Annotated in this window: 53 protein-coding genes and 3 tRNA genes (2 of these 56 only partly in view); 35 read left to right on the top strand and 21 right to left on the bottom strand. The window is 60.7% G+C overall.

What is annotated here, in order from left to right; translation table 11 throughout:
- Window positions 1–77 carry the 3' portion of an ABC transporter ATP-binding protein gene (locus F8N80_RS13785; protein ID WP_064676186.1) on the top strand. Its footprint begins 625 nt before the window's first position, so 77 of the gene's 702 nt are visible here — the last part of the coding sequence; its start codon lies off the left edge, out of view; its stop codon occupies window positions 75–77.
- 304 nt (window positions 78–381) lie between these two features.
- Here F8N80_RS13785 and F8N80_RS13780 read toward each other — a convergent pair whose 3' ends face one another.
- Window positions 382–711 (bottom strand): hypothetical protein, encoded by a 330-nt coding sequence (locus F8N80_RS13780; protein WP_224790677.1) that lies wholly within the window; start codon window positions 709–711, stop codon window positions 382–384.
- Window positions 712–926: 215 nt separating this feature from the next.
- On the opposite strand from F8N80_RS13780, the gene F8N80_RS13775 reads away from it, so the two are divergent.
- Both F8N80_RS13775 and F8N80_RS13770 read left to right on the top strand, forming a co-directional pair.
- Window positions 927–1,592: a COG3650 family protein gene (locus tag F8N80_RS13775; protein WP_150784032.1), complete on the top strand. Its 666-nt coding sequence runs from the start codon at window positions 927–929 to the stop codon at window positions 1,590–1,592.
- Between the two features lie 95 nt (window positions 1,593–1,687).
- Window positions 1,688–3,301: an NAD(P)/FAD-dependent oxidoreductase gene (locus tag F8N80_RS13770; RefSeq protein WP_150746105.1), complete on the top strand. Its 1,614-nt coding sequence runs from the start codon at window positions 1,688–1,690 to the stop codon at window positions 3,299–3,301.
- Between the two features lie 130 nt (window positions 3,302–3,431).
- Here F8N80_RS13770 and F8N80_RS13765 read toward each other — a convergent pair whose 3' ends face one another.
- Complete coding sequence (locus F8N80_RS13765) at window positions 3,432–4,526, bottom strand: PLP-dependent cysteine synthase family protein (protein WP_150746104.1); 1,095 nt, start codon at window positions 4,524–4,526, stop codon at window positions 3,432–3,434.
- Between the two features lie 239 nt (window positions 4,527–4,765).
- On the opposite strand from F8N80_RS13765, the gene nhaA reads away from it, so the two are divergent.
- Window positions 4,766–5,953 (top strand): Na+/H+ antiporter NhaA, encoded by a 1,188-nt coding sequence (nhaA, locus tag F8N80_RS13760; protein WP_150746103.1) that lies wholly within the window; start codon window positions 4,766–4,768, stop codon window positions 5,951–5,953.
- Window positions 5,954–6,234: 281 nt separating this feature from the next.
- Here the strand turns inward: nhaA and F8N80_RS13755 are convergent, their stop codons facing one another.
- Window positions 6,235–6,699: a glycine zipper 2TM domain-containing protein gene (locus F8N80_RS13755; protein ID WP_064676178.1), complete on the bottom strand. Its 465-nt coding sequence runs from the start codon at window positions 6,697–6,699 to the stop codon at window positions 6,235–6,237.
- A gap of 169 nt (window positions 6,700–6,868) precedes the next feature.
- Between F8N80_RS13755 and F8N80_RS13750 the strand changes: the two genes are divergently transcribed.
- On the top strand, window positions 6,869–7,114 hold the full coding sequence (locus F8N80_RS13750; protein ID WP_150784031.1) for a hypothetical protein: 246 nt from the start codon (window positions 6,869–6,871) through the stop codon (window positions 7,112–7,114).
- Here the strand turns inward: F8N80_RS13750 and pdxH are convergent.
- The 5 genes from pdxH to dinG form a co-directional block, all read right to left on the bottom strand.
- On the bottom strand, window positions 7,111–7,758 hold the full coding sequence (pdxH, locus tag F8N80_RS13745; protein ID WP_150749097.1) for a pyridoxamine 5'-phosphate oxidase: 648 nt from the start codon (window positions 7,756–7,758) through the stop codon (window positions 7,111–7,113). The genes F8N80_RS13750 and pdxH overlap by 4 nt on opposite strands.
- 24 nt (window positions 7,759–7,782) lie before the next feature.
- The gene (locus F8N80_RS13740) at window positions 7,783–8,874 is read right to left on the bottom strand and encodes an OmpA family protein (RefSeq protein ID WP_150749098.1); all 1,092 of its coding nucleotides are present in this window, start codon (window positions 8,872–8,874) and stop codon (window positions 7,783–7,785) included.
- A gap of 114 nt (window positions 8,875–8,988) precedes the next feature.
- Complete coding sequence (locus tag F8N80_RS13735) at window positions 8,989–10,134, bottom strand: serine hydrolase domain-containing protein (RefSeq protein ID WP_150749099.1); 1,146 nt, start codon at window positions 10,132–10,134, stop codon at window positions 8,989–8,991.
- A 256-nt stretch (window positions 10,135–10,390) separates the two neighbouring features.
- Window positions 10,391–12,901: a beta-galactosidase gene (locus tag F8N80_RS13730; protein WP_150784030.1), complete on the bottom strand. Its 2,511-nt coding sequence runs from the start codon at window positions 12,899–12,901 to the stop codon at window positions 10,391–10,393.
- A gap of 96 nt (window positions 12,902–12,997) precedes the next feature.
- Entirely contained in the window at window positions 12,998–15,142 is a 2,145-nt protein-coding gene (gene dinG, locus F8N80_RS13725) for an ATP-dependent DNA helicase DinG (protein ID WP_150749101.1), read from the bottom strand.
- Window positions 15,143–15,241: 99 nt separating this feature from the next.
- Here dinG and F8N80_RS13720 point away from each other — a divergent pair, with 99 nt between their 5' ends.
- Window positions 15,242–15,706: a CopD family protein gene (locus tag F8N80_RS13720; protein ID WP_150784029.1), complete on the top strand. Its 465-nt coding sequence runs from the start codon at window positions 15,242–15,244 to the stop codon at window positions 15,704–15,706.
- Window positions 15,707–15,851: 145 nt separating this feature from the next.
- Here F8N80_RS13720 and F8N80_RS13715 read toward each other — a convergent pair whose 3' ends face one another.
- The 4 genes from F8N80_RS13715 to F8N80_RS13700 form a co-directional block, all read right to left on the bottom strand.
- Entirely contained in the window at window positions 15,852–16,610 is a 759-nt protein-coding gene (locus F8N80_RS13715; protein WP_150784028.1) for a collagen-like protein, read from the bottom strand.
- A complete protein-coding gene (locus F8N80_RS13710; RefSeq protein WP_150745658.1) occupies window positions 16,603–16,884 on the bottom strand; it encodes a DUF1145 domain-containing protein in 282 nt (93 codons plus the stop codon). Before F8N80_RS13710 ends, F8N80_RS13715 begins: the two co-directional genes overlap by 8 nt.
- 147 nt (window positions 16,885–17,031) lie before the next feature.
- Window positions 17,032–17,745, bottom strand: coding sequence for an OmpA family protein (locus tag F8N80_RS13705; RefSeq protein ID WP_150745657.1), 714 nt, complete (start codon window positions 17,743–17,745; stop codon window positions 17,032–17,034).
- Window positions 17,746–17,835: 90 nt separating this feature from the next.
- A complete protein-coding gene (locus tag F8N80_RS13700; RefSeq protein WP_150745656.1) occupies window positions 17,836–18,531 on the bottom strand; it encodes an OmpA family protein in 696 nt (231 codons plus the stop codon).
- Between the two features lie 190 nt (window positions 18,532–18,721).
- Here F8N80_RS13700 and F8N80_RS13695 point away from each other — a divergent pair, with 190 nt between their 5' ends.
- From F8N80_RS13695 to F8N80_RS13640, 12 genes are all read left to right on the top strand, one after another.
- Window positions 18,722–19,219, top strand: coding sequence for a DUF6231 family protein (locus F8N80_RS13695; protein WP_150745655.1), 498 nt, complete (start codon window positions 18,722–18,724; stop codon window positions 19,217–19,219).
- Window positions 19,220–19,223: 4 nt separating this feature from the next.
- Complete coding sequence (locus F8N80_RS13690; protein WP_150745654.1) at window positions 19,224–19,700, top strand: YchJ family protein; 477 nt, start codon at window positions 19,224–19,226, stop codon at window positions 19,698–19,700.
- A gap of 113 nt (window positions 19,701–19,813) precedes the next feature.
- Window positions 19,814–20,308, top strand: a complete 495-nt coding sequence (locus F8N80_RS13685) for an LEA type 2 family protein (RefSeq protein WP_150745653.1) — start codon at window positions 19,814–19,816, stop codon at window positions 20,306–20,308.
- Window positions 20,305–20,514, top strand: a complete 210-nt coding sequence (locus F8N80_RS13680; RefSeq protein WP_064676164.1) for an SEC-C metal-binding domain-containing protein — start codon at window positions 20,305–20,307, stop codon at window positions 20,512–20,514. Before F8N80_RS13685 ends, F8N80_RS13680 begins: the two co-directional genes overlap by 4 nt.
- Window positions 20,515–20,827: 313 nt before the next feature.
- Window positions 20,828–23,278, top strand: a complete 2,451-nt coding sequence (locus tag F8N80_RS13675) for a penicillin acylase family protein (RefSeq protein ID WP_150745652.1) — start codon at window positions 20,828–20,830, stop codon at window positions 23,276–23,278.
- Between the two features lie 200 nt (window positions 23,279–23,478).
- Entirely contained in the window at window positions 23,479–24,516 is a 1,038-nt protein-coding gene (locus F8N80_RS13670) for a ligase-associated DNA damage response exonuclease (RefSeq protein ID WP_150745651.1), read from the top strand.
- Entirely contained in the window at window positions 24,513–26,201 is a 1,689-nt protein-coding gene (locus F8N80_RS13665) for an ATP-dependent DNA ligase (RefSeq protein WP_150784027.1), read from the top strand. The genes F8N80_RS13670 and F8N80_RS13665 overlap by 4 nt, the downstream gene beginning before the upstream one ends.
- 309 nt (window positions 26,202–26,510) lie before the next feature.
- Window positions 26,511–27,293, top strand: coding sequence for a transporter substrate-binding domain-containing protein (locus F8N80_RS13660; protein WP_150745649.1), 783 nt, complete (start codon window positions 26,511–26,513; stop codon window positions 27,291–27,293).
- A gap of 55 nt (window positions 27,294–27,348) precedes the next feature.
- Window positions 27,349–28,077 carry an ABC transporter permease gene (locus F8N80_RS13655; RefSeq protein WP_150784026.1) on the top strand — a complete coding sequence of 243 codons (729 nt, stop codon included), beginning with the start codon at window positions 27,349–27,351 and terminating at the stop codon, window positions 28,075–28,077.
- On the top strand, window positions 28,074–28,784 hold the full coding sequence (locus F8N80_RS13650) for an ABC transporter permease (protein WP_150745647.1): 711 nt from the start codon (window positions 28,074–28,076) through the stop codon (window positions 28,782–28,784). Before F8N80_RS13655 ends, F8N80_RS13650 begins: the two co-directional genes overlap by 4 nt.
- Window positions 28,785–28,810: 26 nt before the next feature.
- Complete coding sequence (locus F8N80_RS13645; RefSeq protein WP_150784025.1) at window positions 28,811–29,929, top strand: succinylglutamate desuccinylase/aspartoacylase family protein; 1,119 nt, start codon at window positions 28,811–28,813, stop codon at window positions 29,927–29,929.
- A gap of 13 nt (window positions 29,930–29,942) precedes the next feature.
- Window positions 29,943–30,704 carry an ABC transporter ATP-binding protein gene (locus F8N80_RS13640; protein ID WP_150784024.1) on the top strand — a complete coding sequence of 254 codons (762 nt, stop codon included), beginning with the start codon at window positions 29,943–29,945 and terminating at the stop codon, window positions 30,702–30,704.
- Between the two features lie 256 nt (window positions 30,705–30,960).
- Here F8N80_RS13640 and F8N80_RS13635 read toward each other — a convergent pair whose 3' ends face one another.
- Both F8N80_RS13635 and dcd read right to left on the bottom strand, forming a co-directional pair.
- On the bottom strand, window positions 30,961–31,167 hold the full coding sequence (locus F8N80_RS13635; RefSeq protein ID WP_150784023.1) for a hypothetical protein: 207 nt from the start codon (window positions 31,165–31,167) through the stop codon (window positions 30,961–30,963).
- 107 nt (window positions 31,168–31,274) lie between these two features.
- Window positions 31,275–31,841, bottom strand: a complete 567-nt coding sequence (dcd, locus tag F8N80_RS13630) for a dCTP deaminase (protein WP_028622498.1) — start codon at window positions 31,839–31,841, stop codon at window positions 31,275–31,277.
- Between the two features lie 355 nt (window positions 31,842–32,196).
- On the opposite strand from dcd, the gene F8N80_RS13625 reads away from it, so the two are divergent.
- Window positions 32,197–32,406, top strand: a complete 210-nt coding sequence (locus F8N80_RS13625) for a cold-shock protein (RefSeq protein WP_002554837.1) — start codon at window positions 32,197–32,199, stop codon at window positions 32,404–32,406.
- A 504-nt stretch (window positions 32,407–32,910) separates the two neighbouring features.
- Here the strand turns inward: F8N80_RS13625 and F8N80_RS13610 are convergent.
- Entirely contained in the window at window positions 32,911–33,918 is a 1,008-nt protein-coding gene (locus F8N80_RS13610; protein ID WP_150745643.1) for a DUF481 domain-containing protein, read from the bottom strand.
- Window positions 33,919–34,054: 136 nt separating this feature from the next.
- On the opposite strand from F8N80_RS13610, the gene F8N80_RS13605 reads away from it, so the two are divergent.
- The 4 genes from F8N80_RS13605 (at window position 34,055) to F8N80_RS13590 (ending at window position 38,862) form a co-directional block, all read left to right on the top strand.
- Window positions 34,055–34,435 (top strand): MGMT family protein, encoded by a 381-nt coding sequence (locus F8N80_RS13605; RefSeq protein WP_440131186.1) that lies wholly within the window; start codon window positions 34,055–34,057, stop codon window positions 34,433–34,435.
- Window positions 34,436–34,479: 44 nt separating this feature from the next.
- The gene (locus F8N80_RS13600) at window positions 34,480–36,033 is read left to right on the top strand and encodes an AmpG family muropeptide MFS transporter (RefSeq protein WP_150745641.1); all 1,554 of its coding nucleotides are present in this window, start codon (window positions 34,480–34,482) and stop codon (window positions 36,031–36,033) included.
- A 142-nt stretch (window positions 36,034–36,175) separates the two neighbouring features.
- On the top strand, window positions 36,176–37,891 hold the full coding sequence (locus tag F8N80_RS13595) for a proline--tRNA ligase (RefSeq protein ID WP_150745640.1): 1,716 nt from the start codon (window positions 36,176–36,178) through the stop codon (window positions 37,889–37,891).
- A gap of 17 nt (window positions 37,892–37,908) precedes the next feature.
- On the top strand, window positions 37,909–38,862 hold the full coding sequence (locus F8N80_RS13590) for a hypothetical protein (RefSeq protein ID WP_150784021.1): 954 nt from the start codon (window positions 37,909–37,911) through the stop codon (window positions 38,860–38,862).
- A gap of 147 nt (window positions 38,863–39,009) precedes the next feature.
- On the opposite strand, the gene dinB is transcribed toward F8N80_RS13590, so the two are convergent.
- On the bottom strand, window positions 39,010–40,071 hold the full coding sequence (gene dinB, locus F8N80_RS13585) for a DNA polymerase IV (protein ID WP_150784020.1): 1,062 nt from the start codon (window positions 40,069–40,071) through the stop codon (window positions 39,010–39,012).
- 299 nt (window positions 40,072–40,370) lie between these two features.
- Here dinB and F8N80_RS13580 point away from each other — a divergent pair.
- The 5 genes from F8N80_RS13580 (at window position 40,371) to F8N80_RS13560 (ending at window position 45,256) form a co-directional block, all read left to right on the top strand.
- Window positions 40,371–40,447: transfer RNA gene (locus F8N80_RS13580), tRNA-Met, on the top strand.
- Window positions 40,448–40,667: 220 nt separating this feature from the next.
- Window positions 40,668–40,744: transfer RNA gene (locus F8N80_RS13575), tRNA-Met, on the top strand.
- Window positions 40,745–40,965: 221 nt separating this feature from the next.
- Window positions 40,966–41,042 (top strand) — tRNA-Met (locus tag F8N80_RS13570).
- A gap of 276 nt (window positions 41,043–41,318) precedes the next feature.
- Entirely contained in the window at window positions 41,319–43,961 is a 2,643-nt protein-coding gene (gene mprF / locus F8N80_RS13565) for a bifunctional lysylphosphatidylglycerol flippase/synthetase MprF (protein WP_150745637.1), read from the top strand.
- Window positions 43,961–45,256, top strand: coding sequence for a virulence factor family protein (locus F8N80_RS13560; RefSeq protein ID WP_150784019.1), 1,296 nt, complete (start codon window positions 43,961–43,963; stop codon window positions 45,254–45,256). The genes mprF and F8N80_RS13560 overlap by 1 nt, the downstream gene beginning before the upstream one ends.
- Window positions 45,257–45,512: 256 nt before the next feature.
- Here F8N80_RS13560 and F8N80_RS13555 read toward each other — a convergent pair whose 3' ends face one another.
- The gene (locus F8N80_RS13555; RefSeq protein WP_150745635.1) at window positions 45,513–47,414 is read right to left on the bottom strand and encodes a potassium transporter Kup; all 1,902 of its coding nucleotides are present in this window, start codon (window positions 47,412–47,414) and stop codon (window positions 45,513–45,515) included.
- A gap of 288 nt (window positions 47,415–47,702) precedes the next feature.
- Between F8N80_RS13555 and rimO the strand changes: the two genes are divergently transcribed.
- The 5 genes from rimO (at window position 47,703) to tsaA (ending at window position 52,020) form a co-directional block, all read left to right on the top strand.
- Entirely contained in the window at window positions 47,703–49,040 is a 1,338-nt protein-coding gene (gene rimO, locus F8N80_RS13550; protein WP_150784018.1) for a 30S ribosomal protein S12 methylthiotransferase RimO, read from the top strand.
- Window positions 49,041–49,153: 113 nt separating this feature from the next.
- Window positions 49,154–49,627, top strand: a complete 474-nt coding sequence (locus F8N80_RS13545; protein WP_150784017.1) for an acetyltransferase — start codon at window positions 49,154–49,156, stop codon at window positions 49,625–49,627.
- Window positions 49,628–49,831: 204 nt separating this feature from the next.
- On the top strand, window positions 49,832–50,542 hold the full coding sequence (locus F8N80_RS13540) for an rRNA pseudouridine synthase (protein ID WP_150745633.1): 711 nt from the start codon (window positions 49,832–49,834) through the stop codon (window positions 50,540–50,542).
- A 75-nt stretch (window positions 50,543–50,617) separates the two neighbouring features.
- Window positions 50,618–51,088, top strand: a complete 471-nt coding sequence (locus F8N80_RS13535) for a DUF1456 family protein (RefSeq protein WP_150745632.1) — start codon at window positions 50,618–50,620, stop codon at window positions 51,086–51,088.
- 233 nt (window positions 51,089–51,321) lie between these two features.
- Window positions 51,322–52,020, top strand: coding sequence for a tRNA (N6-threonylcarbamoyladenosine(37)-N6)-methyltransferase TrmO (gene tsaA, locus F8N80_RS13530; RefSeq protein ID WP_150745631.1), 699 nt, complete (start codon window positions 51,322–51,324; stop codon window positions 52,018–52,020).
- 132 nt (window positions 52,021–52,152) lie between these two features.
- Here tsaA and fpr read toward each other — a convergent pair whose 3' ends face one another.
- On the bottom strand, window positions 52,153–52,932 hold the full coding sequence (fpr, locus tag F8N80_RS13525; RefSeq protein ID WP_150745630.1) for a ferredoxin-NADP reductase: 780 nt from the start codon (window positions 52,930–52,932) through the stop codon (window positions 52,153–52,155).
- Window positions 52,933–53,084: 152 nt separating this feature from the next.
- Here fpr and F8N80_RS13520 point away from each other — a divergent pair, with 152 nt between their 5' ends.
- Window positions 53,085–54,011 (top strand): LysR family transcriptional regulator, encoded by a 927-nt coding sequence (locus F8N80_RS13520; RefSeq protein ID WP_150745629.1) that lies wholly within the window; start codon window positions 53,085–53,087, stop codon window positions 54,009–54,011.
- Here the strand turns inward: F8N80_RS13520 and F8N80_RS13515 are convergent.
- The 3 genes from F8N80_RS13515 to F8N80_RS13505 form a co-directional block, all read right to left on the bottom strand.
- The gene (locus F8N80_RS13515; RefSeq protein ID WP_008030027.1) at window positions 54,008–54,370 is read right to left on the bottom strand and encodes a diacylglycerol kinase; all 363 of its coding nucleotides are present in this window, start codon (window positions 54,368–54,370) and stop codon (window positions 54,008–54,010) included. The genes F8N80_RS13520 and F8N80_RS13515 overlap by 4 nt on opposite strands.
- Window positions 54,371–54,444: 74 nt before the next feature.
- Complete coding sequence (gene erdR / locus F8N80_RS13510; RefSeq protein ID WP_150745628.1) at window positions 54,445–55,095, bottom strand: response regulator transcription factor ErdR; 651 nt, start codon at window positions 55,093–55,095, stop codon at window positions 54,445–54,447.
- Between the two features lie 218 nt (window positions 55,096–55,313).
- On the bottom strand, window positions 55,314–56,072 hold the full coding sequence (locus F8N80_RS13505; RefSeq protein ID WP_150745627.1) for a tRNA-uridine aminocarboxypropyltransferase: 759 nt from the start codon (window positions 56,070–56,072) through the stop codon (window positions 55,314–55,316).
- Between the two features lie 189 nt (window positions 56,073–56,261).
- On the opposite strand from F8N80_RS13505, the gene F8N80_RS13500 reads away from it, so the two are divergent.
- Window positions 56,262–56,506 carry the 5' portion of a PA3611 family quorum-sensing-regulated virulence factor gene (locus F8N80_RS13500; RefSeq protein ID WP_150745626.1) on the top strand. Its footprint extends 181 nt past the window's final position, so 245 of the gene's 426 nt are visible here — the first part of the coding sequence; it begins with the start codon at window positions 56,262–56,264; the stop codon falls past the right edge of the window.

Below are 56,506 nucleotides of genomic sequence, written 5' to 3'. Positions count from 1 at the left end.
GCCGGGTGGTGATGCAAGGCACAGGTGAAGCACTGCTGACCGATCCGAAAGTGCGCGAAGCGTACCTCGGTGGTTAAGCCTTTGCGGTAACCCAAAAAACGGCCTTCGCGGGCAATGCCAGTCAGTTAAGCGAAATCCCTGTGGGAGCGGGCTTGCTCGCGAAGACGGCGGCACAGTCAACATTGATGTCGCCTGATCCACCGCTTTCGCGAGCAAGCCCGCTCCCACAGGTTCTGCAGCTTAACTGACTGACATTAGCCTTCGCGGGCCGTTTTTTTGGTTGTGGGATCAGTGAGAGCCTGTCCAACGCCTCGCCACTGCGCTTGAACCCGTCGACGCTGGCTGAACAAAACCAACAGGCGGCGCTGGCTCAGCGTCGCGTTAACGTGTCGAAGGTTCCAGCAGCGTAGGCACCAGGTCGCGGGCGATATCCCGCGGTACGGAGATCATCAGCTTGGGGCCTTCGACCACCGTTCTTATCGTCGCGGTCGACACCAGCATTCCGTTGATGACCAGCCGCAAGGGTTGATTCATTGCCTCACGTGTCACTTGCGCCAGGCGGCGTTGCGCATCCGCGGCCAGCGTGACCTGAAGCCCGATGGACTGCGGATTTGCATTGTCTTCCCTCTTGAGTTCCAGGCTCATCTCAGTGAAATCGGCTGCGGATGAAAACGCGATGTCGGCCGCGACACACGGCAGTGCCGCAGTCATTGCGCATGCCATCAGTAGCAGCCTTCCTGATCCGCGCATAACTTTCTCCCGAGCGTAAAGGCTGAAGGTTAAGCGCAAAAAACCTGGGTGCCAAAGTCGCAAATAAGGCTGGATGTTACCGGCGCCGACGTCGAACCCTCGACAAGCCTCATTCATGGGGTTGTGATGAACGGTCATGCTGAGTAACGTGGCGGCACTTGTCTGGAGAACCAAAGATGCGTGTCGCCCGTTCCTTACTCCTTGTTGCCCTGCTTCCACTGTTCGCCGCCTGCCAGCTACTCGATAGCCCGGATGAAAGCGCCTCGCAAGCGGGACAAACCCGCCTGCAGGGTCAACTGACGGCGGCCGACGGCAAGCTGCTGTTTGTGCCGTGCAACGAACAACGCAGCTACGTGGTCAACGACACCGGCGGCACCAGCGTGCTGCAAGAGGCCGCCACGTTGGCCGATGCCCGGGGCAAGTTGTTCGCCGACGTGCGTGGCCGGATCGTGGCCAGTGGCGCCGATAACCGACTCGATCTGCAGCAGCTGTATCGCGTCGAGCGTTCCGGCACCGCCTGTGCGGATCCAGACTTCAAAAAGTTGATCCTGCGTGCTGCCGGCCACGGTCCGGAATGGAACGTGAGGGTCAGCGCCAAAGGCATGGTCATCGAGCGTGCCGGTCAGCCGCCATTGGTGGTGCCGTACGTTGAAGAGCAACTGGGCGATGGCCGTTTCAACCTCAGTACCGAAGCCAATAAGCAGCACATCGAGCTGTGGGTCGCGCCGCAACGTTGTGTCGACAGCAAGACCGGCAGTGTCCAGCACATGAGCGCCGAGCTGCGCATCGATGGCAAGGTTCAGCGCGGCTGCGGGTATTTCGGCGGATCCCGGGACGACTGATCGTTTAAGCCTCACGGGTATGCGCCTTTGGGGCTTATAATCGCGGGTTTCAAACGCCTTGGCGCAGTTGTGCGCCCCGCGAACCGGATCCCGTCATGTTACGAATCACCGAACTCAAGCTGCCGATCGACCATCCCGATGAAGACCTGCGCCCTGCCATCGTGCAGCGCCTGGGGATCGCCAGTGATGACCTGCTCGATTTCACCTTGTTCAAGCGCAGCTACGATGCGCGCAAAAAGTCCTCCGAACTGTGCTTCATCTACACCATCGACCTCAACGTTCGCGATGAGGCGGCGGTGTTGCACACGTTCGCCGATGACCGTAACGTCAACGTGGCGCCGGATGTCAGCTACAAGCCGGTTGGCCAGGCACCGGCCGATCTGCAGCAACGCCCGATTGTCGTAGGTTTCGGTCCGTGCGGGATTTTCGCCGGGCTGCTGCTGGCACAAATGGGCTTCAAGCCGATCATCCTCGAGCGCGGCACCGAAGTGCGCCAGCGCACCAAGGACACCTGGGGCCTGTGGCGCAAAAGCGTACTCAACCCCGAGTCCAACGTGCAGTTCGGCGAAGGCGGCGCGGGGACGTTTTCCGATGGCAAGCTCTACAGCCAGATCAAGGATCCGAAGTTCATCGGGCGTAAAGTCCTGCACGAGTTCGTCAAGGCCGGTGCGCCGGAAGAAATCCTCTACGTCAGCAAACCGCATATCGGTACGTTCCGCCTGACCGGTGTCGTGGAAAACATGCGTGAGCAGATTCGCGCCCTCGGCGGCGAAGTGCGCTTCCAGCAGCGTGTCACTGAAGTCTTGATCGAGGATGGCCAACTGGTCGGCGTCGAACTCAACGGCGGCGAGCAGATCCATTCGAAACACGTGATTCTGGCCTTGGGCCACAGCGCCCGGGACACTTTCCGCATGCTTCACGCGCGGGGCGTGTTCATGGAAGCCAAGCCGTTCTCGGTGGGTTTCCGGATCGAACACCCGCAGTCGCTGATCGACCGTGCGCGCCTGGGCAAGTACGCCGGCCACCCGAAACTCGGTGCCGCCGACTACAAACTGGTGCACCACGCCAGCAATGGCCGGTCGGTCTACAGCTTCTGCATGTGCCCGGGCGGCACCGTGGTCGCAGCGACGTCCGAGCCGAACCGCGTGGTCACCAACGGCATGAGCCAATACTCGCGTAACGAGCGCAACGCCAACTCCGGGATCGTCGTCGGCATCACCCCGGACGTCGATTATCCGGGTGGCCCGCTGGCCGGGATCGAGCTGCAGGAGCGCCTGGAATCCCACGCCTTTGTGCTCGGTGGCAGCAACTACGAAGCGCCGGCGCAATTGGTCGGCGACTTTATCGCGGGCAAGCCATCCACCGAGTTGGGCAGTGTCGAGCCGTCCTACAAGCCGGGGGTTGCCCTGGGTGATCTGGCGCTGGCCTTGCCGGCGTTTGCCATCGAAGCCATTCGCGAAGCCTTGCCGGCGTTCGAGAAGCAGATTCGTGGCTACTCGCTGCACGACGCAGTGTTGACCGGGATCGAGACGCGTACCTCATCGCCATTGCGGATTACCCGCAACGAGTCGATGCAGAGCCTGAACGTGAAGGGCCTGTTTCCGGCGGGTGAAGGCGCGGGTTATGCAGGCGGGATTCTGTCGGCAGGTGTCGATGGGATTCGGATTGCCGAAGCGGTAGCCCGAGACATCCTCGGCCTGGAAGCCTGACCAATAACCCGCGAACACCACAAACCCTGTAGGAGCGAGGCTTGCCCGCGAAGAACGATAACGTGGTTTTTCTGAAAGACCGCGTTATCGTTCTTCGCGGGCAAGCCTCGCTCCTACAGGGTGTCGAATTTTAGATATTGGCGCGCAGCACGGTGTCCGGCAGCGGTTCACCGCGCTCGACACTCGCCGCCACCGCGTCCATCAAACCACTCAACGCATACCCCTGGGCCTTGAGCCAATCCTGATCGTAATAGGTGGTGGCATAGCGCTCACCGCCATCACACAGAATCGCCACGATCGACCCCGACTCCCCCGCCGCTACCATCTGTCGGGCCGCCATCAATGCGCCGATCAGATTGGTCCCGCTGGATCCGCCAACACGACGTCCCAAACGCTGCGCCAGATAATGCATGGCCGCCAGTGACAGGGCGTCCGGCACCTTGACCATCGCATCGATCACCTTGGGCAAAAACGACGCTTCCACCCGTGGCCGACCGATGCCCTCGATTCGCGAACCATGATCCAGGCGCAGGCTGGCGTCGCCCGTCAGGTAGTAATCGAAGAACACCGAACGCTCGGCATCGGCGCAGAGCACCCGGGTGCAATGCTGACGATAACGCACGTAACGGCCGAGGGTCGCCGTGGTGCCGCCGGTGCCGGGACTGGAAATCAACCAACTCGGTTCGGGGTGCTGTTCGAAACGCATCTGCTGGAAGATCGATTCGGCGATGTTGTTGTTCGCCCGCCAGTCAGTGGCGCGCTCGGCGTAGGTGAACTGATCGATGAAATGCCCGTCATGCTCGCGCGCCAGGCGTTCGGATTCGGCATAGATCTGCGTCGGATCATCGACCAGATGATGCTTGCCGCCGTAGAACCCGATCTGCTCGATCTTCTCCCTGGAGGTGGTCGCGGGCATCACCGCAATGAACGGCAATCCGAGCAAACGGGCGAAGTACGCCTCGGAAATCGCCGTCGAACCGCTGGACGCCTCGATCACCGGCGCACCGGGTTTGAGCCAGCCGTTACACAGCGCATACAGAAACAACGAGCGGGCCAGCCGATGTTTCAGGCTGCCGGTGGGATGGCTGGACTCGTCCTTGAAATACAACTCGATGCCCGGCAAACCCGGCAACGCCAAAGGGATCAGGTGGGTGTCGGCACTGCGCTGGAAATCGGCTTCGATGATCCGGATGGCTTCACGGGCCCACTGTCGGTTGTCGCTCATGGTGGTTTTCTCTTCGAGTCGGCCTTTTTGCAAGGCTCAGCTGACAAGCTTAGGAAAGATCCTACATCACGCACAGATACAGCTGAGGTTCAATACGCCCCGCGACTGCTAGGCTCAGCTCCGTATCGGCCACTAGCGTTGTAACGCTATATAACAAAAAAGAATATAACTTTTGTTTTAACAACTAAGGGTACGGGTTAGGGTGTGCCACCTTTTTGAATCATCAATGGAGAGCGACCTTGCCTCTGCGTAGCACTTTCACGCGTTTCTTTCAGTTGGAAGCTGCCAGCGGTCTGTTGTTGATCGCCGCTGCAGCCCTGGCTTTGATCATCAACAACTCCCCGCTGTCGTGGCTCTACAACGGCCTGCTGGACACCCCCGTGGTCGCCCAGATCGGCGCGCTGAAAATCGCCAAGCCCTTGCTGCTATGGATCAACGACGGCCTGATGGCCTTGTTCTTCCTGCTGATCGGCCTGGAAGTGAAGCGCGAAGTGCTCGACGGCCAGTTGTCGAAACCTTCGCAAATCGTCCTGCCCGGAGCGGCCGCCATTGGCGGCATGGTGGTGCCGGCGCTGATCTACTGGTTTCTCAACCGGGATAACCCGCCAGCCCTCAGTGGCTGGGCCATTCCGATGGCCACCGACATCGCCTTCGCCCTCGGAGTGCTCGCCCTCCTGGGCAAGCGGGTGCCGGTGTCGCTGAAACTGTTCCTGATGACCCTGGCGATCATTGACGACCTCGGCGCCATCATCGTCATCGCGATCTTCTATTCAGGTGCGCTGTCGACTCTGTCACTGGCGCTGGCGGCCGCCTGCATCGTGGCGCTGATCGCGATGAACCGACTCGGTGTCGTCAAGCTCGGGCCGTACATGATCATCGGTCTGATCCTGTGGGTCTGCGTGCTCAAGAGTGGCGTCCATGCGACACTGGCCGGCGTGACCCTGGCCTTCTGCATTCCGCTTCGCACCAAAAATGCCGAGCCTTCGCCGCTGCTGAACCTGGAACACGCCCTGCACCCCTGGGTGGCCTACGGCATCCTGCCGCTGTTCGCCTTCGCCAACGCCGGCCTGTCCCTGAGCGGCGTCACCGTCGAAAGCTTCACCCACGACGTGCCGATGGGCATCGCAGTCGGCCTGCTGCTGGGCAAGATGCTTGGCGTGTTCGGCCTGACCTGGCTGGCGGTGAAAATCGGCATCGCCGCCCTGCCCCAAGGCGCCAACTGGGGCCAGGTACTGGGCGTGGCGATCCTCTGCGGCATCGGTTTCACCATGAGTCTGTTTGTCGGCTCCCTGGCGTTTGTGCCGGGTGCCAGCGAATACGCCGGGATGGATCGGATGGGGATTTTGACCGGTTCGATACTGGCGGCGGTGATCGGGTATGGGGTGACGGCGGTGGCGAGTCGCAAGCGTTCCAGTCCGGCGGTTTAGCACAAAGCAAGATAAAAGATCGTCCGAACGCGGCCCGAGCCGTAATTGGGGCGTACACAAATCCGAGTCCGGTAGAGATTCATTGTGAGCGAGCCTGCTCGCGAATGCAGGCTGACATCCAACATTGGTGTCGACTGACACGCCCTCTTCGCCAGCAAGCCGGTCTCGCTCCCACGGTCTGGATTGCATGCGAACCAGAGAGCCAGGCCTGGCAAGCCGTCGGAGCCGTAAAAAAACCCCGACCAGTCGCCTGATCGGGGTTTTTTCTTGCCTCGTTCGCCTTAGTGCGAAACGCGACTCGTGCCATCCACCGTGGCAATCCGCACACGTTCGCCGACACGGAACACTTCGTTTTCCTGAACCTGTTGCACGTAGGCGCGCATGCTGCCGTCGTCTTCACGGACGGTGATTTCCACGCCCTGGGTGCGGGTCAGGCCTTCTTCGGTGGCGGAACCGAGCAGACCGCCAGCAACGGCGCCGATGACGGCTGCGACGATGCTGCCGCGACCGCCGCCGATGGCGCTACCGCCGACACCGCCCACGACTGCGCCAGCAGCGCCGCCGATCGGGGTTTTGGTGCCTTCGATTTTTACCGGACGCAATGCTTCAATGGTGCCCATGCGAATCGTCTGTACACGACGGGCTTCGTCACGGGAATAGGAGTCACCGGTCAGGTTCGATTGGCAGCCAGTGAGCAACATCGCCATGGTGGAAAAGGAAGCAACCAACAGAACAGACTTACGCATAGCATTAACTCCAAAAAGACAGGCATTCATTAAACTCCGCAGCTTGACGCCTGTCACGGCATCGCCCGGATAAAATTGGTTTCATTCAGTTCCGGTACAGACGCCGTCGCGAACTCACCACACCCTAGCGGCAAATTCAGGGGCCTGCCCCGCTGATTCAAGGATTGTCATGGATTACTTCATCATTGTCGTCACCACTGTCGCCGGTCTGTATTTCCATTGGTGGCTGTACGTGCGGATCAAACGCTGGATGGACCGCGACCTGGCATTGGCCCTGGCGGGCAGCGACGAGCATAAGAAAGCCTTCATGCTCCAGCAATTGGCCAACGCTCAGGCGCAGAAGATCAAGCGTCGGGACCTGCCCCAGTGGCTGGAGGCCGCTGCGGCAGGCTATCCCGGTCGAGAGACTGGTTAGGGTGCCAGACGTTCAAGCATCCAGTCGGCGCCCTGCAAACGGTAGTTGAGGCGATCGTGCAGACGGCTCGGACGGCCCTGCCAGAATTCGATGCGCTCAGGCAGCAGACGATAACCGCCCCAATGCTCGGGGCAGTGCGGCTGAGTGGCGCTGAAGCGTTGCTCGGTGTTCTTGAGCAAGGCTTGCAGTTCGTCACGACCGGCAATCACGCGACTTTGCGGTGAAGCCCAGGCACCGAGTCGGCTGCCCAGCGGCCGGACTTGATAGTAGGCATCGGACTCCTCGGGCGTGACCTTCTCCACCCGCCCTTCGATGCGCACCTGGCGCTCCAGGGCCGGCCAGAAAAAGGTCATGGCGGCGAACGGATTCGCCGCCAGCTGCTGGCCTTTGGCACTGTCGTAGTTGGTGAAGAAGGTAAACCCCTGCTCGTCCAGCCCCTTGAGCAGCAGAATGCGGCAATGCGGCCGACCGTCCTGATCGACGGTAGCCAGGGTCATGGCATTGGCTTCCACCGGCGCCTGTTCGGTTTTCACCGCGTCGGCGAACCACCGATGGAACAGCGCGAACGGCTCGGCCGGGGCTTGTGCCTCGGTCAGGCCGTCCCGGGTGTAGTCGCGACGCATATCAGCCAGGCCCTGGGTCATGGCGCATTCCTTTTGGTTAACGAATCACTTTTTTGCAGCATCGGCAGCGGCGACTTTCTTGTCGGCGGCTGCGGCTTTGGCCGGCGCGGTCTTTTTCGCCGGAGTTTTGGCCGGTGTTTTCTTGGCTGGAGCCTTGGCAGCTTTCTTGGCCGGCGCCTTTTTCGCTGCAGGGACAGCGGCTTTTTTCGCCGCGGGTGCAGGGGTGACCGGCGTGGCCACTGGCTTGACGTCCTGGGCAGCGACCAGGCGCACTGGCGCCGGGGCCGGCATGTTGTACTTGCTCAGCAGCGCCACCATGGTGTTCTGCGGAGTCACCAGCAATTCCACGCGACGGTTCAGGGCACGACCTTCATTGCTGTCATTGGCAGCACGCGGGGCTTCGCCGCCCATGCCGCGCAGCATCAGGCGATCACGCTGCAGGCCGCTGAGACGGAAAATCGCGGCCACGGATTGGGCACGCTCCTGACTCAGTTTCACGTTGGCCGGTGCGGCACCCGACGTATCGCTGTGTCCGAGCACCAGCACAGCAGTCTTCGGATCGACTTCAAGGATTTTTGCAACACGGGTGAAGGGACCGAGCGTCACCGGCAGCAGCATGGCCGGACGGTCAGGGTTGAACGAACCTTCTACCGGCGCGGTGACCACCAGCACGTTTTCACGACGCTCGAGTTGCATATTGCTGTCTTTGATCGCCGCGCGCAGGCGCGGTTCGTAGTCGTCGAGCCAGGCCTGGGTGACTTTCGGATCAGGCATCGGCACGGCTTTGGCGGTGCTTTGGTCCTTGCCGCCGAACGGCCACCACCATTTGCCTCCTGCATCGGCTTCAGCCTTGGCTACTACGGCAGGTTTGGCTTCAGGTTTTACGTCCGGCTTTTTGTCGAGCACCTCTTCGGAGCCAAACGGCCAGTACCAAGGGCTGGAGCTTTCAGCCTTGGCCACCGGCGCCGTAGCGGCAGGCTTCAGAGGGGCTGGGGCTGGAACCCGGTCTTTGGCGGCGACTTTGTCGGAGGAACCGAACGGCCACCAGCTGCTGCCATCCGAATCATTTTGTGGGGTTTGTGCGCAACCGGTAATGGCGAAGCACAGGGCCAAGGCGAGGGTTTTGTTGGATGACATTGGATTTCCACAAAATGAAGTAATGAAAAAACAGGTCGGATTGACCCGGGATAAACAGACGCTTTGAAAACATAAAGGCCTTTGGGTTCCGGCCCTGGAACCCTTGGGCAGGATTTACAGACAAGTGGCCAGTGCCCGCACCAGCTTTTGCGCCCGCGGATCCATCAAGACGTACGGCCCCAGGGTATTTGTCACAAAACCGAAGGCCACGTCGTATTCCGGGTCGGCAAAACCGGTGGAACCGCCCGCACCCGGATGGCCGAAGGCGCGAGGGCCAAGGCCGTAGGTCGCGTTGGCGACGTCCGGTTGATCCAGCATGCAACCCAGGCCGAAACGGGTCCGGGTCAGTAAAGTCTTGTCTTCGCCGAGGCTGTGTTCGCGGGTCAGCTCGTCGAGCATCTCGCTTTCCAGCAGGCTGCCATCCAGCAGGCCGGCGTAGAACCCGGCCAGGCTGCGGGCATTGCCGTGGCCATTGGCGGCTGGCTGTTGCATCCGACGCCACTCTGGTTTGTTGGTGCTGGTCATGATCGAAGGCGGGTTGGTGAACGCCCTCGTGGTCATGGCCGTCGGTTCGCGCATCGTCACTTGCAGCAGACGCTGGGCCGCGGCATCGCCGACGTTGCCCTTGCCCCGGGCGATGTGCGCCACGCGGTGAAATTCTTCGTCCGCCAGGCCGACATGGAAATCCAGCCCCAACGGCTTGGCGACGCGCGCCACGATGGACTCGCCCGGCCCTCGACCGTCGGCACGGCGCAGTAGCTCGCCGACCAGCCAGCCATAGGTAATCGCGGCGTAACCGTGACCTTCCCCCGGTGTCCACCAGGGGGTTTCGGCAGCCAGGGCATCGACCATGGTTTGCCAGTCGTAAAGCGCTTCGGGCGCCAACGGTTCGCGCAGCGCCGGCAGGCCGGCCTGGTGGCAGAGCAACTGGCGCAGGGTCACGGACTCTTTGCCGGCGGCAGCAAACTCGGGCCAGTAGCGGGCAACCGGAGCATCCAGTTGCAGCTTGCCTTCGGCCACCAGTTGCAGGGCGGTCACGGCGGTAAAGGTCTTGGTACAGGAGAACAGGTTGGCGATGGTGTCGCTGTGCCAGGCGTCGCTGCCATCCTTGTCGGCGGTACCGGCCCAAAGATCGACCACGGTTTCACCGCCGATCTGGATGCACAACGCGCCGCCACGTTCCTGGGGATCGTCGAACAGCGCCGCGAACGCCTCACGCACCGCTTCGAACCTTAGATCGTAATAACCCTGAATCAGCACCCGTAACTCCCCTGGATAAACGCACTACAAAGTGGCCCGCATTGTTCCAGCCATTGAAGGTTTTGGGAACAGGGGCGAGCTGGGCGGTCGCCCTGTAATCCGTTTGCTTGAAAGCATCTGTGATGTTGATGACGCCTTCGCGAGCAAGCCCGCTCCCACAGTTGACCGAGGTGACCGGAAGGACGCGGTCAAATGTGGGAGCGGGCTTGCTCCGGGCGGCGTTCCGACGAAGAACGATAACGCGGTGTATCAGGACTCAGTGTCCCTCCCCGGAATGCCCACCCGCCTGGCCAGCGCCTTGCCCCGGGCCCTTGCCGGCATCGCCTTGTCTGCCGCCCTCGACATCCTGGCTGGCTTTCTCCGCCTCGGCCTTGGCCTTGGCCTTCTGGGCCTCTTTACCCAATTGATCGACAATCGCCAGGTTGCTCTTGCGCACACTGTCGACAAAACCCTGGAACGGCAGATCGGTGATGCCCACCAGACCAAAGTGACCGTTCTCCCCGTCCTGCAGACGCCCGGTCACCGGTTGATCGAGGTACTGGAACCAATGCACCCCGACAATCGACGGTTCGTTCATCGCCTGCTTGAGGAAGTTCGCGTAGGCCGGCCCACGGTCTTCTTCTTTGGCCAGTTGCGTCACGCCCCCCCAGAACGGGCCGCGATCCGCGGAGCCGAAGTTGAACTCAGTGATCAGCACCGGTTTGTCCAGACTGCGCAGCGCGGCGAAGTCATAGCCGTCCTGCGGTTGCAGGGTGTACATGTTGAAACTCAGCACGTCGCAATACTGGGCGCAGGACGCCACGGCTTCCGGCGTGCTGATGGCAAAGCGACCGCCCAGCAATAGCTGATTCGGCGCATGCCACTTCAGCGAGTCGGAAATGGTCTTGAAGTAGGTGTCGGCGAAGACCTTCTGGAAGTACTTGAAGTCGGCTTCGATTTCCGGGTGTTCGGCGCTCGGCAGTGGCGGCACGAAACCCGGGTCTTCCATCAATTCCCAGGCCGGCAGGTCAATGCCCCAGGCTTTGGACAGGCCCGCCTGGTTGCGGTACTTGTCCCGCAGTTGCTTGAGGAACGCGCGTTTGGCCGGCACGTCGGTGGTCATTTTCAAGGTGCCATAGGCCAGTGCGTAACGGGCTTTCGGGTCGTCGCCGGGAGCGGCCCAGGCCAGTTCGTTATCGGCGAAGTAGCCAATCAGCCATGGATCGTCGCGATGGTCGCGGGCAGCGATGGCCACGGCACGTTCGGTGGCCATGGCGAACCGTGGGTCGAACGGGTCGGGCATGCCACCCCACCAGTCGTTGCCGGTGCTGATACTGGCGTAATCGCCGACGATCGACAGCGGCAAGGTGTACGGCACACGGTCGGCGTTGGCCAGTACCGGAGCACTCCAGTTACCGACGGTGTTGAAACCCCAGGCTTGCAGGCGGTCAAGCGCATGGTTGGCCCATTGCTTTTCATCGACCACGGCTTTGCACGGTTCGACCACTGCCTGTTCAGCGTTTTTTACGACCGTTGCTTCGACGGCATCGGACGTGGCGGCTTCGGCAACACCGGCCTTGGACTCGCTACCCGCAGGAGCGACGGGTTGCTCAGTGGCCTTGGCGACCGTTGCCTCGACCGCGTCGGCCTTGGCCGCTTCGGCAACACCGGCCTTGGTGTCGCAAGGTTCGCCATACAGGCGGTGCAGATTCGCCCCATAGAAGTCGTACCAGCGACCGGTGTTATAACCACGGCCCTGATCGGCACCATTGCCGCCGCGGTTATCGCCTTCACCATAGTGACTGGCCAGCAGCTCGTCGGGTTTGGGCAGGGATTCGAACATCCATTCGCGACCGGCGATGTAGGTCCGATTGACGTCCGGGGTCACGGTGTTGACCCCAAGCGAGTAGAACGGATGCCCTTCTGGGGTCACCAGGTACCAGCGACCGTCACGTTTCTCCGTGCGGAAAAAGCCACTGGCCTTGAAGACCGGGCCTTTGTCCCAGCCTCCGAACTTGTCCAGCGACGACTTCTGACGCTCGGCCAGCCAGGTTTTCAGCTGTTGCTGTTCCTTGGCGGCGATGCTTTTGAGTTGCTCGTCGTTGCCGATCTTCTCTGGCCATTTGGCGCGGGTGGATTGCCCGTAAGCATCCACCAGAGCGCCATAAGCCGCTTTGGTCACCGCTTCGCCCTCCTGCACGCCGAACCGCTCGAGCAGGATGCTCTGGGCGACTTTCGGCTGATCCATCGACAAGGTCACCGACACCACCTGGCTGCGCTCCAGCTCACCCGCGCTGCTGGCCAGCAGTACGCGCTGACCGTCAAAGGTCATCGGCATCGGCGGCCCGGCTTTCATGCCAAGGCTCAATGGCGTGAACGGCTGCAGCGGCACGAGCAAGGTTTGCGCAGGGCCAGCCGGCAAATCGACGCGACTGACCAGGGTCTTGCCGTCGTTGCTCTGGATTTTGATGTACAGGGTCACAGCCCAATTCATCGCGCTTTGAATCCGCAGACTCATGAAACCCGACTGCGACCAGTCCCAGGCACCGGTTTGCGGGCTCAGGCGCAAGCTTGGCTGCACCACCGGGTTGAACGTCACTCGGCGCAACACCTCGCCTTCGGCCGTTTGCTCGGCGTTGGATTGCGGCAGGCTGGCGTCCTGTGTCGCCACTTGGACCACGTCGGCGGGGCGCACAAAGTTGAACAGCGTCTGTTGGCCGGCAGGCGCAGCCAGCACAGGGGCTGCAAACATCAGGGCAAAGACGGCAGGTAACGAACGGCGAATCATGAGAACGAAATTCTCCCTAACGACCTTCAAAGGGCCAATGGAAAAGCGATGGTAGAGAGATAGACAGCGCGGTGGGCAAAATTGCCCACCGGTGTTTCAGGAAATTTCACGCCGGAAGGGTGGCAATGCATTGAGGATTGCCTTGCCGTAGCGCTGGGTCACCAAGCGCCGATCGAGCAAGGTGATGGTGCCGCGATCCTCTTCGGTACGCAGCAAGCGCCCGCAGGCCTGAACCAGTTTCAGCGAGGCATCCGGCACCGAGATTTCCATGAACGGATTGCCGCCACGGGCCTCGATCCATTCGGCCAGGGCCGCTTCGACCGGGTCATCGGGCACCGAGAACGGAATCTTGGCGATCACCACGTGTTCGCAATACGCACCGGGCAAATCGACACCTTCGGCGAAACTCGCCAGGCCGAACAGCACACTGGAGTCCCCGCCATCGACCCGCGCCTTGTGCTTGTTCAGGGTTTCCTGCTTGGACAGGTTGCCTTGAATGAACACTTGCTTGCGCCAGTCGCGATCCAGGCCGTCGAACACGTCCTGCATCTGTTTGCGCGAGGAGAACAGCACCAGGGTGCCCCGGGAGCCTTCGACCAATTGCGGCAGATCGCGAATGATCGCGGCGGTGTGGGCTGGCGCATCACGCGGGTCGGCCTTCAGGTCCGGCACCCGCAGTACGCCGGCATCGGCGTGGTGGAACGGGCTCGGGACCACGGCGGTGACGGCTTTTTTCGGCAGGCCGGCGCGCATGCGGAAACGGTCGAAGGTCCCGAGCGCGGTCAGGGTCGCCGAGGTCACCAGCGCACCGTAGGCCACGTTCCACAGATTGCGCCGGAGCATTTCCGCCGCGAGGATCGGGCTGGCGTTGACCTCGATGTCGAACAGCGAACCGCTTTCAGCCAGGGTCAGCCATCGGGCCATGGGCGGGTTGTCTTCCGGGTCCTCGACGGTGAAGGCGGTCCACAGCTCCCAGTTGCCCGAAGAGCGGGACAACAGGCTGCCGAACAGCGGATACCACTCTTCAGCCTGGTTGCTGGCGATGCCAATGTTGACCTCGCCGTCCATGCCTTCCTTGAGCAGTTCTGTCAGCCGGGTGAACAGGTCGGTCAGACGGGCAAAGCCCTTCTTCAGCTCGATGCCCATTTCGCGCATGTGCTCGGGAATCACCCCGCCGACGAAACGGTGGCGCGGTCGCTCGCGGCCTTCGACGTCTTCGCCGGGTTTGAAATCGGCGACCTGCTCGCAGGCGGTGAACATGAACTGCTGCTGCGTCTTGATCTCCCGCGCCAGCTCCGGCACCTGTTCGAGCAGCTTGCCCAGATCCCCCGGCAGCGGGTGCTGGGCCAGGAGCTTGGTCAGGTTCTTGGCGGTGGTTTCCAGCCAGTCGGCGGTGGAACGCAGGCGCGTGTAGTGAGCGAAGTGGCCGATGGCCTTGTCCGGCAGGTGATGGCCTTCGTCGAACACGTAGATAGTATCGCGCGGATCGGGCAATACCGCGCCGCCGCCCAGGGCCAGGTCAGCCAGGACCATGTCGTGGTTGGTGACGATGACGTCGACCTTGCCCATGCCTTCGCGGGCCTTGTAGAAGGCGCACTGGCCAAAATTGGGGCAATGGCGGTTAGTGCACTGGCTGTGATCGGTGGTCAGGCGCGCCCAGTCGACGTCTTCCAGGGCGGTGGACCAACTGTCTCGGTCGCCGTCCCACTTATTGCCGGCGAGCTTCTCGATCATGCTGGTGAACAGCTTCTGGCTGGCCTCGTCGACCTCGATCTTGAAACCTTCTTCTTCGAACAACTGCGCGGTGGCGGTTTGCGCGTGGCCTTCCTGAAGCAACATGTCGAGCTTGGACAGGCACATGTAGCGTCCGCGTCCCTTGGCCAGGGCAAAGCTGAAGTTCAGCCCGCTGTTGCGCATCAGGTCGGGCAGATCCTTGTAGACGATCTGCTCTTGCAGGGCCACGGTGGCCGTGGCGATCACCAGGCGCTTGCCGGCGGCCTTCGCCGTGGGGATGGCCGCGAGGCTGTAGGCCACGGTTTTACCGGTACCGGTGCCGGCTTCCACCGCGACAATCGCGGGGTCGCCACTGCGCCGGCCTTCGTCGTCGGTATCGATGTCACCGAGGACCTTGGCAATTTCGGCGATCATCAGGCGTTGTCCGTAGCGCGGCTTGAGGCTCTTGGCTTCGAGAAAACGCGAGTAGGCGCCCTGGATCGTGGTTTTGAGTTCGGTGCTGATCATGGATTGTCGGGCGCAAAAAACGCTGGATAAATTTTCAGTGGTTCGGATCGATCGCTATCATACCCCGCTAATTAATCCAGCGCAGAACGGAGTACCTCAATGACACCTTTTGGCATCGTTTATACCCTGCATCTCCTGTCCGCCCTGGTATGGGTCGGCGGCATGTTTTTCGCCTGGATCGTCTTGCGCCCGGCGGCAATGAAGGCACTGGAGGGGCCTGCCCGGTTGAAACTGTGGGTAGAAGTGTTTCGAGGATTTTTCCGTTGGGTGTGGGTGGCGGTGGTGCTTTTGCCGATCAGCGGCGTGGGCATGATTCATTTGCAATACGCCGGTTTTGAAACCGCGCCCCGTTATGTGCAGGTGATGATGGGACTGTATGTGGTGATGACTGCGCTGTTCATCCGGATCCAGGCGTTGATGTTGCCGGAGTTGCGCACAGCGGTGGCGGCGCAGGATTGGCCGACGGGGGCGGCGGTGCTGGGGAGGATTCGCCGGTTGGTGGGGATCAATCTGATGGTCGGGTTGGTGTTGGTGGCGATTGCTGCGGCGCGGCCGATGTTTTGAGGCAACTGGGCTGACGCCTTCGCGGGCAAGCCTCGCTCCTACAGGTTCTGAGTTGTTCACAAATGTGTTAAACGACTCAAAACCTGTGGGAGCGTGGCTTGCCCGCGAAGACAATCGACTGGACAACACTCATCTCAAGAATGGATTACAACCGCTGGACAGTCACCGCCCCTGCCGCACCGGCAGGGCCCGGCTGGCCGTCAGCGCCGCGGCGCCCGTCCTTGCCGCCATCGGCCTTGTACACCAGGCAACCCTTGGCCTTGCCACCCGCCCCCGGCTTGCCGCCAGGTCCGGCCATGCCACCGGCACCGCCGGCGACCTGGACCTTGATCCGTTCTGCCGGGTAATCGCGCGGCACTTCCAGCCGGACCAGCGCACCCGGTGCTCCCGGTTGGCCGTCGCTGCCATCGGCGCCGTCGCCGCCATTGCCGCCTTGACCCCAAGTGCAACCCGGTGCCTCGCCGTTGCCGCCATCAAGACCGACGAAACCCGGCGCACCCGCACCACCGCGAGCGTCTACCGACAACTGCGGTGCCTCAAGCGCCTTGATCTGCAACGTCATGTTGCGCCCGGAACGGGCAGCCTTGAGGTAGGTTCCCGGCGCACCGCGGGCGGTGATCTGGCTGCCTTCGGCCAATCGGGCACGGCTGACCTTCAGCGCCAGTGCCTGTTCGCTGGGTACGATGGCGATCCGCGCGTCACGCCCCAGGTGCAATTGGTCGACGGTCACTTCGGTCACGTTCGAAGGGATCAGCAATGTGCCGTAATCGGCCACTTCCAAGCGCTCCAGGTGCAAGGTGCTGGCGGTGTTGGGCAAGCGCATCAGCGAGTTGGTTTCGACGCTTACCACCTGAGCGCAGGCCAATGGACTGACGAGTGCCGCGAGCAGACAGAGTTTACGCATGGGAAGAAGCCTTCGATACGGTGGGAGCCGGGAGGGTTTGCAGGTGGAAAACACCGAAAAAGAGGATCTTCAGGCGATCGAGCCAAGGGTGGGCACGGCCTCTGAGGCTGCGAAAGCAGAAGACCGCCTCAAGCAGATGAAGGCCTGCCAGCAGGCTGCCAGCCATATTGACCAACAGATGCAGCGGATAGACAAACGGCATGAGCAGGTTGACCAGCAGCACCAACCAGAACAGCAGGGTCAACAGCTTCCCCAGCCACCAGAACACCTTCATACGCTCACCCGTTGAGAATTATTCTTTGCACGCACAGTAACGGCTTCCACACGGGATAAGCCAGAGGGCAATGGCAAATTCTTCAGGAAGGTGCCGAAAGGCCGCCGGACCCGCCACGATGGCTGTCCGACGGCTCTATGACGGGCCTCAGCGATTGATGTGCAACTCCACACGACGGTTTTTCGCGCGCCCTGCGTCTGTTTCGTTATCGGCCACTGGCTCGCGCTCCCCCCGGCCTTCGCTGGTGAGTTTGTTTGCCGCCAGGCCCCGGCTCAACAGATAGTCCGCCACGGCGCTGGCCCGACGATCAGAGAGTGCCTGGTTGTAAGCATCCGAGCCTTTGCTGTCGGTATGACCGATCACCTTGATGCTCACCACATCGGCGCCTTGCAGTTTGCTCAGCAGCGAATCCAGCTGGCCTTGCGCGGAAGGGGTCAGGCTGAACTTGTCGAAAGCGAACAGCACGTCGTCCCTCAGGACGATGACTTCGACGGGTACCGGTTCAACGGGTTTCACGCTGACCGGATACTGTGGCAACGGGCAACCGTGATGCTCGACGGGCGTATTGGCGGGCGTATCGGGACAGCGATCGCGTCGATCGAAGACACCATCTTCGTCTTCGTCGCCATCTTGCGCGTAACAGATCAAACCACCGGTGAGGATACCGAGCGCCGCTCCACCCGCCGCCCAACCGCCACTTTGCAGCGCGCCCAGGCCACCGCCGACCAGCCCGCCGATAACACTGCAGATCGGCCAGGTTCGTTGATTCAAGGGGGCGGTGCCATCGCTGTGAGTAGCGCAACCGGTCAACAGGCTGCCGAGCAGCAGAACCGGCAAGACGGTCCTTGTGAGAACACTCATTGTGAAAGCTCCTGTGTTACCGGCCGATGCCGGTTACACAGGAGTAAAGACCCGCTTGCACGACTGCACAAGCCGCACCATGCGAGAGGCCTAGCGGTTGATTTTGATTTCGGTACGACGGTTCGACGCACGACCGTCAGCGGTTTTGTTGTCGGCCACCGGCTGGCTTTCACCGGCACCGGTCACGGACACAAAGCTGCTGCGTGGTACACCCTGGGAAATCAGGTATTCAACCACCGAGTGCGCGCGACGATCCGACAGTTTCTGGTTGTAGGCATCACTGCCCACGCTGTCGGTGTGACCGGTCACGGTCAATTGGGCGGTGGAAGCTTCCTGTTTCAGGCGAGTGGCGATGGTGTTGAGTACCTCTTTGTCGGAAGGGGTCAGTGTCGCCTTGTCGAACTGGAAGTGGACATCGCGGATAACGATGACTTCTTCCTTGACCACAACGACCTCTTCGACCACTGGCGCAGGAACGGGTGGAGGGCAACCGTCCGCGTCGACCTGTACGCCTCTAGGCGTACCCGGGCACTTGTCGCGGCTGTCCGGCACGCCATCGCCGTCCTCGTCGCCATCACCGTGAACCCAGCAATAGGCCGCAGCCGTGCCGCCGATCAGCAGCGCGCCATACCCTGCCCATGCCGAACTCTCGGTTGCGCCAAGACCCGCACCCACCACACCACCGACCGCCGCACAGGTTGGCCAGTCGGTTTTCTGCAAACCTGCGCAACCAGTCAACACACTGGTTAGCAGAACCAAGGGTAATGCTGTGCGTACTATGCTCATCTAATTTTCTCCTGAGGGATCGGCTTGAAACCGATTCTAGGGAGTAAAGACCCGAGTTTTACTCTCCGCCAGCAATAGGCCATTGCCGTTTCGTCCCGTGTTCGCGGCTGATCGGCACTTTTGACCCTATTCAGCTCTATATATGGACCTGCCGGCAGGCTAGTCTTGGCGCTCTGATTGAGGATATTCGATGATTGCAGCTATTTCTTCGCGCACGCCCCAGCAGGCGCTGGCCGCATTGCTTGATCGTTACGCACCCGCGCGTCTGTTGCTGATTGGCGCCAGCGAATTCCCCGCGCTTGAGGCCTTCAAGCTCGCCCATCCGGACACCTGTGTGGCCCATGCTCTACCTGGACCGTTGCCGGACGAACTGGCGGCACGCCGGTTTGACCTGGCGCTGGTGGTCGATTGCCTGGAACATTTGCCCAAACGCGATGGCCTGAATCTGTTGGGTGGGATACGCAACCTCAACGCCAGCCGCATCGCGGTGCTGGCGGACTTGCCGGCCAGTGGCTGGCAAGAAACCGACTTCTTCTCCCTGGCCCTGCAAGCCAGCGAACGCTTCAAGCGTGACGAACAGGTGCTGACCCTGTTTACCTACGATCTGCTTGACTATAAACAAGTACCCGACTGGCTCAATTCGCGGTTCTGGGCCAATCCGGAAAATTTCGGGAAATACTGGTGGTAACGCAATGAGCACATCTATTTGTCCTTGCGGCAGCGGCACCCTGCTTGACGCCTGCTGCGGTCATTACCATGCCGGGCATCCGGCGCCTTGTGCCGAAGCCTTGATGCGTTCGCGCTACAGCGCCTATGTGCTGGGCCTGATCGATTATCTGGTGGCGACTACCCTGCCCGCGCAACAAGCGGGCCTGGACCGGCAGTCCATCAGCGACTGGAGCGCCCAAAGCACCTGGCTGGGCCTGGACGTGGAAAGCTCCGAGGTCCTCGGCGGTCAGCCGGAACACGCATTCGTCACCTTCACGGCGCGCTGGCACGATGGCGGCGGCGAACACAGCCACCGTGAACGCTCCTCGTTCGTGCAGAACGCCGACCGCTGGTACTTCATCGATCCCACCGTGCAACTCAAGGCCGGGCGCAACGATGCCTGCCCGTGCGCCAGCGGGCAGAAGTTCAAGAAGTGTTGCGCGGGGTACTTTGGCGGTTGAGGTAACCCAAAAGATCGTAGCCTGCGGCAGCTCCACATGGGTATTGCGTACCCCGAGCTGCCGCAGGCTGCAATCTTTTGGGGCTAGACTGGAGTTCAAGGGAGAACACGACCATGATCACCCGACGACTCGTACTCTATCTCTTTAGCCTGCTCCTGTTTCCGGGGCTCGGCGGCTGTGCGTCATGGTTCAGCTACGACGGGCCGGAGCCACAGGTGCACCTGGTCAAGGTCGAAGTTGTCCAGGCCAAACTGATGCAGCAACGCTTCCTCCTGTACTTTCGCGTCGACAACCCCAACGACAGCGACCTGACGGTGCGCGGCCTTGAATACCGGATCCACCTGGGCGACATGTTGCTGACCGAAGGCGAGCACGAACACTGGTTCACGGTCGGTCCCAAGCGTAGCGCGTACTTCAAGGTACCGATCCGCACCAACCTGTGGCCCAAGGTCCGGGACGTGGTGAAACTGCTGAAGAAACCCGATCAGCCCATCCCCTATCGACTGGAAGGTGAAATGGAAACCGGTTTATTCATCGCGCACTACGTGCACCTGGCGCGCAATGGCGTGATAATCCCCGCCGATTTAATTCCGGAGCAACTTCGATGACCCAGCAACCCCATGTCCATGGCCCTGACTGCAACCACGATCATGACCATCACGAGCACCATGATCACGACCATGGCCATGTCCACGGCCCGAACTGCGGCCACGCCCACCAGGAACCGGTGCGCAACGCCCTGAAAGACGTCGGCCGCAACGACCCGTGCCCGTGCGGCAATGGCAAGAAATTCAAGAAGTGCCACGGGGCTTGAGGCTTCGGGCGAAGACTTTCTTCGCCTGTTGAATTGCCTTCGCGAGCAAGCCCGCTCCCACATTGGTTCTGTAAACGACATAACCCCCTGTAGGCGCCGGCTTGCCGGCGAAGACGGTAAAGGTGTTGACTGACAGACCGCTGTCGCTGCGGTGCGGCGATCCGACAAGCCAGCTACATTGGATCGGCGCACATCACGCAGACTGCGTGCATTGCGTTTAACAGACAAATCCTGAAACAAGCTGCTTGCGCACCCACCTCCTGCTCACTAACGTAGCGCCTTTAATGACGCTACCCCCCGCAGGAGCTTTGCCATGGCCTCGCCAGCCCTCACACATTTTCTTCCCCGGTTCGGCGTTGCCGCAGCAGTGGCCGGTGTCTTGAGCCTGACCGGTTGTCAGACCAGGAACACCCAGGACACCCTCCCGCCGACCTCCGGAGTACAGCCGCTCAAAGGACTGGCGCAGAACGTTTCGGTGCGGCGCAATGCCATGGGCGTGCCATTGATCGAAAGCAACAGTTTCCATGACGCGCTGTTTTCCCTCGGCTATGTGCACGCCACGGACCGCATCACCCAAATGGTGACCCTGCGCCTGCTGGCCCAGGGCCGTCTGTCGGAGATGTCCGGTCCGGACCTGCTGGACGCCGACCGCTACATGCGCGCGGTCAACCTGAAAAAAAGCGCCGGCGAGCTGTACAAAGCGTCTTCGCCGCGCCTCAAGCGCTTTTTCGAAGTCTACGCGCGTGGCGTCAACGCTTACCTGTTCCGCTACCGCGACAAGCTGCCGGCGGACCTCGCCGCTACCGGCTACAAACCCGAATACTGGAAACCCGAAGACTCGGCGCTGATTTTCTGCCTGTTGAATTTCAGCCAATCGGCCAACCTGCCGGAAGAAATTGCCTCGCTGATGCTGGCGCAAACAGTCACCACCGACAAACTGCCGTGGCTGACCCCCTCCGCGCCCGATGAAAAACTGCCGGTGGCCGAAGCCGAAAAACTTCAGGGGATCAAGCTCAACGGGCAGGTTCCGGGCCTGGCTGAAATCAGCAAAGCCACCGGCCAACTGTCCGATCTGAACCTGCTGGGCGCCACTTCATCGAACAATTGGGCGATCGCCCCGCAACGCAGCCGCAGCGGTAAAAGCCTGCTGGCCAGCGACAGCCATGGATCGCTGGGCGTGCCGTCCTTGTTCAGTTACGTACAGATTCGCGCGCCGAAGTACCAGGCTTCCGGCGTAACCATCGCCGGTTTGCCGATGGTGCTGAGCGGTTACAACGGCAAGGTGGCCTGGAGCATGACGTCGGTCATGGGCGATAACCAGGACTTGTTTCTGGAAAAAATCAAACCCCAGGGCAACGGTCTTTCCTACGAGGTCGGCGGCAAATGGCAGCCGGTGATCGTGCGTAACGAAAGCTATTTCGTCAAAGGCCAGCGGTCGATTCGCGAAGCGGTGTACGAGACCCGCCATGGCCCGCTGCTCAACAGTGCCCAAGGCACCGCGCTGGCCAACGGCTTTGGCCTGGCCTTGCAGACGCCGAACTTCACCGACGACAAGACCCTGGATGCGTTTTTTGACCTGTCCCGGGCGCAGAACGTCGAAAAAGCATCGGATGCCAGCCGGGAAATCCGCGCCATTACCCTGAACCTGGTCTTTGCCGACGCCCGCAACATTGGCTGGCAGGTGACCGGTCGCTACCCGAACCGTCGCGAAGGCGAAGGCCTGTTGCCATCCCCGGGCTGGGAAGGCCGTTACGATTGGGACGGTTACGCCGACCCGATGCTGCACCCTTATGACCAGGACCCGGCCCAAGGCTGGCTCGGCACCGCCAACCAGCGGGTCATTCCCCATGGCTACGGCATGCAGCTGTCCAATTCCTGGTCGGCTCCGGAACGTGGCGAACGCATGGCCGAGCTGGCTGGCGCGGGCAAGCACGACACCCGCAGCCTGATCGCCATGCAATACGATCAGACGACGACCTTCGCCGCCAAGCTGAAAAAAACGTTCCAGGCACCGGGCATGGCCCAACCGCTCAAGCAAGCCATTGAAGCGCTGCCGGACGCCGATCGCGGCAAGGCGCGCGAGGCGTACACCCGCTTGATGGCGTTCGACGGCAAACTCAGCCCGACCTCCGCCGACGCAGCGATCTACGAACTGTTCCTCCAGGAAAGCACCCGGCAGATCTTCCTCGACGAACTGGGCCCGGACACCAGCCCGGCGTGGAAAGCCTTTATCGCCAACGGCAAGTTGTCCTACGCCGCTCAGGCCGATCACCTGCTGGGCCGTGAGGACAGTCCGTTTTGGGATGACACGCATACACCGCACAAAGAAGACAAGCCGGCGATCCTTGCCCGCAGCCTCGCGGCGGCAATCAACGCAGGGGACAGTCAGTTGGGTGGCGATCGCAAAGCCTGGCAGTGGGGCAAATTGCACCGCTACGAATGGAAAAATGCCAGCGGCCAGACCGTGCGCGGTCCGCTGCCGGCTGGAGGCGATCACACCACCCTCAACACGGCGGCGTTCACTTGGGGCCAGGATTTCAACACCACCCTGGCGCCGACCATGCGCTTGCTCGTCGACTTCGGCCAGGTTGAACCGCTGATGGGGCAGAACAGCACAGGCCAGTCCGGCAACCCGGCGAGCCCCAATTACCTGGACAGTATCGATCCTTGGCTCAAGGGCCACTACATGAGCTTGCCGATGCAGCCGCAGAACTTTGACAAGGTGTATGGGAGCAAGCGGTTGACCCTGACACCGGGTAAATAAGAGACACCACAGTCCCAATGTGGGAGCGGGCTTGCTCGCGAAGGCGGTGTGTCATTCAACATCATCGTTGACGGACACACCGCCTTCGCGAGCAAGCCCGCTCCCACAGTTGAATGTCGTTTGTCCTTTAAAAATCGATAGAACTTCTCGCCTCGCGCCAATCTCATAGCTAACAAATCCCTCCATATTTGGTAACAAACATGGACCTTGTTATCGCCCGCCCCGAAGGCCTGTATTGCCCCGCCGGGGATTTCTACATCGACCCCTGGCGCCCGGTCGAACGGGCGGTCATCACCCACGCCCACGGCGACCATGCCAAAGGCGGCAGCCAACACTATCTGGCGGCGTCTCCCGGCGAAGGCATCCTGCGCACGCGCCTGGGGCCGGATATCAACCTGCAAACCCAGCCTTATGGGGTACCCCTGACTCACCACGGCGTAACCCTGAGCTTTCACCCCGCGGGGCATGTGCTCGGTTCGGCCCAGGTACGAGTGGAATACGGTGGCGAAGTCTGGGTCGCCTCGGGGGATTACAAGATCGAGCCCGACGGCACCTGCGCGCCGTTCGAGCCCGTGCGTTGCGACACCTTCATCACCGAATCGACCTTCGGCCTGCCGATTTATCGCTGGCAGCCCCAGGCGCAGGTCTTTGCCGAGATCAATCAGTGGTGGCAAGCCAACGCCGCCGCCGACAAGGCCAGCGTGCTGTTCTGCTACGCCTTCGGCAAGGCCCAGCGCATTCTCCACGGTATCGACGCCAGCCTCGGCCCCCTCCTGGTGCATGGTGCGGTGGAACCGTTGAACCGGGTGTATCGAGAGAGTGGTGTTTATCTGCCGCCAACGATCTACGCCGGCGAATTGAAAAAAAACGACCCCATGATGCGCAAGGCGTTGGTGCTGGCCCCGCCTTCGGCAGGCGGCAGCACCTGGATGCGACGCTTCGGTGACTACAGTGACGGCTTTGCCAGCGGCTGGATGCGCTTGCGCGGCACACGTCGGCGGCGTGGCGTGGACCGCGGCTTCGTCTTGTCCGACCACGCCGACTGGCCGGGTCTGCTGTGGGCCATCGAACAAACCGGTGCCGAACGGGTCATGGTCACCCACGGCTCGGTCGGGGTATTGGTGCGCCACCTGCGCGAGCAAGGACTCGATGCGCAAAGTTTCAACACTGAGTACGGCGACGACGAAGAAGAAAACCCGGTCGTCGAGGAGCCCGAGCTCTCCGCGGTGCTGACATGAAGGACTTCGCCCAACTGTACGCCGAGCTCGACGCCACGACCTCGAGCAACGCCAAACTGACGGCGATGCAACGTTACTTCGCGCAGGCTGCACCGGAAGATGCCGCATGGGCGGTTTACTTTTTGTCCGGTGGACGCCCCAGGCAACTGGTACCGGTGCGCATCCTGCGCGAATTGGCGGTAAAATTTTCCGGGCTGTCGCCGTGGCTGTTCGAGGAAAGTTATCAGGCTGTCGGCGATCTGGCGGAAACCATCTCGCTGGTGCTGCCGGAAGCGCCCCACAGCTCCATCGACGGATTGGCGGTGTGGATCGAAGACAAGCTGCTGCCCCTGCGTGGCGCACCACCGGAAGTTCTCGCCGAACGGCTTCCCGGGCTTTGGTCGCAACTGGACCGCCCCAGCCTGATGCTCTGCATTAAATTGATCACCGGCAGTTTCCGGGTCGGCGTCTCCAAGTTGCTGGTGACCCGCGCCCTCGCGGCCATGGCCCAGCTCGACAGCAAGCGTGTGGCGCAGCGGCTGGTGGGGTATACCGATCTGTCCCACCGGCCGAGCGCGGCCAGCTATTTGAAGCTGATCGCCGCCGAATCGTCCGACGAACACGCCCAACGGGGCGGCCAGCCCTATCCGTTTTTCCTGGCCCATGCGCTGTCACAGCCGGTCGAACAGTTCGAAGCTTTGCTCGGCCCCGCCAGCCACTGGCAAGTGGAATGGAAATGGGATGGCATCCGTGCCCAGGTGGTCAAGCGCGACGGCCGACTATGGGTCTGGTCACGCGGTGAAGAGTTGGTCACCGAGCGCTTTCCCGAACTCGATAGCCTGGTTCACTGCCTGCCTGATGGCACCGTGATCGACGGAGAGATCGTTGCCTGGAAAACCGCACGACCGATCACCGAGGATGCCTTCGATCCACAAGCGCCAGCCACACCCGCGGTGCAACCTTTCGCCCTGCTGCAACAGCGGATCGGTCGTAAAACCCTGGGCAAGAAAATCCTCGACGAGGTGCCGGTGGTCGTTCTCGCTTACGACTTGCTGGAATGGCAAGGCGAAGATTGGCGCAATCAGCCTCAGGTCAAACGTCGCCTGCAACTCGAACAGGTGATCAGCACCTGCGCCAACCCCGTATTACTGCCTTCGCCCGTGCTCATTGGTGAAGACTGGTTCGACCTCGCCCGACAACGGGAAGCCTCCCGCAGCCTGGGTGTCGAGGGCATGATGCTCAAGGCCCGGGACGCGCTTTATGGGGTCGGTCGGACCAAGGACATGGGCGTCTGGTGGAAATGGAAAGTCGACCCGTTCAGCGTCGATGCCGTGCTGATCTATGCCCAGCGAGGCCATGGCCGCCGGGCCAGTCTCTACAGCGATTACACCTTCGCCGTCTGGGATGGCCCACCCGATGCCAGCGAACGCACGCTGGTGCCGTTCGCCAAGGCTTATTCGGGATTGACGGATGAAGAAATGCGCCAGGTCGACAGCATCGTGCGCAAGACCACGTTGGAGAAGTTCGGGCCGGTGAGCAGTGTGAAACCGAGCCTGGTGTTTGAACTGGGGTTCGAGGGGATCGCCCTTTCGAAAAGGCACAAGAGCGGGATCGCCGTGCGGTTTCCGCGGATGCTGCGCTGGCGGCAGGATAAGTCGGTTGAAGAGGCTGACAATCTTGGAACCCTGCAGGATCTTCTAGGCTGACCGATCTCCTGTGGGAGCGGGCTTGCTCGCGAAAGCGGTGTGTCAGTCAACGATGATACTAACTGACACACCGCTTTCGCGAGCAAGCCCGCTCCCACAAGGATTTGCGCCATCCTGAGCCATATTGGTTCAGCTAATCCCCAACGCCCGATTTCGTGCATAAATCCCTCCCCGCCCTTTCTTGAACTACCTTTTAAACGCTTGTTCGGGACTCTGGTTCGGTTATTGCTACTTTCATAGGGGCTTACGCTTTCCAGTAACAATAATTCTGCGCCACAAGCGCTCATATTGGTTTTTAGGGATTGAAGAATGAAAAAAGCATTGCTGACCCTTTCTGCACTGGCGTTGTGCATGGCAGCTGGCTCCGCGCTGGCCAAGGAATACAAGGAATTGCGTTTTGGCGTTGACCCTTCCTATGCACCGTTCGAATCGAAAGCGGCCGACGGTAGCCTGGTGGGCTTCGACATCGATCTGGGGAACGCGATCTGCGCCGAGTTGAAGGTCAAGTGCAAATGGGTCGAAAGCGATTTCGACGGCATGATTCCGGGCCTGAAGGCCAATAAATTCGACGGTGTGATCTCTTCGATGACCGTCACCCCGGCGCGCGAAAAAGTCATCGACTTCTCCGAGGAGCTGTTCTCCGGCCCAACCGCTTATGTGTACAAGAAAGGTTCCGGCCTGAGCGAAGATGTCGCTTCGCTGAAGGGCAAGACCATTGGCTATGAGCAAGGCACCATCCAGGAAGCCTATGCCAAGGCGGTGCTGGACAAGGCCGGGGTGAAAACCCAGGCTTATCAGAACCAGGACCAAGTGTATTCCGACCTGATGTCCGGCCGCCTCGACGGGGCGATCCAGGACATGCTGCAAGCCGAACTGGGCTTCCTGAAGTCGCCAAAAGGCACCGATTACGAAGTCAGCAAACCGGTCGACAGCGAACTGCTGCCAGCCAAAACAGCGATCGGTATCTCTAAAGGTAACAAAGAGCTGAAGGCACTTTTGGATAAAGGTATCAAAGCGTTACACGACGATGGCACCTATGCCACCATTCAGCAGAAACACTTTGGCGATCTGAACCTGCACAGCGGCAAATAATGCCCGGCGCCCATTTCGCGATGGGCGCTCTTTTCACCCGATCAGGTTGCTGATTATGTTCGAAAACCTGCTACAAAACCTGGGGCTCTCAGCCTTCAGCCTCAAGGGCTTTGGTCCGTTGCTGATGGAAGGCACCTGGATGACCATCAAATTATCGGTGTTGTCGCTGTTGGTGGCCGTGTTGCTCGGCTTGCTCGGTGCCAGTGCCAAACTGTCGAAAGTCAAACTGGTGCGGATCCCGGCTCAGCTCTACACCACGCTGATCCGCGGCGTACCGGACCTGGTGCTGATGCTGTTGATCTTCTACAGCCTGCAAACCTGGTTGACGACCTTTACCGATTTCATGGAATGGGAATACATCGAGATCAACCCGTTCAGCGCCGGGGTCATCACCCTGGGCTTCAATTATGGCGCGTATTTCACCGAAACCTTCCGTGGCGCGATCCTCGCGGTACCACGAGGCCAGGTCGAAGCCGCCACCGCCTATGGCCTCAAACGCGGCCAGCGTTTCCGAATCGTGGTGTTCCCGCAAATGATGCGTTTCGCCTTGCCCGGTATCGGAAACAACTGGATGGTGATGCTCAAGGCTACCGCGCTGGTCTCGATCATCGGCCTCGCCGACCTGGTCAAGGCGGCCCAGGATGCCGGCAAAAGCACCTATCAACTGTTTTATTTCCTGGTGCTTGCCGCGCTGATTTACCTGCTGATCACCAGCGCCTCCAATGTCGTGCTGCGCTGGCTCGAACGGCGTTACGCCGCAGGATCAAGGGAGGCCGTACGATGATCGAACTCCTGCAGGAATACTGGAGACCCTTTCTTTACACCGACGGCTACAACATCACCGGCCTGGCCATGACTATGTGGCTGCTCAGCGCCTCGATCTTCATCGGTTTCCTGGTGTCGATCCCGTTGTCCATCGCCCGGGTTTCACCCAATGCCTACATTCGATTGCCGGTGCAGTTCTACACCTACCTGTTCCGCGGTACGCCGCTGTATATCCAGCTGCTGATCTGCTACACCGGTATCTACAGCCTGGCCGCCGTGCGTGCCCAGCCCGTACTCGATGCGTTCTTTCGCGATGCCATGAACTGCACGATCCTGGCGTTCGCCCTGAACACCTGTGCCTACACCACGGAGATTTTTGCCGGGGCGATCCGCAGCATGGCCCATGGTGAGGTCGAAGCGGCCAAGGCTTACGGGCTGACAGGCTGGAAGCTGTATGCCTACGTGATCATGCCGTCGGCCCTGCGTCGCTCGTTGCCTTATTACAGCAACGAAGTGATTCTGATGCTGCACTCGACCACCGTGGCGTTCACCGCGACCATCCCGGACGTCCTGAAAGTCGCGCGGGACGCCAACTCGGCGACCTTCCTGACCTTCCAGTCGTTCGGCATCGCCGCGCTGATCTACCTGACCGTTACCTTTGCGCTGGTCGGCCTGTTTCGCCTCGCCGAACGCCGCTGGCTGGCCTTCCTCGGGCCAACCCACTAGGTCTTTTCTGCTTCAGGAAACACAGAATGCGCCACCAGATTCATGACCTGCTGGCCCCGCTGCCGGGGACCGCACGACAGATTCACAGCTTCCACTTCGGCCCGCCATCGGCCAAGGGCAAGATCTACATCCAGTCATCCCTGCACGCCGACGAAATGCCCGGCATGCTGGTGGCCTGGCACCTCAAGCAGCGTCTGGCAGAACTTGAAGCCGCCGGCCGCCTGCGCAGCGAAATCGTGCTGGTGCCGGTGGCCAATCCGGTCGGACTGGAACAGGTACTGATGGATGTACCGTTGGGCCGCTACGAACTGGAGAGCGGGCAGAACTTCAACCGCTGGTTCGCCGATTTGAGCGAGGAGGTCGGCAATGCGATCGAAGGTCAACTCGGCGACGATCCGCAGTGCAACCTCGAGCTGATCCGCAGCTGCCTGCGTGATGCGCTGGCGCGCCAGAGCGCCGCCACCCAACTGCAATCCCAGCGCCTGATCCTGCAACGGCTGGCCTGCGATGCCGACATGGTGCTGGACCTGCATTGCGATTTCGAAGCGGTCGCCCATCTCTACACCACCCCCGAAGCCTGGCCGCAAGTCGAGCCGCTGGCCCGTTACATCGGTGCCGAAGCCAGCCTGCTGGCCACCGATTCAGGCGGCCAGTCGTTCGATGAATGCTTCACCCTGCTCTGGTGGCAGCTCCAGCAACGCTTTGGCGAACTCTTCGAGATTGCGCCGGGGAGCTTTTCGGTCACCGTCGAACTGCGCGGCCAAGGCGACGTCAATCACCCGCTGGCCAGCCTCGACTGCCAGGCACTGATCGACTACCTGACTCACTACGGCGCCATTGCCGGCGCACCGGCGCCACTGCCCGCGCTGCCCTACCCGGCCACTCCGCTGGCCGGTGTGGAGCCGGTGGCAACCCCCGTCGGCGGATTGCTGGTGTTCACGGCGTTGCCGGGGCAATACCTGGAAGCCGGGCAACTGATCGCCGAAATCATCGACCCGATCAATGATCGCGTCACCCCCGTTCATTGCACCGCCGCCGGGCTGATGTACGCCCGCTCGCTGCGACGCATGGCCACTGCCGGGATGGTGATCGCGCACGTCGCGGGCATTGAAGCCTATCGCAGCGGCTACCTACTTTCGCCTTGAGGATGCATGCCCCATGTACAAACTGACCATCGAAGGCCTGCATAAAAGCTATGGCGATCATGAAGTCCTCAAAGGCGTCTCGCTCAAGGCCAATACCGGCGACGTCATCAGCCTGATCGGCGCCAGCGGCTCGGGCAAAAGCACCTTCCTGCGCTGCATCAACTTTCTCGAACAACCCAACGACGGCACCATGAGCCTCGATGGCCAGAACATCCGCATGATCAAGGACCGCGACGGCATCCATGTCGCCGATTCCGATGAGCTGCAGCGGATCCGCACCCGCCTGGCCATGGTGTTCCAGCATTTCAACCTGTGGAGCCACATGACGGTGCTGGAAAACATCACCATGGCGCCTCGCCGGGTGTTGGGTTGTGACAAGAAAGAAGCCGAAGACCGCGCCCGACGCTACCTGGACAAGGTCGGCCTGGCGGCGCGGGTGGCCGATCAGTACCCGGCGTTCCTGTCCGGCGGTCAGCAGCAGCGGGTCGCCATTGCCCGCGCGCTGGCCATGGAGCCGGAAGTCATGCTGTTCGACGAACCGACCTCGGCGCTCGATCCGGAACTGGTCGGTGAAGTGCTCAAGGTGATCCAGGGCCTGGCCGAAGAAGGCCGGACCATGATCATGGTCACCCACGAAATGAGCTTTGCCCGCAAGGTATCGAGCCAGGTGCTGTTTCTGCACCAGGGGCTGGTCGAGGAGGAAGGCGCGCCGGACGACGTGCTGGGCCGGCCGAAAAGTGAACGGCTGAAGCAATTCCTGAGCGGCAACCTGTAGGAGCGAAGCTTGCTCGCGAAGGCGGTGTGTCAGACCAGGATAATGTCGTTTGCCACACCGGCTTCGCTTGTAGGAGCCAGGCTTGCCGGCGATGGCGATCTCAAGAACGCCTTCGCCGGCAAGCCTGGCTCCTACAGGATCGCTTGCTCGCGAAAAACTCCAATCCGCCGCGGGGTGTCAGGCTTGGCGCGTTATCGTTGACGACCATCGTCGGAACGCCGCCCGGAGCAAGCTTGCTCCTGCATTTGATCAGGGATCAGACAACAGGCGCGGGCGGCGGCTCATCCGGCAGGGTGGGCTCTCCCGGTTCTGTGGGTTGTTCGTTGGGGGTATCGGGATCGGGCTGCCCGGGGATGCCCCCCGCCATGACTGGCGGGTGCGCCAACAAGGACCAGGCCAGGACCCCAACCTGATTGGGCACAAGCCTTGCCAGTTCGGCACTTATTCGCGGATCGATCTTCATGGGACACTCCTGGGCAATGGTCTCGTCCGCTGTACGCGAACCGGGCAGTACACTCAATAGAGTATCTACCCGCTCAGGAATTCCCACCGGCTGCCCGATGAAATGGATCAGGTGCGCGGCAAAGTGACGCCGCGCTGCCCCTGATACTTGCCGCCACGGTCCTTGTAGGAAACTTCGCACTCTTCGTCGGATTCGAAAAACAGCATCTGCGCCACGCCTTCATTGGCATAGATTTTCGCCGGCAGCGTGGTGGTGTTGGAGAACTCCAGGGTCACATGGCCTTCCCATTCAGGCTCGAGCGGGGTCACGTTGACGATAATGCCGCAACGGGCGTAGGTGCTTTTACCCAGGCAGATGGTCAGCACGTTGCGGGGAATGCGAAAGAATTCCACGGTGCGCGCCAGGGCGAAGGAGTTAGGCGGGATGATGCAAACGTCGCTCTTGACGTCGACGAAGCTCTTTTCGTCGAAGTTCTTCGGATCAACGGTCGCCGAATTGATGTTGGTGAATACTTTGAATTCATCGGCGCAGCGCACGTCGTAGCCGTAGCTCGACACACCGTAGGAGATCACTCGCTCGGCACCTTCGCCACGCACCTGGCGTTCGACGAAAGGTTCGATCATGCCGTGCTCTTGCGCCATGCGGCGAATCCACTTGTCCGATTTGATGCTCATGGCGGGTGTCCTGAATAGCGAGGTGGAAAAATTCTGTCCGGCATCTTACCGGGCGCGCGCTTCGGGTTCAAAGTCCGGGGCACAAATCTTGCCGATCCCCCCGTAATTTCCGGCTCTTGCGGGTAAACCGGCAGACCGTCAGTCATGAAAACAGAGAAACCTTCGCAGGAAGCATTGGCACGTTCCGGAAAAAGGGTTAAGGTGGCGCCACTGTGCTGCTTGTGTCACTGAGAATCTCTACACGATATGTTGAATTTCGATCCAACCATCTACAAGAATTTTTCCTGCTCTTTGCACTCAGTCTCGGCCAGGGTTCTTCCTGCGTCGCAGTTATCTTTGTTCAAGGAGTTACACCATGTCTAATCGCCAAACTGGTACCGTTAAGTGGTTTAACGATGAAAAAGGCTTCGGCTTCATCACTCCACAATCCGGTGACGACCTGTTCGTTCACTTCAAAGCTATCCAATCCGACGGCTTCAAAAGCCTGAAAGAAGGCCAACAGGTTTCTTTCATCGCTACCCGCGGTCAGAAAGGCATGCAAGCTGAAGAAGTTCAAGTTATCTAACTTGTACTTGCTTTAGTAAAAGGCCCCGCCCTCAAAAGCGGGGCTTTTTTGTGCCCGTCTGTTTTTGCCAGACAGATCACTTTTGATTGTGCTGACGCCATCGCCTGTAGGAGCGAGCGGGCGGCGATCCGACTTGCCCGCGAACCAGGCGCCGCGGTGTATCTGGTACATCGCGTTATCGTTCTTCGCCGGCAAGCCTGGCTCCTACAGGCGAATCAGGCGCCGCGGTGTATCTGTCATACCGCGTCATCGTTCTTCGCCCGTAGGAGCGAGGCTTGCCCGCGAACCAGGCGCTACGGTGTATCTGTCATACCGCGTTATCGTTCTTCGCCGGCAAGCCTGGCTCCTACAGGCGAATCAGGCGCCGCGGTGTATCTGTCGTACCGCGTTATCGTTCTTCGCCCGTAGGAGCGAGGCTTGCCCGCGAACCAGGCGCTACGGTGTATCTGTCATACCGCGTTATCGTTCTTCGCCGGCAAGCCTGGCTCCTACAGGGAATGCGGTTTACCAGGTAACGCCAAACCCTGCCGTATAACGCGTCTTGCTCAGGTCAGCCTCATCGCTCCCCTTGATGATGTCTCTCTCGGCCTTCAGGTTCAGCGACGCCCAATCCGTCACTTTGTAGCGCAGCCCAACCTCGGCATCCAGCGCATAATCCGCCACGTTGCCCAGCGGCTTGCCCACCTCGCCATTGGTAAAGAACTCCACTTTCTTGCCGACCAGGTAGCGGTTGTAGTCCCACTTCATGGCGACCGAGTAGAAGTTATCCTTGCCGCCATCGCTGTATTCGTAATCGGTGCGGTTGAGCAGCGAGCCCAGGGAGAATGCACCCAGTTCGTCATCCCAGAACTGATAACCGGGACCGGTACCGACAGTGCGCTGACGGGCAAGGTCTTCGACCTTGTCACGCTTGTACACCAGGCGGCCCTGCCAGAACCATTTGTCGGTCAGGAAGCGGTCGAGGGAATATTCACCGCGCCAGTTGTCCGTGGTGACCACGTCATCCTGGAATTCACGGTTGTACTCGCCTTCTGCCGTATGACGCCATCTGCCATGGCGGGCACTGGTCTTGAAGTCGACGTCGTAGTCATCGGTGTCTTTTTCCGCCCGCTGATAATCCAGCGCCACGTCGATATTGCCCTTCCACATCATATCTTCGACCACCGGCTTGGGCTTGAGCATCTGCTGGATGCTGGCCAGCTCCACGGTCTTGGGACCGTCGCCGTTGGCAAGGGTCACCTTGCCGTCTTCCGCCGCATGCAGCGCCTTGGCCTTTTCGCCGGTGTAGGCATCCTGCTTGACCAGCAATTGCTGATCGCTTTCCAGGGTTTTGACTTGCTTCCAGTCGATCGGCACCGCGCCGGCATACTCGGTCTGGATCAACAGCTTGCCACCGTCGAACAAGATGATCTTGCCGCTCAGCTTGTCACCGTTCTTCAACCAGACGGTGTCGGCGAGCAGGGGCGTGGAGGCAGTGAAGACAGCGAGGCATAGCAGGGTTCTGGACAACATAAGCAAAAACAGGCTCAAGATTGCGAAAAAAAGTCGGCATTATCCATAGGAATAAGACCCTGGCTAGCAATGACCCGACTATTTCTATTGAGTTCATTTCTCAATTGGAGATACAGGCATTACTCTACGGACGGTAATGCGAATTTTCCCAGGAACTGCGGATGTGACCGACCCAACCGCTGAAAACCAAAGCCCGGCGCAAATCCGACGCACGGCGCTCTATCTGACCCTGGCGCAAGTACCCGCGGGCAAAGTCGTGAGTTACGGTCAACTCGCCGAGCTGGCCGGGCTGGGTCGCGCCGCACGCTGGGTCGGACGGACACTGAGCCAATTGCCCCCCGACAGCAAATTGCCCTGGCACCGCGTGCTCGGTGCTGGCGGGCGCATCAGCCTGCCGGTGGGCAGTGCTTCAGGGGATGAACAACGGGCGCGTTTGCGCATGGAGGGCATCAGTGTCCAGAATAATCGTGTTGATATTCAGCGCCATGGCTGGCGCCCGGTAGAGCACAGCGGTTAGAGTGCGCGCTTTGTTTCCGTAATTCTTGAGGCAGACTCCAGCCCATGCCCCGTAAAACCTGGCGCGCCGCGCTCGCCGCCTATGCCAGCCCCTCAACGCTTGTGCTGTTGTTGCTTGGTTTCGCCGCCGGCCTGCCCTACATGCTGGTGTTTTCGACACTTTCGGTCTGGCTGCGTGAAGCCGGCGTGGCTCGCGAAACCATCGGCTATGCAAGCCTGATCGGTCTGGCCTACGCCTTTAAATGGGTCTGGTCACCGCTGCTCGATCAATGGCGCCTGCCACTGCTCGGCAAGCTCGGTCGCCGACGCTCCTGGCTGGTGCTTTCCCAGGCACTGGTGATTCTCGGCCTGATCGGGATGGGTTTCTGCGACCCGCAAAAACATTTGTCCTGGCTGATCGCTATCGCCGTGGTCGTCGCCTTCGCCTCGGCGACTCAAGACATCGCAGTCGACGCCTATCGCCTGGAAATCGCCGAAGACAGCCGCCAGGCAGCGCTGGCCGCCAGCTATATGGCCGGCTATCGGGTCGCCGCACTGCTCGCGACCGCCGGCGCCCTGTTCTTCGCCGAAGGCTTCGGCTCGACCGGCTTCAATTACCAGCATTCGGCATGGGCCGGCACTTACATACTGTTCGGCGTCCTGATGGTCCCGGCGCTGCTGACCTCCCTCTTCATGCGCGAACCGCCAGTGCCACTGCGCACCCAACTCCAGGCCGGGCGCTACAGCTTTGTGCATCAACTGGCGTCGGTATTCGTGCTGATCGTGCTGCTGGTCTCCGTACCGGCCTTGTTCACCCAGCTCTACAACACCGACTTCGCCAGCGTGCTGTTCCAGGACGAAAGCCTGCTCGACCTGCTGCTCGAAGACCGCGCCTTCCTGCGGGCCATCCTCTACACCACCCTGACCGCGCTATGCCTGTCAGCCATGGGCCGCCGCGGCCTGGCGCCGGTGCTGACGCCGGTCAACGACTTCATCCTGCGGTACCGCTGGCAGGCGCTGCTGCTGCTCGGGCTGATCGCCACCTACCGGATGTCCGATACGGTCATGGGCGTGATGGCCAACGTGTTCTACATCGACCAGGGCTTCACCAAGGATCAGATTGCCAGCGTCAGCAAAATCTTCGGCCTGATCATGACCCTGGTCGGCGCCGGCATGGGCGGCCTGCTGATCGTGCGCTTCGGCATCCTGCCGATCCTGTTCATCGGCGGGGTCACATCGGCCGGCACCAACCTGCTGTTCCTGATGCTCGCCGACATGGGCGCCAACCTGAACATGCTGATTGGCACCATCTCCCTGGACAATTTCAGCTCGGGCCTGGCGACCTCGGCGTTCGTCGCCTACTTGTCGAGCCTCACCAACCTCAAGTTCTCCGCCACCCAGTACGCACTGCTCAGTTCGATCATGCTGCTGCTGCCCCGCTTGATCGGCGGCTACTCCGGGGTGATGGTGGAGAAATACGGCTATCACGACTTCTTCCTGATTACCGCGCTCCTGGGCGTCCCGACGCTGCTGTTGATCGCCGTGCACTGGTACCAGGAGAACCGCCGCGCCGGTCCGACGCCGGACCCGGTGCCGACCCAGGTCGCGGAAGAGTCCTAGGCTCTTTACGCAAGAAACTTCGCAAAGGGCGCGTCGATTCCCGCCCTTTGCCACCCCACCGACCGCACGCCTGTACGCCGGAAGATCTCGCCCGTACAATGCTCCGTCATTTCTCGTCATCAGCAACCGACAACGGCCAACCATGCGCACCAGTCAATTTTTGCTCGCCACACAGAAAGAAACGCCTTCCGACGCGGTCGTGATCAGCCATCAGCTGATGCTGCGCGCCGGCATGATCCGCAAACTCGCCTCGGGCCTGTACACCTGGCTGCCGATGGGCTTGCGAGTGATGCGCAAGGTCGAAGCCATCGTTCGTGAAGAAATGAACGCCGCGGGCTCTCTTGAAGTGTTGATGCCGAGCACGCAGCCGGCTGAACTGTGGCAGGAATCCGGTCGCTGGGAAGAATACGGCCCTGAATTGCTGCGCTTCAAGGATCGCCACGGCCGCGACTTCTGCGCCGGCCCGACCCACGAAGAAGTGATCACCGACCTGATGCGCAACGAGTTGAGCAGCTACAAACAGCTGCCGATCAACCTGTATCAGATCCAGACCAAGTTCCGTGACGAAATCCGCCCACGCTTCGGTTTGATGCGCGGCCGCGAATTCATCATGAAGGACGCCTACTCGTTCCATGCCGATCAGCCTTCGCTGCAGGTCACTTACGACCGCATGTACCAGGCGTACTGCAACGTGTTCACCCGCCTGGGCCTGAAGTTCCGCGCAGTTGAAGCCGACAACGGTTCCATCGGCGGTGCCGGCTCCCACGAGTTCCATGTACTGGCCGAATCCGGCGAAGACGATATCGTCTTCAGCAACGGCTCCGACTACGCCGCCAACATCGAGAAAGCCGAAGCCGTGCCGCGGGAAACGTCCCGTGCAGCACCGACGGAAGAGCTGCGCCTGGTCGATACACCGAACGCCAAGACCATCGCGCAACTGGTCGAAGGCTTCAACCTGCCGATCGAGAAGACCATCAAGACCCTGGTAGTTCACGCGCAAGAGCAAGGCAAGCTGATTGCCCTGATCATCCGTGGCGACCACGAGTTGAACGAAATCAAGGCCGCCAACCAGCCAGGCGTTGCCAGCCCGCTGGTGATGGCGTCCGAAGCCGAATTGCGCGACGCCATTGGCGCCGGCGCCGGTTCCCTCGGCCCGCTGAATCTGCCGCTGCCGATCATCATCGACCGTTCCGTCGAACTGATGAGCGACTTCGGCATCGGTGCCAACATCGACGACAAGCACTACTTCGGCGTGAACTGGGAACGTGACCTGCCTGTTCCGACCGTGGCCGACCTGCGCAATGTCGTGGCCGGTGACCCAAGCGCGGACGGCAAAGGCACCCTGGAAATCAAGCGCGGCATCGAAGTCGGGCACATCTTCCAGTTGGGCAACAAGTACAGCAAAGCGATGAAGTGCGAAGTGCTGGGCGAGAACGGCAAGCCGGTGACCCTGGAAATGGGTTGCTACGGCATTGGCGTGTCCCGCGTAGTGGCAGCGGCCATCGAGCAGAACAATGACGCCAACGGCATTATCTGGAGCGATACCCTGGCACCCTTCCAGGTTGCCCTGGTGCCACTGCGCTACGAAACCGAACAGGTTCGCGAAGCCACCGACAAGCTGTATGCAGAACTGACTGCCGCCGGCTTCGAAGTACTGCTGGACGACCGCGACAAGAAAACCAGCCCGGGCATCAAGTTCGCGGACATGGAGCTGATCGGCATCCCTCACCGGATCGTGGTCAGTGACCGCGGCCTCGCCGATGGCAATCTGGAATACAAGAGCCGCACCGAGCCCGAGGCGCAAGCGCTGCCGGTTGCTGATGTGTTGTCCTTCCTCCAGGCCCGTATCCGCCGCTGACACCAGATAGAGAAGTCATGTTCAAGCGAAACACCTTAGGCCTCGGTGGTGCCGCCTTGTGCGGCACCCTGCTGGTCAGCGGCTGTGCCAATCACATGTCGCAACGCAGCGAGCACGAGGAACGTGTCGAGCGCAAATTGCTCGATCACAGCCTGCAGATCGATGTCGGTGAGCCCAAGGTGCTTGAGCTTCCACAACGGCGGGTGAAAATCCACGAGCAAAAGACCTTCGAAGTCACCGAATTCGAAGTCACGCGCCACTATGACCGCTACACGCCGTACCAACCCTGGCGGGAGATCTACGAGATTCCGCTGGGCGCGGTGGCGGTGGTGGGCGGTGTCGGCGCGAATGTGGCCAACGTGTTCGCCCTCGGCAACCTTCCGGACAGTGTGACCCGGGACTGGTTCAGCTACGGTTTCGCCGGGCTCAACCCGTTCATGAACGCGCCGTCCAACGGTCGCGCACAGCAGAACCTGGCCGGCATCGACGAAGTCCAGCTGGACAAGCGCACCGAGTACTCGAGCCTGCCGTGGAGCGAGCGCCCGGTAGAGGTCAAGGCCGGCAAGGAAACCTTCGAACTGAGCACCGACAAAAACGGCATTTTTCGCCTGAACCTGTTGGACAGCCCGTTCGCCGAACATGACATCAATCATCTGAGCCGACTGCTGATCAGTGTCGCAGACGCCCAGGACGACGTGCACTCCGACTCGTCCCTGGCGGTCAGCAGTGGATTGCGCGGCAAACTGCTCGAAGCTCACGGGCTGATTTACGACGACCTCGAAGACGACGAAGTGAGCCAGTGGGTACACCGGGTCAAGCGCCTGTCGGAACTGGGCCTGGAAGAAGAAGCCACGGAGCTGGAACAGAGCCTGATCGAACTGACCCGCAACGATCCCGAGTTGCAGACCGAATTCCTCAAGTCATTGACCAAGGATGCGGGGCGACTGGTGGCGAATCCGGGACCGAATTAAAAGCAAAAGCAAAAGCTTCGCGAGCAAGCCCGCTCCCACAGGGGATTTGAGGCGGTCACAAATCATGTGTCCACAGCAGATCCAATGTGGGAGCGGGCTTGCTCGCGAAGACGGCGTTACATTCACCACTGCATCAAAACCCAACCACTACCGCTCAAACAACTCCATCTGCTCAAACCCACCCCGCAAATCCTCAAGCCTGACCCCAACCCCCAACAACCGCACCGGCTTCCCACCGCGATTGAATGCCTGGGTCAGCAACAGCTGATAACTCCCCAAATCCCGCCCTGCCCCAGCCTGCTCCAGCGTGGTCTGGGTAAAGTCATGGAATTTCACTTTGACGAACGGCTTGCCCGGCCGATAACTGCTGTCGATCCGCGCCATGCGCCCGGCCAGGGTTTCCAGAAGCTCGGGTAATTTATCCAGGCAGCTCACCAGATCCGGCAGATCCACGTCGTAGGTATTCTCCACACTGATTGACTGTCGACGACTGTCGTTGTGCACCAGACGGTCGTCGATCCCACGGGCCAGGCTCCAGAGCCGCTCGCCAAAGCTGCCGAATTCGCGCACCAGCGCCAACTTGTCCCATTCGCGCAAATGCGAGCAGTCGACGATACCGAGCCTGCCCAGCTTGTCGGCAGTCACCTTGCCCACCCCGTGGAGCTTGCTGACCGGTAAACCGCTGACAAAGTCTTCCACCTGATCCGGTGTAATGACAAACAAGCCGTTGGGTTTCTTCCAGTCGCTGGCGATCTTGGCGAGAAACTTGTTCGGCGCCACGCCGGCAGAAACGGTGATGTGCAACTGATTGGACACCCGTCGCCGGATGTCCTGGGCAATGCGGGTGGCGCTACCACCGAAATGCGCACTGTCCGACACATCGAGGTACGCTTCATCGAGGGAAAGCGGCTCGATCAAGTCGGTGTAATCGCGAAAGATCGTGTGAATTTCCTTTGACGCTTCTCTATAGGCGTCCATGCGCGGCTTGACGATGGTCAGGTCCGGGCACAGCTTCAAGGCATGCCCCGACGACATGGCCGAACGCACGCCATAGGCCCGCGCCTCGTAATTGCAGGTGGCGATCACGCCCCGCCGATCCGCCGACCCACCCACCGCCAGCGGTTTACCGGCCAGGCGCGGGTCGTCACGCATCTCGATGGCCGCGTAGAAACAGTCACAATCGACGTGGATGATTTTTCGCTGGGTCATATAAAAGCGGTGTTCATGGCGAAGAAATGGCGTCAGGCCGAGTCGGATAGGCAGTATCTCACCGACACCTGTATATAGCACCAGTACTCCGAATGTTCTTTTTCATACGTAGGAAAAGTACCGGATGAATTTAATTTCTCAATCGAACAACTCCACCCAATAGAGCCGGAGCCCTTGCCATACCTGCCTCACAGGCCTCCAGCCCCTTCCCTTGGAGAGCTAAGCGATTGAACAGGAACAGGTTTTTTCAGGATTAGGGTTGACACCCCCGCCATCCTCTGTAGAATCCGACACACAGACGCGGGATGGAGCAGTCTGGTAGCTCGTCGGGCTCATAACCCGAAGGTCGTCGGTTCAAATCCGGCTCCCGCAACCAAACATCAAGAAAGGCTACTCGAAAGAGTGGCCTTTTTTGTGCGCGCCTGTTTTGTACGAATGCAGCGCTAACCCATTGGTAGCCCAGAAAGAGAGATCGTTCTGATTCCTGAACTTGGGATCTCCCTGCCTTGCTTTGCCATTCATTTGCACTTATTCGACCAGTTTCAGGATTAAAGGTTGACTCTCCGCCGTTCGCCTGTAGAGTGCCGCCACACAGACGCGGGATGGAGCAGTCTGGTAGCTCGTCGGGCTCATAACCCGAAGGTCGTCGGTTCAAATCCGGCTCCCGCAACCAAACATCAAGAAAGGCTACTCGAAAGAGTGGCCTTTTTTGTGCGCGTCCGTTTTGTACGAATGCGGGGTTTACGCATCAGTAGCGCAGACATCAGAAATCGTTCTGATTCCAAAACTTAGGTATCCCTTGCCTAAGCCTGCCATTCATTTACACTAATTTGATCAGGTTCAGGATTAACGGTTGACACCACGGCGTATCTCTATAGAATGCCGCCACACAGACGCGGGATGGAGCAGTCTGGTAGCTCGTCGGGCTCATAACCCGAAGGTCGTCGGTTCAAATCCGGCTCCCGCAACCAAACATCAAAAAAGGCTACTCGAAAGAGTGGCCTTTTTTGTGCCTGTTGAAAAAGTCATTTCGCAACAATGGACTATCAGCGTGTTCCGTGCCGTCCAGCCTTCCGGCTCGCTGAGTTCAGACTATGCTCGATCACAGATAAAACCCTCTACGAAGGATGACGTGCCGACGCCGGATCTCGATAAGAGGCGCTATATTTGTAACTATTTTTTTCCAGAGGGATTGGTAACTTGACTGGATACCCCCATCCTGTCGCGCACAATCCAAGAGGTGATTGATGCGCACCAATTCGTCTGATCCACAAGACACCGTCACCGCGACACAACCGATCAAGGCCGAGCGCCTGCGCTTGCTGGACCTGGTCAGCAAATACCGCCAACCCCTGGGTCTGGCCGTCACTCTGCTGTTGTTCGCTATCGCGCTGATCGCCTGTCGTCACCTGCTGAGCGAACTCGATCTGTACGCGCTGCACGACTCGATTCTCGAAGTACCGCAACGGGCTCTGCTCGGCGCACTGGCTGCGACCGTGGTCGGCTTCATCATTTTGCTCGGCTACGAATGGTCGGCCAGTCGGTATGCCGGCGTGACACTGGCGCCGCGCATCCTCGCCCTGGGCGGGTTCACCGCATTCGCCATCGGCAATGCCATCGGTCTTTCGATGCTCTCGGGAGGCTCGGTCCGCTACCGTTTATATGCACGTCATGGCCTGGGGGCTTCGGAAGTCGCCCACATGACGCTGTTTGCCAGCCTTTCGCTCGGCTGTGCCCTGCCCCCGCTCGCGGCGCTCGCCACCCTCAGTGACTTGCCTGCCGCTTCCGCCGCCCTGGGTCTGTCCGAGACATTGCTCGGTGCGGTCGCTGGCGCCGTGCTGCTGCTTTTTACGGTACTGGCTATCGGTATCTACCGCCGTCGCCTGCCAGAACAGCCTTACCCGGACAATCTGCTGGTCAAGGTGGGTCGCCGCACCCTGCGTCTGCCAGGGCGTCGCCTGACGTTTCTGCAATTGGTGATCACTGCCCTGGACGTGGCCGCCGCCGCGACCGTACTTTATCTGTTGCTGCCCGAAGCGCCGCCCTTCGGTGCGTTCTTGCTGGTGTACCTGCTGGCCCTGGCCGCAGGGGTGCTCAGCCACGTGCCCGGCGGTGTCGGGGTGTTCGAGGCCATCCTGCTGGCCGCCTTCGCCGACAAGCTCGGTGCCGCGCCACTGGCTGCCGCGTTGCTGCTCTATCGCCTGATCTATGTGGTGCTGCCGTTGCTGGTGGCCTGTTTGCTGCTGCTGATCAATGAAGGCCAGCGGCTGTTCCAGACACGTCAGACCCTGCGCGCCGCCTCTGGCCTGGCTGCACCGATTCTGGCGGTGCTGGTATTTCTATCCGGCGTGGTGCTGCTGTTCTCCGGCGTGACCCCGGAAATCGATACGCGCCTGGAGCACATCGGTTTTCTGATCCCGCATCGACTGGTCGACGCCTCGCACTTCGGCGCCAGCCTGGTCGGCGTGCTTTGCCTGCTGCTGGCCCAAGGTCTGCGCCGGCGCCTGTCGGCCGCGTGGATGCTGACCACCATCCTGTTGCTGGTGGGCGCCCTGCTCTCGCTGCTCAAGGGCTTCGACTGGGAGGAAGCCTGCCTGATGACGTTGACCGCCAGCCTGCTGGGGGTTTTCCGGCGTTCGTTCTACCGCCCCAGCCGCCTGACCGAACTGCCCTTCTCGCCGCTGTATCTGGTGTCCAGCCTGTGCGTGCTCGGTGCGTCGATCTGGCTGCTGCTGTTCGCCTATCAGGACGTTCCCTACAGCCATCAACTCTGGTGGCAGTTCACCCTCGACGCCGATGCCCCCCGTGGCTTGCGCTCGCTGCTCGGTGCCGCCGTCCTGTTGCTGGTGGTGTCCCTGACCTGGCTGCTGCGCACCGCGCGCCCGGTGATCCATCTGCCGACGCCCGATGAGCTGGATCGCGCGGTCAAGATTCTCATGGCTTCCGCCCAACCGGATGGCGGCCTGGCCCTGACCGGTGACAAGGCGCTGCTGTTTCACCCTGACGCCGAGGCGTTCCTGATGTACGCCCGCCGTGGTCGCAGCCTGGTGGCCTTGTATGACCCGATCGGCCCGGCCCAGCAACGGGCCGAGATGATCTGGCAGTTCCGTGACCTGTGTGACCTCCACCACGCCCGCCCCGTGTTCTATCAGGTGCGCGCCGAGAACCTGCCGTACTACATGGACATTGGCCTGACGGCGATCAAGCTCGGCGAGGAAGCCCGGGTCGATCTGCAGCGCTTCGACCTCGAGGCCAAGGGCAAAGAGATGAAGGACCTGCGTTACACGTGGAACCGTGGCACCCGCGACGGCCTGTCGCTGGAGATCCATGAGCCGGGGCAAGCGCCGATGGATGAGCTCAAGGTGATCTCCGATGCCTGGCTGACCGGCAAGAACGTGCGCGAGAAAGGTTTCTCCCTCGGCCGTTTCAGCGATGACTACCTCAAGCACTTCCGCATCGCGGTGATCCGTTTCGAAGGGCAACCGGTGGCGTTCGCCAACCTGCTCGAGACCTACGGCCATGACCTGGCCAGCCTCGACCTGATGCGCGCGCACCCGCAGGCCCCCAAGCTGACCATGGAGTTCATGATGGTCGGCCTGATCCAACATTATAAAAATCATGGTTACGCCCGCTTCAGCCTGGGCATGGTGCCGCTGTCGGGGTTGCAACCCCGTCGCGGCGCACCGCTGACCCAGCGCCTGGGCTCGATGGTGTTCCGCCGTGGTGAGCAGCTCTACAACTTCCAAGGCTTGCGCCGCTTCAAAGACAAGTTCCAGCCTGACTGGGAACCCCGTTATATGGCCGTGCCCGCCGGACTCGATCCACTGGTGGCCCTGGCCGACACTGCTGCCCTGATTGCGGGCGGCTTGACTGGATTGGTGAAACGCTGATGATTCAACGCTCCCTGCGGTACGTACTGGGCACAATGGCAGTGCTGGCCCTGATCCTCGGCGGCGGTTACTGGTACCTCAACCGCCCGGCACCAGAACCGACCCTCGAACAGCTGACACCCGCCGACGGTGCGGCGATGACTCGAGTGATCCCCGGCAACACACCGCGCGCCCGGGTGCTGGTGGCGGTCAATGAAGAACAGAAGCTCAGCGACAAACAGTTGCTGACCCTCAGCCGCAGCGGCTCGGCGCAGATCGTCCAGGTGATCCTGCCCAAAGACTGCCTGTTGCAAAGCCGTGCCCTGCAATCCGGCCTGCGCGAACTCAAAGGCCCGGCGACCCTGGTCAGCGGCATCGGCCCGGGTGCCGTGCTCGCCTGGCGCTGGTTGTCCGAACAGAAGAACGACCAGGCCCAGGCCGTTTCGGTGGACCTGGCCCTGGAAAAACCCGGCTGCACGCACCTGCTGCCAAAAAGCGCGGCCCACGGTCACTGGCTGGTGGCCTGGAACGACAACCCGGACGACACCAGCGCCGGCTTCGTGCGCGACCAGCCGAACGCCGAAACCAGCATCAGCGACTACGACATCAACCTGCCGCAAGTGCTGAACAACGAACTGCGCAAGCGCCTGGTCGGCGGCGACAAAGCCGCTGGCGGCCTGCAGATCCCGGTGGTCGAAGTGCCAGCCGGCCAGGCCCGGGACACCGTCACCCTGTTCCTCTCCGGCGATGGCGGCTGGCGCGACCTGGACCGCGACGTGGCGGGCGAGATGGCCAAGATCGGCTACCCGGTGGTCGGCATCGATACCCTGCGCTACTACTGGCAGCACAAGAGCCCGGAGCAAAGTGCGCTGGACCTCGCTGATCTGATGCAGCACTACCGGCAGAAATGGGGTACCAAGCGCTTCATCCTCACCGGTTACTCGTTCGGTGCCGACGTCCTGCCGGCGATTTACAACCGCCTGGAGCCCGCGGAGCAGCAACGGGTCGACGCGATCATCCTGCTGGCCTTCGCCCGCACCGGCAGCTTCGAAATCGAAGTCGAAGGCTGGCTCGGCAACGCCGGCAAGGAAGCCGCCACCGGCCCGGAAATGGCCAAATTGCCGGCGGAGAAAGTGGTGTGCATCTATGGCGAAGAAGAAGTCGATGAGAGCGGCTGCACCGACAAGACCGCGGTGGGCGAAGCGATCAAACTGCCTGGCGGGCATCACTTTGACGAGAACTACCCGGCTTTGGCCCAGCGGCTGGTGGATGTGATCGAGAAGCGTCAGGCGAAGGAAACGGCGGCTCAGGAGTGATCTGAGTTTCGCCAACAAAAGAGCCCTCGTTACTTCACGGTAGCGGGGGCTTTTCATTATCGGTCCAGACGCAGCCCCCCCTGTGGGAGCGGGCTTGCTCGCGAAGACGGACTGACATTCAACATCGATGTCGACTGACACACCGCATTCGCGAGCAAGCCCGCTCCCACAGGGGTTCTCCATTGACTTCACGTTACGCGCCCACCCACAAAAAAGCCCCCGCTGCCTTCACAGCAACGGGGGCTTTTTGATGGGCTTACATTTCTACTTGGGTACCCAACTCAATCACCCGGTTCAACGGCAAGTTAAAGAACCGCAAATTACCGTTGGCGTTCTGCAACATAAAGGCGAACAGCACCTCGCGCCAGCGGGCCATGCCTACGAGCTTGGAGGCGATGACCGTCTCGCGGCTGAGGAAGTAGGTGGTGCGCATCGGGCTGAAGTCCAGGTCATCGAGATGACACAACTTCAGCGCTTGCGGCACGTCCGGTTCATCGATGAAACCAAAGTGCAGGATCACCCGGAAGAACCCTTCACCGTGGGATTCAACCTCGAAGCGCCGCGTCGGTGGCACTCGCGGAATGTCTTCGTAGACCACCGTCAGCAGCACCACTTGCTCGTGCAATACCTGGTTATGCAGCAGGTTGTGCAGCAGCGCGTGGGGCACGGCATCCGGACGCGCGGTGAGGAACACCGCGGTGCCCTGGACGCGATGCGGCGGCTGCACGCTGATGCTGCCAATGAAGATCGGCAGCGGCAAGCCGCCCTCGTCGATTCGCTCGACCAGCAGTTGCTTGCCGCGCTTCCAGGTGGTCATCAGCACAAACAGCACAATACCGGCGATCACCGGGAACGCCCCGCCCTGGACAATCTTTGGCACGTTGGCGGCAAAGTACAGGCCGTCCACCAACAGGAAGCCCAGCAACACTGGAACGGCGAGGACCGGTGGCCATTTCCACAGCAACAACATCACGGCCGACACCAGGATGGTGGTCATCAGCATCGTGCCGGTCACCGCCACACCGTAGGCCGAGGCCAGGGCGCCGGAGGATTCGAACCCCAGCACCAACAGGATCACGCCGACCATCAGCGCCCAGTTCACCGCGCCGATGTAGATCTGGCCCTGTTCGGCGCTGGAGGTGTGCTGGATACGCATGCGTGGAATGTAGCCGAGCTGGATCGCCTGGCGGGTCAGGGAGAACGCCCCGGAGATCACCGCCTGGGAAGCGATTACCGTCGCCAGGGTCGACAGGCCGACCAACGGAATCAACGCCCAGCTCGGTGCCAGCAAGTAGAACGGATTGCGGGCGGCGTCCGGATCACCGAGCAGCAACGCGCCCTGGCCGAAGTAATTCAGTACCAACGCCGGCAGCACCAGGATGAACCACGCGCGGGCAATCGGCTTGCGGCCGAAGTGGCCCATGTCGGCGTACAACGCTTCGGCACCGGTCAGCGCCAGTACCACCGCGCCTAGAATCGCCACGCCCATGCCCGGGTGCACGACGAAGAAACGTACGCCCCACACCGGGTTCATAGCCTGCAACACTTCCGGGTGCTGCAGGATGCCGTAGACGCCGAGTGCCCCCAGCACCACAAACCAGGTGACCATGATCGGCCCGAACAGAATGCCGATCCGCGCGGTGCCGTGACGTTGAATCAGAAAGAGCGCCACCAGCACGATCAATGACAGCGGCACCACCCAATGGTCGATGCCCTCGAACGCAAGGCCCAAGCCCTCGATGGCCGAGAGTACGGAAATCGCCGGGGTGATCATGCTGTCGCCATAGAACAGCGCCGCGCCGATCAGCCCGCACACCACCAGCAGGGTACGCAACCTGGCATGCCCTGCCGCCGCCCGTCGGGCCAATGCCGTCAAGGCCATGATCCCGCCTTCGCCCTGGTTATCGGCGCGCAGGACAAACATCATGTATTTGATCGAAACGACCCAGATGAGTGACCAGAAGATCAGTGCCAGAATCCCCAGCACCCCATCATGAGTGACGGGCACGCCGTAGCCGCCGGAAAACACTTCTTTGAGGGTGTACAGCGGGCTCGTGCCGATATCGCCATACACCACGCCGACCGCCGCGACCAGCATGCCGATCGGCTTGCCCGCCGAATGCTCGGCGTCTGCCGCCTGACTACTTGCCTGACCCATCCAACACTCCTGATACCCAGACCGGACTTCTTTGAAAGAAGCACTGTGCTTTACCGTGCAGCATGCGCTGTTTTACTTTTCGTTACAGACGTTTTGTTGACTGTAAGAAATCGGTAAGGCTAAACGGCGCGAAGCATAGCGCAGCACTCGTCGTATTTCCCTGCATAAAGCTGGTCAAGTGCGCCTCTCATCGCTAGAATTGCGCACTTTTTGATCAGAGGCACACCAAGTGCCCGTCTGTCGCCTTGCCGTCTTCGGCTGGAGGCGTCACCAATACCGAGGTTAGACATGTCCACCACTCCTGCGCCAGCCAATCCGAAGGTCGGCTTCGTATCCCTGGGTTGCCCCAAAGCACTGGTCGACTCCGAGCGCATCCTTACCCAGCTGCGCATGGAAGGCTATGACGTGGTGTCCACCTATCAGGACGCCGACGTCGTGGTGGTCAACACCTGCGGCTTCATCGATTCGGCCAAGGCCGAGTCCCTGGAAGTGATCGGCGAAGCCATCAAGGAAAACGGCAAGGTCATCGTGACCGGCTGCATGGGCGTCGAAGAAGGCAACATTCGCAAGGTGCATCCAAGCGTGCTGGCCGTGACCGGTCCGCAACAGTACGAGCAAGTGGTCAACGCCGTGCACGACGCCGTGCCGCCGCGCCAGGATCACAACCCGCTGATAGACCTGGTGCCGCCACAAGGGATCAAACTGACCCCGCGCCACTACGCCTACCTGAAGATTTCCGAAGGCTGCAACCACAGCTGCAGCTTCTGCATCATCCCGTCGATGCGCGGCAAACTGGTCAGCCGCCCGGTCGGTGATGTGCTCGATGAAGCCCAGCGCCTGGTCAAGGCCGGCGTCAAAGAGCTGTTGGTGATCTCCCAAGACACCAGCGCCTACGGCGTCGACGTGAAATACCGCACCGGTTTCTGGAACGGCGCGCCGGTGAAGACCCGCATGACCGAACTCTGCGACGCCCTGAGCACCCTCGGCGTCTGGGTCCGCCTGCACTACGTCTACCCGTACCCGCACGTCGACGAGCTGATCCCGCTGATGGCCGCCGGGAAAATCCTGCCGTACCTGGACATCCCGTTCCAGCACGCCAGCCCGAAAGTCCTCAAGGCCATGAAACGCCCGGCCTTCGAAGACAAGACCCTGGCTCGCATCAAGAACTGGCGCGAGATCTGCCCGGACCTGATCATCCGGTCGACCTTCATCGTCGGCTTCCCTGGCGAAACCGAAGAAGACTTCCAGTACCTGCTGAACTGGCTGACCGAAGCCCAGCTCGACCGCGTCGGCTGCTTCCAGTATTCGCCGGTCGAAGGCGCACCGGCCAACCTGCTGGACGCGGCCATCGTGCCAGACGACGTCAAGCAAGACCGCTGGGACCGCTTCATGGCGCACCAACAAGCGATCAGCTCGGCACGCCTGCAAATGCGCGTCGGCCGTGAAATCGAAGTGCTGGTCGATGAAGTCGACGAGCAAGGCGCGGTCGGTCGCTGCTTCTTCGATGCCCCGGAAATCGACGGTAACGTGTTCATCGACAACGGCAGCAACCTGAAGCCGGGCGACAAGGTCTGGTGCAAAGTGACCGATGCCGACGAGTACGATCTGTGGGCTGAACAGATCTAAACGAAAAAAACAGCAAAAGCCCCGCTCTCTTGACGAGATGCGGGGCTTTTTTACGGCTATCGTTTGGCGGGAGAAAAGACTCGCACGATCAACCGCCAACGGGGCATTCGGCCATGCGCCAACATTCGCTCATCCAGACGCCGAAACGGAGCGACTACCAGGAACTGACGCAGGTGTGGGAAGCCTCGGTGCGCGCCACCCATGACTTTCTGCCCGACAGTTACATCGAACTGCTGAAGAACCTGGTGCTGACCCGCTACCTCGACGCGGTGATGCTGATCTGCACCAAAGACTCGCGCCAGCGTATCACCGGGTTTGCCGGGGTTGCGGCGGGCAAGATCGAAATGCTCTTCATCGACCCGGCACACCGCGGCCAGGGGCTGGGTAAACAGTTGTTGCGGTATGCCCTGGAGCACCTGAATGCCAACGAACTGGATGTCAACGAACAGAACCCGCAAGCCCTGGGGTTCTACTTCAAGCAGGGTTTCGAGGTGATTGGCCGCTCCGAGGTCGATGGCATGGGCCAGCCCTATCCGCTGCTGCACATGCGCCTGCGCCAAACCCAACACCGTACGGGCCATGGCTGACACAACACCGAACACCTGTGGGAGCGGGCTTGCTCGCGAAAGCGGTGTGTCATTCAGCAGATAAGTTGACTGATCTACCGCTTTCGTCGGAACGCCGCCCGGAGCAAGCCCGCTCCCACAAAAAGCCACACAGCGCAAATGGAGCCGGGATTAACCGGCGCCCAGCAGGTACAATGCCCACCCCTTTTTTGTTACGGCCCTGTCATGACTGACCCGATTCGACTCTCCAAACGCCTCATCGAACTCGTCGGCTGTTCCCGTCGGGAGGCTGAGCTGTTCATCGAGGGCGGCTGGGTCACCGTGGACGGTGAAGTCATCGATGAGCCGCAATTCAAGGTCGGCACCCAGAAAGTCGAGCTCGATCCAGAGGCCAAGGCCACCGCGCCCGAGCCGGTGACCATCCTGTTCAACGTTGCGGCGGGCATGGATGCGGACACGGCCATGGCAACCATCAGCGCCGAGACCCTGAGCGAAGAACACCGCTTCAGCAAACGTCCGCTCAAGGGCCACTTCCTGCGCCTGACCGCCAGTACTGATCTGCAGGCCAACGCCAGCGGTTTGCTGGTGTTCACCCAGGACTGGAAGACCCTGCGCAAATTGACCGCCGATGCCAGCAAGATCGAGCAAGAGTATGTGGTCGAGGTTGAAGGCGACATGGTGGCTCACGGCCTCAACCGCCTGAACCACGGCCTGACCTACAAGGGCAAGGAACTGCCGCCGGTCAAAGCCAGCTGGCAGAGCGAAAACCGTCTGCGTTTTGCGATGAAGAACCCACAACCGGGGGTGATCGCCCTGTTCTGCCAGGCTGTCGGCCTGAAGGTCGTGGCCATCCGCCGTATCCGCATTGGCGGTGTCTCCATTGGCAAAGTGCCCTTGGGGCAATGGCGTTATCTGTCCGGCAAAGAGAAGTTCTAAGACTGCTCCCGCCGCCACACATTTTGGTGCCGCTGCTTATGCGGCGCCCACTGCCGACTATCAGGATTGCACACCATGATTCATAACGACGTACTGCGCAGCGTGCGCTACATGCTCGACATCAGCGACAAGAAAGTCATCGAGATCATCAAGCTCGGCGGCATGGACGTGACCCTGCCAGACCTGCTGACATACCTCGACAAGAAAGAAGAAGACGAAGAAGGCTTCGTCCGCTGCCCGGACGAGGTCATGGCGCATTTCCTCGATGGCCTGGTGATCTTCAAGCGCGGCAAGGACGAAAGCCGTCCGCCCCAGCCGATCGAAACACCGGTGACCAACAACATCATCCTGAAGAAACTGCGGGTGGCCTTCGAACTGAAGGAAGACGACATGCACGCGATCCTCAAGGCCTCCGAGTTCCCGGTGTCCAAGCCGGAGCTGAGCGCGCTGTTCCGCAAGTTCGGCCACACCAACTACCGTACGTGCGGCGACCAGTTGCTGCGCAACTTCCTCAAGGGCCTGACCCTGCGCGTGCGCCCGCAATAAACGCCCGCTGCGGATCTTCTCTAGGAGCTGCCGAAGGCAGTCTCTAGATCGGCGGTGTGGCCATCGCGGGCAAGCCACGCTCCCACAAGGGTTCTCGAGCGCACACATCATTTGTGTCCATTACAAAACCTGTGGGAGCGTGGCTTGCCCGCGATGACGGACTGACAGGCACCACCTTGCCAGTTGCCGTGTGGGTTATCATGCCCACCCTCATTCCCCTCCGACCCCAAACCATGACTTACAGCGTTTCCCCTATCGGCTTCGTGCGCTCCTGCTTCAAGGAGAAGTTCGCCATTCCGCGCCAGCCGCAACTGGCACCCGCCGCTCGCGGCGTGCTGGAACTGGTGGCACCGTTCGATCAGGGCGACGCCGTGCAGGGCCTGGAGCAGGTCAGCCACGTCTGGCTATTGTTCCTGTTCCACCAGGCCCTGGAAGAAAAACCACGCCTGAAAGTCCGCCCTCCTCGCTTGGGCGGCAACAAGTCCATGGGGGTGTTTGCCACCCGTGCGACCCATCGGCCCAACGGGATTGGCCAATCGGTAGTCAAACTGGACAAGGTCGAAGCCGATCGCCTGTGGATATCCGGCATCGACCTGCTGGACGGTACACCGGTTCTCGACATCAAGCCTTACGTGCCTTACGCCGATATCGTCGATGCAGCGTCCAACAGTATCGCCAGCGCTGCGCCGCAGATGATTCCCGTGCAGTGGACGGATTCGGCACTGCAACAGGCGCACGGGCACGCTCAGCGTCTTGAAGAGCCGTTGGTTGAGCTGATCGAGCAGTGCCTGGCACAAGATCCGCGTCCGGCTTATCAGACGCCTGCGCCGGAGCGGGAGTATGGAGCGCAGTTCTGGGATGTGGATGTGCGGTGGCATTACCCGGAGGCAGGGATGATCCGCGTTCTCGAAGTCATTCCCGCGAACGTCTAAATACCAGAAACCACTGTGGGAGCGGGCTTGCTCGCGAAAGCGGTGTGTCAGTCGACAGTAATGCTGACTGATACACCGCTTTCGCGAGCAAGCCCGCTCCCACAGGGAAAGCAAAGCAGGTGAGCGGTGTTCTTATTTCTCGACGAACGCACGCTCGATCAGGTAGTCACCCGGCTCCCGCATCCGCGGCGAGACTTTCAGGCCGAAGCTGTTCAGCACGTCGCTGGTCTCGTCGAGCATGCTCGGGCTGCCGCACAGCATGGCGCGGTCGTCCTGCGGGTTGATCGGTGGCAGGCCGATGTCGCTGAACAGCTTGCCGCTGCGCATCAGGTCGGTCAGGCGACCTTCGTTCTCGAATGGCTCGCGGGTCACGGTCGGGTAGTAGATCAACTTGTCACGCAGCGCATCGCCGAAGAACTCGTTCTGCGGCAAGTGCTCGGTGATGAACTCACGGTAAGCGACTTCGTTGACGTAACGCACGCCGTGGCACAGGATCACTTTTTCAAAACGCTCGTAGGTTTCCGGATCCTGGATGACGCTCATGAACGGCGCCAGACCGGTACCGGTGCTGAGCAGGTACAAATGTTTGCCAGGCTTCAAGTCGTCCAGTACCAGCGTACCGGTAGGCTTCTTGCTGATGATGATCTCGTCGCCTTCCTTCAGATGCTGCAACTGGGAGGTCAGCGGGCCATCAGGCACCTTGATGCTGAAGAACTCCAGATGCTCTTCCCAGTTCGGGCTGGCAATCGAGTAGGCACGCATAAGCGGGCGGCCGCTGGGCTGTTGCAGGCCGATCATCACGAACTGACCGTTCTCGAAGCGCAGGCCCGGATCGCGGGTGCACTTGAAGCTGAACAGAGTGTCGTTCCAGTGGTGAACACTGAGGACACGCTCGTGGTTCATGTTGCTCATGTACGTGGGACTCCTGGAGATTTTGTCTGCGCGCGCTCTGCGCCTGCTCTGCAAAAAAATTGAGCTGCTGTGCGCAATTGCATCGCATTCTAATGGCAGCGACAATATCTGTTAACTGGATTATTAAGATAAGGGTTATCGGTTATATCGATATGCGATTTACTCTCCGTCAACTTCAAGTATTCGTCGCCGTCGCCCAGCAGGAAAGCGTATCGCGCGCCGCGGGTCTGCTCAACCTGTCGCAATCGGCGGCGAGCACCTCGATCACCGAGCTCGAGCGCCAGTGCAGCTGCCAGTTGTTCGACCGCGCGGGCAAACGGCTGGCCCTCAACGCCCTCGGCAAACAGCTGTTGCCGCAAGCGGTGGCGTTACTCGATCAGGCCAAGGAAATCGAAGACCTGCTCAATGGCAAGTCCGGTTTCGGTTCCCTGGCGGTCGGTGCGACCCTCACGATCGGCAATTACCTGGCCACCCTGTTGATCGGCAGCTTCATGCAGCGTCATCCCGAAAGCCAGGTGAAGCTGCATGTGCAGAACACTGCCAACATTGTGCAGCAGGTCGCCCACTATGAAATTGATCTGGGTCTGATCGAAGGCGACTGCAGCCATCCGGACATCGAAGTGCAGAGCTGGGTCGAGGATGAGCTGGTGGTGTTCTGCGCGCCCCAGCATCCACTGGCCAGGCGTGGCACGGCGACCATGGATGAGCTAAGCCACGAGGCCTGGATTCTGCGAGAGCAAGGCTCGGGCACACGACTGACATTCGACCAGGCCATGCGTCACCATCGCAGCGGGCTGAACATTCGCCTGGAACTGGAACACACCGAAGCGATCAAGCGTGCAGTGGAATCAGGATTGGGGATTGGCTGCATTTCGCGGCTGGCACTGCGCGATGCATTCCGCCGCGGCAGTCTGGTGCCGGTGGAGACCCCGGATCTGGACCTGGCGCGGCAGTTCTATTTCATCTGGCACAAACAGAAATATCAGACCTCGGCAATGCGCGAATTCCTCGATCTGTGCCGCGCGTTCACCGCAGGGGTTCAGCGCAGCGACGAGATCGTGCTGCCCACCATCGCTTAAAGCAGGATCACCGCCCACACCAATGCGATCATGGTCAACGCCACCAATTGCGCGGCACTGCCCATGTCTTTTGCATTTTTCGACAGCGGGTGCAGCTCAAGGGAAATGCGGTCAATGGCGGCTTCCACCGCCGAATTGAGCAACTCGACAATCAAGGCCAATAGACAGACGGCAATGAGCAGCGCCTGCTCGACACGACTGACATTCAAAAAGAACGAAATCGGGATCAGGATGACGTTGAGCAACACCAGTTGCCGAAAGGCCGCTTCGCCGGTGAAGGCTGCACGCAGGCCATCCAGCGAGTAACCGGAGGCGTTGAGGATACGTTTGAGGCCGGTCTGGCCTTTGAAAGGTGACATAGAGTAGGCAACTGACCAAAAAGAAGTGGGAACGCTAGACCAATCCTGGTCAAAAAAGCGTGAACGGTAATGTTTTAGTGGCTCGAAATTGACTCAAGTTGTTGCAGAAGCAATGCCGCCTGGGTCCGGGTCCGCACATTCAGCTTACGGAAAATCGCCGTGACGTGGGCCTTGATCGTCGCTTCCGAAACGCTCAGCTCGTAAGCAATCTGCTTGTTCAGCAAACCTTCGCAGACCATGGTCAACACCCGAAACTGTTGCGGCGTCAGACTGGCAAGGCCGGCGCTGGCAGCCTTGGCTTCATCGGAAACGCTCACCGCTTCGAACGCCTGGGGTGGCCAGAAGACGTCGCCATCGAGTACCGCTCGCACAGCTTTTTGAATGACGCTCAGGTCGCTCGACTTGGGAATGAAACCGCTGGCCCCGAATTCACGGGACTTGACCATGATCGATGCCTCTTCCTGGGCCGAGACCATGACCACCGGAATCTGCGGATACTGACCACGCAACAGCACCAGCCCGGAAAAACCGTAGGCCCCCGGCATATTCAGGTCCAGCAGCACCAGGTCCCAGTCGGCCTTTTCGTCCAGACGGGTTTCAAGTTCGGCAATGCTCGCCACTTCCACCAGACGGACATCCGGACCGAGGCCGAGGGTCAACGCTTGATGCAGCGCGCTACGAAAAAGAGGATGGTCATCGGCAATCAGGATTTCGTATGTGGCCATTTTTCAAATGATCCTGTTTTTCAAACGAGGTGCAGCCACGGAGCTGCATCGACAGGGCACGTTCAACGCCAATCACGGAGCTATTGACATAGCTTTTCACGTGAAGAATTGCGGCGAATCACACCTGGCCGCGCCCTGATCGGCGCCAAGCATGCCCAGCGAAGCCGGGGTGGTCAAGCGACGCAGCCCCTCCAACTGCAGGCTTGTATGGGCGACTCTCAGCACGTCACCGGAGCCGCGGTCTGCACGAAGGGCATCAGCTCCGCGTGTGCGGGTGTTGCAACGTTCATGTCCAGCTGATGTTTCGCATCGAGGTAATGTTGACTGAACACGTCAAAATAAGCGTCCAGTGCTGACGCGGCCTCGACATCGCCCGCCAGATCGAGGCACAGCGCCGCCACTTCGGCGGTGCACAGGTGCTCGCTGCGGGTCGAGCGGCGCAGCCGGTACCGGGAGAGTTTCTCGGGCAGCAGGCTCAGGATCGGAAATGCATCGAAATAGGGGCTTTTGCGGAAAATCTTCCGGGCTTCGGTCCAGGTTGCGTCCAGCAGAATGAACAGCGGCCGCCGGGTGCTATCGGCCTCGACACCATGGGTCACTCGCTCGGGCTCGACGTACTCGCCCGGAAATACCAGATAGGGCTGCCATTGCGGATCGGACAACAACTGCAACAGTTGTTGATCGACTTCGGTCCGTGACCAGATGAATGCATGGTTGTCACGCACCACATCAGCGATCAGCCACCCGGTATTACTCGGCTTGAACACTTCCTTGCCGGTCATGATCAGGCACACCCCGGAGCGGGTCTCGACCTGTGGACGCCAGGCACACAGGCAGTGGCTCTCGATCACACGGCAGGCACGGCAACGCGGGGCTCGCCAGCCACGGGCCTGAATCGGCTTGATGCCCTCCTCTTCGCGCTCGTCGCGCAGGCGGGCTACAGCATTCAACGCAAAAGGCTTGATTGCATGGCTCATCGCAGGCAACACCGGAAGGGGTAGAAAATCGACACGAAAAACACTCGGCAAGACAGGAAGTGCCCGCAGTTTATCAGACCGGCCGGCGCAAGCCTGTACCCTCCTGGCCACCTCCCCTATAATTCGCCGCCACTGAACGCACAGTCATGTGGCTGGTCGAACCACCAGTCACTGAACCAGGAGAGTTTCATGCTGCGCCTTATCGTTCCTACCGCCGCCATTTTGCTGGCGTCGTCCTTCAACGCCCAGGCTGCTTCCTTGAAAGACACGGAACTGAGCAAAATGCTGCAAAACGTTGCCACTCAAAGCAGCGTCGGCACTCCACGAGCGATCAACGAAGACATTCTCGATCAGGGCTATACCGTTGAAGGTAAAGAGTTGATCAACCACCTCAGCGTTCAGAGCAGCCACGCCGACAAAATGCGCGCCGACCC

Origin of the sequence: Pseudomonas fluorescens, assembly GCF_902497995.1 — a bacterium.
Taxonomy (GTDB): domain Bacteria; phylum Pseudomonadota; class Gammaproteobacteria; order Pseudomonadales; family Pseudomonadaceae; genus Aquipseudomonas; species Aquipseudomonas fluorescens_BK.
Note: the sequence above shows the minus strand (reverse complement) of the source record. Positions and strands in the feature narration are given on the sequence as shown.

Coding starts and splice junctions, on each gene's coding strand:
- F8N80_RS13710 (WP_150745658.1), bottom strand. CDS start 16,884: ATGAAGGTGTTCTGGTGGCTGGGGAAGCTGTTGACCCTGCTGTTCTGG.
- F8N80_RS13535 (WP_150745632.1), top strand. CDS start 50,618: ATGATTCATAACGACGTACTGCGCAGCGTGCGCTACATGCTCGACATC.
- F8N80_RS13690 (WP_150745654.1), top strand. CDS start 19,224: ATGAGCACATCTATTTGTCCTTGCGGCAGCGGCACCCTGCTTGACGCC.
- F8N80_RS13705 (WP_150745657.1), bottom strand. CDS start 17,745: ATGAGTGTTCTCACAAGGACCGTCTTGCCGGTTCTGCTGCTCGGCAGC.
- F8N80_RS13520 (WP_150745629.1), top strand. CDS start 53,085: ATGCGATTTACTCTCCGTCAACTTCAAGTATTCGTCGCCGTCGCCCAG.
- fpr (WP_150745630.1), bottom strand. CDS start 52,932: ATGAGCAACATGAACCACGAGCGTGTCCTCAGTGTTCACCACTGGAAC.
- F8N80_RS13670 (WP_150745651.1), top strand. CDS start 23,479: ATGGACCTTGTTATCGCCCGCCCCGAAGGCCTGTATTGCCCCGCCGGG.
- dinB (WP_150784020.1), bottom strand. CDS start 40,071: ATGACCCAGCGAAAAATCATCCACGTCGATTGTGACTGTTTCTACGCG.
- F8N80_RS13595 (WP_150745640.1), top strand. CDS start 36,176: ATGCGCACCAGTCAATTTTTGCTCGCCACACAGAAAGAAACGCCTTCC.
- F8N80_RS13540 (WP_150745633.1), top strand. CDS start 49,832: ATGACTGACCCGATTCGACTCTCCAAACGCCTCATCGAACTCGTCGGC.
- F8N80_RS13740 (WP_150749098.1), bottom strand. CDS start 8,874: ATGTCATCCAACAAAACCCTCGCCTTGGCCCTGTGCTTCGCCATTACC.
- F8N80_RS13780 (WP_224790677.1), bottom strand. CDS start 711: ATGACTGCGGCACTGCCGTGTGTCGCGGCCGACATCGCGTTTTCATCC.
- dinG (WP_150749101.1), bottom strand. CDS start 15,142: ATGATCAGCACCGAACTCAAAACCACGATCCAGGGCGCCTACTCGCGT.
- F8N80_RS13770 (WP_150746105.1), top strand. CDS start 1,688: ATGTTACGAATCACCGAACTCAAGCTGCCGATCGACCATCCCGATGAA.
- F8N80_RS13635 (WP_150784023.1), bottom strand. CDS start 31,167: ATGAAGATCGATCCGCGAATAAGTGCCGAACTGGCAAGGCTTGTGCCC.
- F8N80_RS13605 (WP_440131186.1), top strand. CDS start 34,055: ATGCGAATTTTCCCAGGAACTGCGGATGTGACCGACCCAACCGCTGAA.
- F8N80_RS13545 (WP_150784017.1), top strand. CDS start 49,154: ATGCGCCAACATTCGCTCATCCAGACGCCGAAACGGAGCGACTACCAG.
- F8N80_RS13665 (WP_150784027.1), top strand. CDS start 24,513: ATGAAGGACTTCGCCCAACTGTACGCCGAGCTCGACGCCACGACCTCG.
- F8N80_RS13700 (WP_150745656.1), bottom strand. CDS start 18,531: ATGAGCATAGTACGCACAGCATTACCCTTGGTTCTGCTAACCAGTGTG.
- F8N80_RS13650 (WP_150745647.1), top strand. CDS start 28,074: ATGATCGAACTCCTGCAGGAATACTGGAGACCCTTTCTTTACACCGAC.
- F8N80_RS13505 (WP_150745627.1), bottom strand. CDS start 56,072: ATGAGCCATGCAATCAAGCCTTTTGCGTTGAATGCTGTAGCCCGCCTG.
- F8N80_RS13555 (WP_150745635.1), bottom strand. CDS start 47,414: ATGGGTCAGGCAAGTAGTCAGGCGGCAGACGCCGAGCATTCGGCGGGC.
- F8N80_RS13625 (WP_002554837.1), top strand. CDS start 32,197: ATGTCTAATCGCCAAACTGGTACCGTTAAGTGGTTTAACGATGAAAAA.
- F8N80_RS13640 (WP_150784024.1), top strand. CDS start 29,943: ATGTACAAACTGACCATCGAAGGCCTGCATAAAAGCTATGGCGATCAT.
- F8N80_RS13755 (WP_064676178.1), bottom strand. CDS start 6,699: ATGCGTAAGTCTGTTCTGTTGGTTGCTTCCTTTTCCACCATGGCGATG.
- F8N80_RS13600 (WP_150745641.1), top strand. CDS start 34,480: ATGCCCCGTAAAACCTGGCGCGCCGCGCTCGCCGCCTATGCCAGCCCC.
- tsaA (WP_150745631.1), top strand. CDS start 51,322: ATGACTTACAGCGTTTCCCCTATCGGCTTCGTGCGCTCCTGCTTCAAG.
- F8N80_RS13560 (WP_150784019.1), top strand. CDS start 43,961: ATGATTCAACGCTCCCTGCGGTACGTACTGGGCACAATGGCAGTGCTG.
- F8N80_RS13685 (WP_150745653.1), top strand. CDS start 19,814: ATGATCACCCGACGACTCGTACTCTATCTCTTTAGCCTGCTCCTGTTT.
- mprF (WP_150745637.1), top strand. CDS start 41,319: ATGCGCACCAATTCGTCTGATCCACAAGACACCGTCACCGCGACACAA.
- F8N80_RS13715 (WP_150784028.1), bottom strand. CDS start 16,610: ATGCGTAAACTCTGTCTGCTCGCGGCACTCGTCAGTCCATTGGCCTGC.
- F8N80_RS13610 (WP_150745643.1), bottom strand. CDS start 33,918: ATGTTGTCCAGAACCCTGCTATGCCTCGCTGTCTTCACTGCCTCCACG.
- F8N80_RS13775 (WP_150784032.1), top strand. CDS start 927: ATGCGTGTCGCCCGTTCCTTACTCCTTGTTGCCCTGCTTCCACTGTTC.
- F8N80_RS13765 (WP_150746104.1), bottom strand. CDS start 4,526: ATGAGCGACAACCGACAGTGGGCCCGTGAAGCCATCCGGATCATCGAA.
- F8N80_RS13660 (WP_150745649.1), top strand. CDS start 26,511: ATGAAAAAAGCATTGCTGACCCTTTCTGCACTGGCGTTGTGCATGGCA.
- dcd (WP_028622498.1), bottom strand. CDS start 31,841: ATGAGCATCAAATCGGACAAGTGGATTCGCCGCATGGCGCAAGAGCAC.
- F8N80_RS13720 (WP_150784029.1), top strand. CDS start 15,242: ATGACACCTTTTGGCATCGTTTATACCCTGCATCTCCTGTCCGCCCTG.
- rimO (WP_150784018.1), top strand. CDS start 47,703: ATGTCCACCACTCCTGCGCCAGCCAATCCGAAGGTCGGCTTCGTATCC.
- pdxH (WP_150749097.1), bottom strand. CDS start 7,758: ATGACCCAGGGCCTGGCTGATATGCGTCGCGACTACACCCGGGACGGC.
- F8N80_RS13730 (WP_150784030.1), bottom strand. CDS start 12,901: ATGATTCGCCGTTCGTTACCTGCCGTCTTTGCCCTGATGTTTGCAGCC.
- F8N80_RS13645 (WP_150784025.1), top strand. CDS start 28,811: ATGCGCCACCAGATTCATGACCTGCTGGCCCCGCTGCCGGGGACCGCA.
- F8N80_RS13515 (WP_008030027.1), bottom strand. CDS start 54,370: ATGTCACCTTTCAAAGGCCAGACCGGCCTCAAACGTATCCTCAACGCC.
- F8N80_RS13695 (WP_150745655.1), top strand. CDS start 18,722: ATGATTGCAGCTATTTCTTCGCGCACGCCCCAGCAGGCGCTGGCCGCA.
- F8N80_RS13655 (WP_150784026.1), top strand. CDS start 27,349: ATGTTCGAAAACCTGCTACAAAACCTGGGGCTCTCAGCCTTCAGCCTC.
- F8N80_RS13590 (WP_150784021.1), top strand. CDS start 37,909: ATGTTCAAGCGAAACACCTTAGGCCTCGGTGGTGCCGCCTTGTGCGGC.
- F8N80_RS13680 (WP_064676164.1), top strand. CDS start 20,305: ATGACCCAGCAACCCCATGTCCATGGCCCTGACTGCAACCACGATCAT.
- F8N80_RS13750 (WP_150784031.1), top strand. CDS start 6,869: ATGGATTACTTCATCATTGTCGTCACCACTGTCGCCGGTCTGTATTTC.
- erdR (WP_150745628.1), bottom strand. CDS start 55,095: ATGGCCACATACGAAATCCTGATTGCCGATGACCATCCTCTTTTTCGT.
- F8N80_RS13675 (WP_150745652.1), top strand. CDS start 20,828: ATGGCCTCGCCAGCCCTCACACATTTTCTTCCCCGGTTCGGCGTTGCC.